General features: G+C 49.9%; 54 protein-coding genes (1 of these 54 running past the window's edge). 24 read left to right on the forward strand and 30 right to left on the reverse strand.

The genetic code is table 11. From position 1 onward, the window contains the following. Positions 1-139: 139 nt before the first annotated feature. Entirely contained in the window at positions 140-1,438 is a 1,299-nt protein-coding gene (gene tig / locus FQ015_RS12870) for a trigger factor (RefSeq protein ID WP_001198386.1), read from the reverse strand. A 343-nt stretch (positions 1,439-1,781) separates the two neighbouring features. Further along, the gene (gene bolA / locus FQ015_RS12875) at positions 1,782-2,099 is read right to left on the reverse strand and encodes a transcriptional regulator BolA (RefSeq protein ID WP_000973448.1); all 318 of its coding nucleotides are present in this window, start codon (positions 2,097-2,099) and stop codon (positions 1,782-1,784) included. Positions 2,100-2,403: 304 nt separating this feature from the next. Here bolA and FQ015_RS12880 point away from each other — a divergent pair, with 304 nt between their 5' ends. The 9 genes from FQ015_RS12880 to FQ015_RS12920 all read left to right on the forward strand — a co-directional run bounded on the left by FQ015_RS12880 (position 2,404) and on the right by FQ015_RS12920 (position 10,778). Next, complete coding sequence (locus tag FQ015_RS12880) at positions 2,404-2,982, forward strand: lipoprotein (RefSeq protein ID WP_001295326.1); 579 nt, start codon at positions 2,404-2,406, stop codon at positions 2,980-2,982. A gap of 43 nt (positions 2,983-3,025) precedes the next feature. After that, positions 3,026-4,501 (forward strand): muropeptide MFS transporter AmpG, encoded by a 1,476-nt coding sequence (gene ampG, locus FQ015_RS12885; RefSeq protein ID WP_160524132.1) that lies wholly within the window; start codon positions 3,026-3,028, stop codon positions 4,499-4,501. A gap of 459 nt (positions 4,502-4,960) precedes the next feature. Beyond that, positions 4,961-5,908 (forward strand): cytochrome o ubiquinol oxidase subunit II, encoded by a 948-nt coding sequence (cyoA, locus tag FQ015_RS12890; RefSeq protein ID WP_001239441.1) that lies wholly within the window; start codon positions 4,961-4,963, stop codon positions 5,906-5,908. Between the two features lie 21 nt (positions 5,909-5,929). Continuing rightward, positions 5,930-7,921 (forward strand): cytochrome o ubiquinol oxidase subunit I, encoded by a 1,992-nt coding sequence (cyoB, locus tag FQ015_RS12895; protein ID WP_000467180.1) that lies wholly within the window; start codon positions 5,930-5,932, stop codon positions 7,919-7,921. After that, on the forward strand, positions 7,911-8,525 hold the full coding sequence (locus tag FQ015_RS12900; protein ID WP_000179807.1) for a cytochrome o ubiquinol oxidase subunit III: 615 nt from the start codon (positions 7,911-7,913) through the stop codon (positions 8,523-8,525). The genes cyoB and FQ015_RS12900 overlap by 11 nt, the downstream gene beginning before the upstream one ends. Then, complete coding sequence (locus FQ015_RS12905) at positions 8,525-8,854, forward strand: cytochrome o ubiquinol oxidase subunit IV (protein ID WP_000019869.1); 330 nt, start codon at positions 8,525-8,527, stop codon at positions 8,852-8,854. The genes FQ015_RS12900 and FQ015_RS12905 overlap by 1 nt, the downstream gene beginning before the upstream one ends. An 11-nt stretch (positions 8,855-8,865) precedes the next feature. Next, positions 8,866-9,756, forward strand: a complete 891-nt coding sequence (gene cyoE / locus FQ015_RS12910; RefSeq protein WP_000971336.1) for a heme o synthase — start codon at positions 8,866-8,868, stop codon at positions 9,754-9,756. 184 nt (positions 9,757-9,940) lie between these two features. Next, positions 9,941-10,252 (forward strand): type II toxin-antitoxin system TacA family antitoxin, encoded by a 312-nt coding sequence (locus FQ015_RS12915; protein WP_001353405.1) that lies wholly within the window; start codon positions 9,941-9,943, stop codon positions 10,250-10,252. Beyond that, complete coding sequence (locus tag FQ015_RS12920; protein ID WP_000227787.1) at positions 10,236-10,778, forward strand: GNAT family N-acetyltransferase; 543 nt, start codon at positions 10,236-10,238, stop codon at positions 10,776-10,778. The genes FQ015_RS12915 and FQ015_RS12920 overlap by 17 nt, the downstream gene beginning before the upstream one ends. Positions 10,779-10,833: 55 nt before the next feature. Here the strand turns inward: FQ015_RS12920 and FQ015_RS12925 are convergent, their stop codons facing one another. Then, positions 10,834-11,769 carry a tetratricopeptide repeat protein gene (locus FQ015_RS12925; RefSeq protein ID WP_039020793.1) on the reverse strand — a complete coding sequence of 312 codons (936 nt, stop codon included), beginning with the start codon at positions 11,767-11,769 and terminating at the stop codon, positions 10,834-10,836. A 416-nt stretch (positions 11,770-12,185) separates the two neighbouring features. On the opposite strand from FQ015_RS12925, the gene FQ015_RS12930 reads away from it, so the two are divergent. Further along, complete coding sequence (locus FQ015_RS12930; protein ID WP_160524133.1) at positions 12,186-13,550, forward strand: MFS transporter; 1,365 nt, start codon at positions 12,186-12,188, stop codon at positions 13,548-13,550. Between the two features lie 127 nt (positions 13,551-13,677). On the opposite strand, the gene yajQ is transcribed toward FQ015_RS12930, so the two are convergent. Further along, a complete protein-coding gene (gene yajQ, locus FQ015_RS12935; protein WP_001138904.1) occupies positions 13,678-14,169 on the reverse strand; it encodes a nucleotide binding protein YajQ in 492 nt (163 codons plus the stop codon). Positions 14,170-14,336: 167 nt separating this feature from the next. On the opposite strand from yajQ, the gene panE reads away from it, so the two are divergent. Beyond that, complete coding sequence (gene panE / locus FQ015_RS12940) at positions 14,337-15,248, forward strand: 2-dehydropantoate 2-reductase (protein WP_000705835.1); 912 nt, start codon at positions 14,337-14,339, stop codon at positions 15,246-15,248. Continuing rightward, entirely contained in the window at positions 15,211-15,801 is a 591-nt protein-coding gene (gene yajL, locus FQ015_RS12945) for a protein deglycase YajL (RefSeq protein ID WP_001276329.1), read from the forward strand. Before panE ends, yajL begins: the two co-directional genes overlap by 38 nt. 53 nt (positions 15,802-15,854) lie before the next feature. On the opposite strand, the gene thiI is transcribed toward yajL, so the two are convergent. After that, positions 15,855-17,303 (reverse strand): tRNA uracil 4-sulfurtransferase ThiI, encoded by a 1,449-nt coding sequence (gene thiI / locus FQ015_RS12950; protein WP_039020795.1) that lies wholly within the window; start codon positions 17,301-17,303, stop codon positions 15,855-15,857. A 205-nt stretch (positions 17,304-17,508) separates the two neighbouring features. Here thiI and xseB point away from each other — a divergent pair, with 205 nt between their 5' ends. From xseB to FQ015_RS12975, 5 genes are all read left to right on the forward strand, one after another. Next, complete coding sequence (gene xseB, locus FQ015_RS12955) at positions 17,509-17,751, forward strand: exodeoxyribonuclease VII small subunit (RefSeq protein ID WP_001124935.1); 243 nt, start codon at positions 17,509-17,511, stop codon at positions 17,749-17,751. Beyond that, positions 17,751-18,650: a (2E,6E)-farnesyl diphosphate synthase gene (gene ispA / locus FQ015_RS12960; RefSeq protein ID WP_000347229.1), complete on the forward strand. Its 900-nt coding sequence runs from the start codon at positions 17,751-17,753 to the stop codon at positions 18,648-18,650. The genes xseB and ispA overlap by 1 nt, the downstream gene beginning before the upstream one ends. A gap of 24 nt (positions 18,651-18,674) precedes the next feature. Continuing rightward, positions 18,675-20,537, forward strand: a complete 1,863-nt coding sequence (gene dxs / locus FQ015_RS12965; RefSeq protein WP_000006812.1) for a 1-deoxy-D-xylulose-5-phosphate synthase — start codon at positions 18,675-18,677, stop codon at positions 20,535-20,537. Positions 20,538-20,716: 179 nt separating this feature from the next. After that, positions 20,717-21,691, forward strand: a complete 975-nt coding sequence (gene yajO / locus FQ015_RS12970; protein ID WP_001199776.1) for a 1-deoxyxylulose-5-phosphate synthase YajO — start codon at positions 20,717-20,719, stop codon at positions 21,689-21,691. Between the two features lie 230 nt (positions 21,692-21,921). Next, on the forward strand, positions 21,922-23,445 hold the full coding sequence (locus tag FQ015_RS12975; RefSeq protein WP_039020796.1) for a pentapeptide repeat-containing protein: 1,524 nt from the start codon (positions 21,922-21,924) through the stop codon (positions 23,443-23,445). 176 nt (positions 23,446-23,621) lie between these two features. On the opposite strand, the gene pgpA is transcribed toward FQ015_RS12975, so the two are convergent. From pgpA to nrdR, 6 genes are all read right to left on the reverse strand, one after another. Next, positions 23,622-24,137, reverse strand: coding sequence for a phosphatidylglycerophosphatase A (pgpA, locus tag FQ015_RS12980; RefSeq protein ID WP_000154043.1), 516 nt, complete (start codon positions 24,135-24,137; stop codon positions 23,622-23,624). Next, a complete protein-coding gene (gene thiL / locus FQ015_RS12985) occupies positions 24,115-25,092 on the reverse strand; it encodes a thiamine-phosphate kinase (RefSeq protein WP_000742098.1) in 978 nt (325 codons plus the stop codon). Before thiL ends, pgpA begins: the two co-directional genes overlap by 23 nt. A 77-nt stretch (positions 25,093-25,169) precedes the next feature. After that, positions 25,170-25,589 (reverse strand): transcription antitermination factor NusB, encoded by a 420-nt coding sequence (nusB, locus tag FQ015_RS12990; RefSeq protein WP_000801125.1) that lies wholly within the window; start codon positions 25,587-25,589, stop codon positions 25,170-25,172. 19 nt (positions 25,590-25,608) lie between these two features. Further along, positions 25,609-26,079 (reverse strand): 6,7-dimethyl-8-ribityllumazine synthase, encoded by a 471-nt coding sequence (ribH, locus tag FQ015_RS12995; RefSeq protein ID WP_001021161.1) that lies wholly within the window; start codon positions 26,077-26,079, stop codon positions 25,609-25,611. Positions 26,080-26,167: 88 nt separating this feature from the next. After that, positions 26,168-27,271 (reverse strand): bifunctional diaminohydroxyphosphoribosylaminopyrimidine deaminase/5-amino-6-(5-phosphoribosylamino)uracil reductase RibD, encoded by a 1,104-nt coding sequence (gene ribD, locus FQ015_RS13000; protein ID WP_160524134.1) that lies wholly within the window; start codon positions 27,269-27,271, stop codon positions 26,168-26,170. Positions 27,272-27,274: 3 nt separating this feature from the next. Further along, entirely contained in the window at positions 27,275-27,724 is a 450-nt protein-coding gene (gene nrdR / locus FQ015_RS13005) for a transcriptional regulator NrdR (protein WP_000543535.1), read from the reverse strand. Between the two features lie 150 nt (positions 27,725-27,874). Between nrdR and FQ015_RS13010 the strand changes: the two genes are divergently transcribed. Together FQ015_RS13010 and tsx are read left to right on the forward strand one after the other, a co-directional pair. Next, on the forward strand, positions 27,875-28,414 hold the full coding sequence (locus FQ015_RS13010) for a DUF3251 domain-containing protein (RefSeq protein WP_001314529.1): 540 nt from the start codon (positions 27,875-27,877) through the stop codon (positions 28,412-28,414). Positions 28,415-28,711: 297 nt separating this feature from the next. After that, the gene (gene tsx, locus FQ015_RS13015; RefSeq protein WP_004971109.1) at positions 28,712-29,596 is read left to right on the forward strand and encodes a nucleoside-specific channel-forming protein Tsx; all 885 of its coding nucleotides are present in this window, start codon (positions 28,712-28,714) and stop codon (positions 29,594-29,596) included. Between the two features lie 217 nt (positions 29,597-29,813). On the opposite strand, the gene yajD is transcribed toward tsx, so the two are convergent. The 6 genes from yajD to queA form a co-directional block, all read right to left on the reverse strand. After that, the gene (gene yajD / locus FQ015_RS13020) at positions 29,814-30,161 is read right to left on the reverse strand and encodes an HNH nuclease YajD (protein WP_000974813.1); all 348 of its coding nucleotides are present in this window, start codon (positions 30,159-30,161) and stop codon (positions 29,814-29,816) included. Positions 30,162-30,289: 128 nt separating this feature from the next. Further along, positions 30,290-31,261, reverse strand: a complete 972-nt coding sequence (gene secF, locus FQ015_RS13025) for a protein translocase subunit SecF (RefSeq protein WP_000046638.1) — start codon at positions 31,259-31,261, stop codon at positions 30,290-30,292. Between the two features lie 10 nt (positions 31,262-31,271). Then, on the reverse strand, positions 31,272-33,119 hold the full coding sequence (gene secD, locus FQ015_RS13030; RefSeq protein WP_064735139.1) for a protein translocase subunit SecD: 1,848 nt from the start codon (positions 33,117-33,119) through the stop codon (positions 31,272-31,274). A gap of 27 nt (positions 33,120-33,146) precedes the next feature. Continuing rightward, positions 33,147-33,479 carry a preprotein translocase subunit YajC gene (gene yajC / locus FQ015_RS13035; RefSeq protein ID WP_000007629.1) on the reverse strand — a complete coding sequence of 111 codons (333 nt, stop codon included), beginning with the start codon at positions 33,477-33,479 and terminating at the stop codon, positions 33,147-33,149. 22 nt (positions 33,480-33,501) lie between these two features. After that, the gene (gene tgt / locus FQ015_RS13040) at positions 33,502-34,629 is read right to left on the reverse strand and encodes a tRNA guanosine(34) transglycosylase Tgt (protein ID WP_000667319.1); all 1,128 of its coding nucleotides are present in this window, start codon (positions 34,627-34,629) and stop codon (positions 33,502-33,504) included. A gap of 54 nt (positions 34,630-34,683) precedes the next feature. Continuing rightward, the gene (queA, locus tag FQ015_RS13045) at positions 34,684-35,754 is read right to left on the reverse strand and encodes a tRNA preQ1(34) S-adenosylmethionine ribosyltransferase-isomerase QueA (RefSeq protein ID WP_001266492.1); all 1,071 of its coding nucleotides are present in this window, start codon (positions 35,752-35,754) and stop codon (positions 34,684-34,686) included. Between the two features lie 92 nt (positions 35,755-35,846). On the opposite strand from queA, the gene acpH reads away from it, so the two are divergent. Then, positions 35,847-36,428: an ACP phosphodiesterase gene (acpH, locus tag FQ015_RS13050; protein ID WP_039020986.1), complete on the forward strand. Its 582-nt coding sequence runs from the start codon at positions 35,847-35,849 to the stop codon at positions 36,426-36,428. Between the two features lie 20 nt (positions 36,429-36,448). Here the strand turns inward: acpH and FQ015_RS13055 are convergent, their stop codons facing one another. The 6 genes from FQ015_RS13055 to phoB form a co-directional block, all read right to left on the reverse strand. After that, positions 36,449-37,894 carry a hypothetical protein gene (locus FQ015_RS13055; protein ID WP_160524135.1) on the reverse strand — a complete coding sequence of 482 codons (1,446 nt, stop codon included), beginning with the start codon at positions 37,892-37,894 and terminating at the stop codon, positions 36,449-36,451. A 185-nt stretch (positions 37,895-38,079) separates the two neighbouring features. Continuing rightward, the gene (gene malZ, locus FQ015_RS13060) at positions 38,080-39,897 is read right to left on the reverse strand and encodes a maltodextrin glucosidase (RefSeq protein ID WP_160524136.1); all 1,818 of its coding nucleotides are present in this window, start codon (positions 39,895-39,897) and stop codon (positions 38,080-38,082) included. 154 nt (positions 39,898-40,051) lie between these two features. Further along, positions 40,052-41,425, reverse strand: coding sequence for a proline-specific permease ProY (gene proY / locus FQ015_RS13065; protein WP_001353407.1), 1,374 nt, complete (start codon positions 41,423-41,425; stop codon positions 40,052-40,054). A 75-nt stretch (positions 41,426-41,500) separates the two neighbouring features. Then, positions 41,501-42,820, reverse strand: a complete 1,320-nt coding sequence (gene brnQ, locus FQ015_RS13070) for a branched-chain amino acid transporter carrier protein BrnQ (RefSeq protein WP_000149639.1) — start codon at positions 42,818-42,820, stop codon at positions 41,501-41,503. A 406-nt stretch (positions 42,821-43,226) separates the two neighbouring features. Beyond that, positions 43,227-44,522 carry a phosphate regulon sensor histidine kinase PhoR gene (gene phoR / locus FQ015_RS13075; RefSeq protein ID WP_039020989.1) on the reverse strand — a complete coding sequence of 432 codons (1,296 nt, stop codon included), beginning with the start codon at positions 44,520-44,522 and terminating at the stop codon, positions 43,227-43,229. A 57-nt stretch (positions 44,523-44,579) separates the two neighbouring features. Then, positions 44,580-45,269, reverse strand: coding sequence for a phosphate response regulator transcription factor PhoB (gene phoB, locus FQ015_RS13080; RefSeq protein WP_000113933.1), 690 nt, complete (start codon positions 45,267-45,269; stop codon positions 44,580-44,582). Positions 45,270-45,458: 189 nt separating this feature from the next. Between phoB and sbcD the strand changes: the two genes are divergently transcribed. From sbcD to araJ, 3 genes are all read left to right on the forward strand, one after another. Continuing rightward, positions 45,459-46,661 (forward strand): exonuclease subunit SbcD, encoded by a 1,203-nt coding sequence (gene sbcD / locus FQ015_RS13085; protein ID WP_001221329.1) that lies wholly within the window; start codon positions 45,459-45,461, stop codon positions 46,659-46,661. Then, on the forward strand, positions 46,658-49,801 hold the full coding sequence (gene sbcC / locus FQ015_RS13090) for an exonuclease subunit SbcC (RefSeq protein ID WP_160524137.1): 3,144 nt from the start codon (positions 46,658-46,660) through the stop codon (positions 49,799-49,801). Before sbcD ends, sbcC begins: the two co-directional genes overlap by 4 nt. Before the next feature lie 125 nt (positions 49,802-49,926). Continuing rightward, entirely contained in the window at positions 49,927-51,111 is a 1,185-nt protein-coding gene (araJ, locus tag FQ015_RS13095) for an MFS transporter AraJ (protein WP_039021006.1), read from the forward strand. Between the two features lie 74 nt (positions 51,112-51,185). Here the strand turns inward: araJ and mak are convergent, their stop codons facing one another. Beyond that, complete coding sequence (gene mak / locus FQ015_RS13100) at positions 51,186-52,094, reverse strand: fructokinase (RefSeq protein WP_039020991.1); 909 nt, start codon at positions 52,092-52,094, stop codon at positions 51,186-51,188. 124 nt (positions 52,095-52,218) lie between these two features. On the opposite strand from mak, the gene rdgC reads away from it, so the two are divergent. Further along, positions 52,219-53,130, forward strand: a complete 912-nt coding sequence (rdgC, locus tag FQ015_RS13105; protein ID WP_001298537.1) for a recombination-associated protein RdgC — start codon at positions 52,219-52,221, stop codon at positions 53,128-53,130. A gap of 77 nt (positions 53,131-53,207) precedes the next feature. On the opposite strand, the gene FQ015_RS13110 is transcribed toward rdgC, so the two are convergent. The 6 genes from FQ015_RS13110 to aroL form a co-directional block, all read right to left on the reverse strand. Next, entirely contained in the window at positions 53,208-53,663 is a 456-nt protein-coding gene (locus FQ015_RS13110) for an SF0329 family protein (RefSeq protein ID WP_000194192.1), read from the reverse strand. Continuing rightward, positions 53,660-55,939 (reverse strand): DUF2773 domain-containing protein, encoded by a 2,280-nt coding sequence (locus FQ015_RS13115; RefSeq protein ID WP_160524138.1) that lies wholly within the window; start codon positions 55,937-55,939, stop codon positions 53,660-53,662. The genes FQ015_RS13110 and FQ015_RS13115 overlap by 4 nt, the downstream gene beginning before the upstream one ends. Positions 55,940-56,082: 143 nt before the next feature. Beyond that, the gene (ppnP, locus tag FQ015_RS13120; protein WP_039020993.1) at positions 56,083-56,367 is read right to left on the reverse strand and encodes a pyrimidine/purine nucleoside phosphorylase; all 285 of its coding nucleotides are present in this window, start codon (positions 56,365-56,367) and stop codon (positions 56,083-56,085) included. Between the two features lie 71 nt (positions 56,368-56,438). Further along, complete coding sequence (locus FQ015_RS13125; RefSeq protein WP_160524139.1) at positions 56,439-57,116, reverse strand: AroM family protein; 678 nt, start codon at positions 57,114-57,116, stop codon at positions 56,439-56,441. Positions 57,117-57,373: 257 nt separating this feature from the next. Next, positions 57,374-57,565, reverse strand: a complete 192-nt coding sequence (gene yaiA, locus FQ015_RS13130) for a protein YaiA (RefSeq protein ID WP_001142439.1) — start codon at positions 57,563-57,565, stop codon at positions 57,374-57,376. 49 nt (positions 57,566-57,614) lie between these two features. Next, on the reverse strand, positions 57,615-57,671 hold the end of the coding sequence (aroL, locus tag FQ015_RS13135; RefSeq protein WP_000193393.1) for a shikimate kinase AroL. Its footprint extends 468 nt past the window's final position; the window shows 57 of its 525 coding nt (coding positions 469-525); the start codon falls outside the window, past its right edge; it ends in the stop codon at positions 57,615-57,617.

Here is a 57,671-nt window from a genome sequence, read left to right on the forward strand (position 1 = left end):
AAAGGGGTTTTAATAACTGGCTCAAAGCTGAAAGCTTTCCGGAACCCCCAGCCTAGCTGGGGGTTTTCTGTGCACAAAAAGGCCCACCACCTGGCGGTGATGGGCCTTTGTGCGAATTTAGCGCGTTATGCTGCGTAAATTACGCCTGCTGGTTCATCAGCTCGTTGAAAGTGGTTTCTTTTTCAGTCACTTTCGCTTTCGCCAGTACAGCTTCAACAGCCTGTTCTTCCAGAGCAACATTGCGCATGTTGTCCATCAGTTCTTTGTTTTTGCTGTAGAACTCGATAACTTCTTTCGGATCTTCGTACGCAGAAGCCATCTCTTCGATCAGGCCTTTAACGCGTTCTTCGTCAGCTTTCAGCTCGTTGGTGCGGATAACTTCGCCCAGCAGCAGGCCAACAACTACGCGGCGTTTAGCTTGTTCTTCGAACAGTTCGCGCGGCAGTTCCAGAGCCTGTTTTTCGTTACCGCCGAAACGCTGTGCAGCCTGGCGACGCAGAACGTCGATTTCGCTGTCGATCAGCGCAGCCGGTACGTCGATGTCGTTAGCTTTTACCAGACCTTCGATCGCCTGAGACTTAACGCGGTTACGGATGGCGCTCTTCAGCTCGCGCTCCATGTTTTTACGCACTTCAGCGCGCAGACCTTCTACGGAACCATCTTCAACGCCGAAACGTTTGATGAATTCTGCAGTCAGTTCCGGCAGTTCACGCTCTTCAACTTTCTTCAGGTTGATAGCGAATTTCGCTGCTTTACCTTTCAGGTTTTCTGCGTGGTACTCTTCCGGGAAGGTCACGTCGATGGTGAACTCTTCGCCAGCTTTGTGGCCTTTGATACCGTCTTCAAAGCCCGGGATCATACGACCCTGGCCCATCGCCAGTACGAAATCAGACGCTTTACCGCCTTCGAACTCTTCGCCGTCTACAGAACCGGTGAAGTCGATGGTTACGCGGTCTTCTGCTTCAACAGCGCCGTCTTTTTCTTTCCAGGTCGCCTGCTGTTTACGCAGAGTATCCAGCATGCCGTCAACGTCAGCGTCGGTCACTTCAACGATCGGTTTTTCAACTTCGATCGCTTCCAGACCCTGCAGTTCAACTTCCGGATAAACTTCAAACTCTACAGAGTAGGTGAAGTCTTCACCCAGCTTGTATTCGCCCGGAACATAAGTCGGTGCGCCAGCCGGATTGATTTTTTCTTTAATGATGGCGTCAATGAAGTTACGGCTCATCAGGTCACCCAGAACGTCCTGGCGTACAGACGCGCCATAACGCTGAGCAACGATATTCATTGGCACTTTGCCTTTGCGGAAGCCGTCAATACGTACTTTTTTCGCAACGTTGACCAGCTCGCTTTTAACAGCGGTCTCGATGCTGTCAGCAGCGATAGTAATCGTTACACGGCGGCCAAGGCCTTGAGTGGTTTCAACTGAAACTTGCATCTTGTTACCTCAAAAAATCACAGTGCTCGGTCAACTCTTACCCCGCAAGCACAGGTTGTTGGCTTCGCGGAACCGGGATGTTCTTATAATCAATCACATTCCCTGTTACCAGAATCATCCCGAAAGCATTCAAATAGGACGCGGCATTATAGCGGCATCACTTTTATGAGTCGAGAACGGTTATTGCGCGCTGTCGCGTATTTTTTCACAATTCCCGGGCAATTTTCGTCTGAATGCTGGGCAAAAAGCGCAAAATCCAGACAAAACAAAACGGCCCGCAGGCCGTTTTTCATAAAATCTTTAGCAACATACTGGAAAAGCGCCGACAGTTGCAAATGCGTTTTTACGCGATGCTTCCTGCTCCACGACAGGGAGGAGAGGCAAAGACGGTGTCCTGCAACCCTTCCCACTCCTTAATAGTGTAAGTATGCAGAGCCAGCGCATGAACGGTAGTAGAGAGTTCCTCCGCTAAAGTACTGTAAATCATTCGATGACGATTCAGAAAACGTTCACCCGTAAAACGATCGCTGACCAGCACAACTTTAAAATGGCTTTCAGAGCCGGCTGGGACATTGTGACGATAGCTTTCATCCACTACTTCGAGGAATACGGGTTGGAACGCCGCCCTTAATTTTTCTTCTATCCGCTCACGTATCATCATGAAATATCTCCTCCGACAACGCTGAGATGTCATCCATCCCTTTAAATACTAGCCGCTTTTACCGTTTCCATTGCAGCTTAACAACAAATATTTAGGTTTCGTCCTGGTTTTTCCGTCAAGCGTATGAAGTTTACTGATTTAAAGATTGAAACACAGACCTCGCATCAGCGTTTCTTTTACCAGGGGCGATTATTTCGTCAACATGATGAATTTACATGCCTTACCCACTTCCCCTCGCCGTTGGCAATGTTATGATGGCGGGAATTTTTACCAAACACGCTTAAGAGTCTCTGAGAGCCCGAACATGTTCAAAAAAATCCTCTTCCCGTTAGTTGCTCTGTTTATGCTTGCAGGATGCGCAAAACCGCCAACAACTATTGAAGTTTCACCGACGATAACACTGCCACAGCAGGATCCAAGCCTGATGGGCGTCACCGTAAGCATTAATGGTGCCGATCAGCGTACCGATCAGGCGCTGGCAAAAGTTACCCGCGATAATCAAATCGTTACCCTGACCGCCTCCCGCGATCTGCGTTTCCTGCTGCAAGAAGTGCTGGAAAAACAGATGACCGCGCGTGGTTACATGGTTGGTCCGAATGGCCCGGTTAATCTGCAAATCATCGTTAGCCAACTGTATGCTGACGTGTCCCAGGGCAACGTGCGCTATAACATCGCCACCAAAGCGGATATCGCTATCATCGCTACCGCGCAGAATGGCAACAAAATGACCAAAAACTATCGTGCCAGCTACAACGTTGAAGGTGCGTTCCAGGCCTCCAACAAAAATATCGCCGATGCGGTTAACAGTGTGCTGACCGATACCATCGCTGATATGTCTCAGGACACCAGCATCCACGAATTCATCAAGCAGAACGCGCGTTAATTTCTGCCCTCTGGCCCGGTGCAAGCCGGGCCTGTAGACGCCCATGTCCAGTCAATATTTACGTATTTTTCAACAGCCACGTTCAGCCATATTGCTGATTCTGGGTTTTGCTTCCGGGCTACCGCTCGCCCTGACATCCGGCACCTTACAGGCCTGGATGACGGTCGAGAATATCGATCTTAAAACCATTGGTTTCTTCTCTCTGGTAGGCCAGGCTTACGTTTTTAAATTCCTCTGGTCACCGCTGATGGACCGCTACACGCCCCCATTTTTCGGGCGGCGGCGCGGTTGGCTGCTCGCCACGCAAATCCTGTTATTAGTCGCCATTGCGGCGATGGGTTTTCTCGAACCAGGCACCCAGCTCCGCTGGATGGCGGCACTGGCGGTGGTGATCGCTTTTTGCTCTGCCTCCCAGGATATTGTCTTCGATGCGTGGAAAACCGATGTGCTCCCGGCAGAAGAGCGTGGTGCGGGCGCGGCAATCAGCGTGCTGGGTTACCGTTTAGGGATGCTGGTTTCCGGCGGCTTAGCCCTGTGGCTGGCAGATAAATGGCTGGGCTGGCAGGGCATGTACTGGTTGATGGCGGCGCTGTTGATCCCCTGTATTATCGCGACGTTACTTGCACCAGAACCAACCGACACCGTTCCTGTGCCCAAAACGCTGGAACAAGCGGTTGTTGCACCTCTGCGTGATTTCTTTGGTCGCAATAATGCATGGCTTATTTTGCTTCTTATCGTGCTGTATAAGCTGGGCGACGCATTCGCCATGAGCCTGACAACCACGTTTTTGATTCGCGGCGTCGGGTTTGATGCAGGTGAAGTAGGCGTGGTTAACAAAACGCTTGGCTTACTGGCGACCATTGTTGGCGCATTGTACGGTGGGATTTTGATGCAGCGCCTGTCACTGTTCCGGGCGCTGCTGATTTTCGGTATTTTACAAGGTGCATCTAACGCCGGTTACTGGCTGCTGTCGATTACTGATAAGCATCTCTACAGCATGGGCGCAGCCGTCTTTTTCGAAAACCTCTGTGGCGGGATGGGTACATCAGCCTTTGTCGCGCTGTTAATGACGCTGTGTAATAAGTCATTTTCCGCTACTCAATTTGCCCTGCTCTCAGCGCTTTCTGCTGTAGGGCGAGTTTATGTCGGCCCCGTGGCAGGTTGGTTTGTTGAATCACACGGTTGGTCGACGTTCTATCTTTTTTCCGTCGCCGCCGCCGTACCAGGGCTTATTTTATTGCTGGTTTGCCGCCAGACGCTTGAATATACACGGGTAAATGACAACTTTATCTCCCGCACCGAATATCCGGCAGGTTATGCCTTTGCCATGTGGACATTGGCGGCGGGCGTCAGCCTGTTGGCCGTGTGGTTACTGCTGTTGACGATGGACGCGCTGGATTTGACGCACTTCTCTTTCCTGCCTGCGCTGTTGGAAGTCGGGGTTTTAGTCGCCCTTTCTGGCGTCGTGCTTGGTGGTTTACTGGATTATCTGGCGCTACGAAAAACGCATCTGACGTAATCTGTAAATATTATTTAGCCGTAGTAATCACTCGCCGTAATTATTACGGCTAAATAAACATCAGCATCGCTTATTAATATTTGTTCTTTTGTGCGGCTTAGCGTCTGGAAATTATTGACGCCATTTATGAATTCTATTTTTCTTACACGATTCAGCTAATGAGTCTTTATTTTCTCACTACCCAGTTGTCACCTTAATGATAATTATTTGTTAAATAATTGTTTTATTTTGTATTGGTTATACCAATTGCCCGCCCAAACTCTTTCTGCACTCCCCTTTCGTTATAACGCCCTTTTGCAACAGCTTCTTAAAATCAACTTGATATGTTTTGCAACATATGTGACCTGACAGCCAAATCCAAGTAACAGGAATTTAATCATGTTTACAGTAATGTAACCTTCCCGTAAAATGCCCACACACTTTAAACGCCACCAGATCCCGTGGAATTGAGGTCGTTAAATGAGACTCAGGAAATACAATAAAAGTTTGGGATGGTTGTCATTATTTGCAGGCACTGTATTGCTCAGTGGCTGTAATTCTGCGCTGTTAGATCCCAAAGGACAGATTGGTCTGGAGCAACGTTCACTGATACTGACGGCATTTGGCCTGATGTTGATTGTCGTTATTCCCGCAATCTTGATGGCTGTTGGTTTCGCCTGGAAGTACCGTGCGAGCAATAAAGATGCTAAGTACAGCCCGAACTGGTCACACTCCAATAAAGTGGAAGCTGTGGTCTGGACGGTACCTATCTTAATCATCATCTTCCTTGCGGTACTGACCTGGAAAACCACTCACGCTCTTGAGCCTAGCAAGCCGCTGGCACACGACGAGAAGCCCATTACCATCGAAGTGGTTTCCATGGACTGGAAATGGTTCTTCATCTACCCGGAACAGGGCATTGCTACCGTGAATGAAATCGCTTTCCCGGCGAACACTCCGGTGTACTTCAAAGTGACCTCCAACTCCGTGATGAACTCCTTCTTCATTCCGCGTCTGGGTAGCCAGATTTATGCCATGGCCGGTATGCAGACTCGCCTGCATCTGATCGCCAACGAACCCGGCACTTATGACGGTATCTCCGCCAGCTACAGCGGCCCGGGCTTCTCAGGCATGAAGTTCAAAGCTATTGCAACACCGGATCGCGCCGAATTCGACCAGTGGGTCGCAAAAGCGAAACAGTCGCCGAACACCATGTCTGACATGGCAGCGTTCGAAAAACTGGCCGCGCCTAGCGAATACAACCAGGTGGAATATTTCTCCAACGTGAAACCAGACTTGTTTGCCGATGTGATTAACAAGTTTATGGCTCACGGTAAGAGCATGGACATGACCCAGCCAGAAGGTGAGCACAGCGCACATGAAGGTATGGAAGGCATGGACATGAGCCACGCGGAATCCGCCCATTAAAGGGGTTGAGGAAGAATAAAGATGTTCGGAAAATTATCACTTGATGCAGTCCCGTTCCATGAACCTATCGTCATGGTTACGATCGCTGGCATTATTTTGGGAGGTCTGGCGCTCGTTGGCCTGATCACTTACTTCGGTAAGTGGACCTACCTGTGGAAAGAGTGGCTGACCTCCGTTGACCATAAACGCCTCGGTATCATGTATATCATCGTGGCGATTGTGATGTTGCTGCGTGGTTTTGCTGACGCCATTATGATGCGTAGCCAGCAGGCCCTTGCCTCTGCGGGCGAAGCGGGCTTCCTGCCACCTCACCACTACGATCAGATCTTCACCGCGCACGGCGTGATTATGATCTTCTTCGTGGCGATGCCTTTCGTTATCGGTCTGATGAACCTGGTGGTTCCGCTGCAGATCGGCGCGCGTGATGTTGCGTTCCCGTTCCTCAACAACCTAAGCTTCTGGTTTACCGTTGTTGGTGTGATTCTGGTTAACGTTTCTCTCGGCGTGGGCGAATTTGCGCAGACCGGCTGGCTGGCCTATCCACCGCTATCGGGAATAGAGTACAGTCCGGGAGTCGGTGTCGATTACTGGATATGGAGTCTCCAGCTATCCGGTATAGGTACGACGCTTACCGGTATCAACTTCTTCGTTACCATTCTGAAGATGCGCGCACCGGGCATGACCATGTTCAAGATGCCAGTATTTACCTGGGCATCTCTGTGCGCGAACGTACTGATTATTGCTTCCTTCCCAATTCTGACGGTTACCGTCGCGTTGTTGACCCTGGATCGCTATCTGGGCACCCATTTCTTTACCAACGATATGGGTGGCAACATGATGATGTACATCAACCTGATTTGGGCCTGGGGCCACCCGGAAGTTTACATCCTGATCCTGCCTGTTTTCGGTGTGTTCTCCGAAATTGCGGCAACCTTCTCGCGTAAACGTCTGTTTGGTTATACCTCGCTGGTATGGGCAACCGTCTGTATCACCGTGCTGTCGTTCATCGTCTGGCTGCACCACTTCTTTACGATGGGTGCGGGCGCGAACGTAAACGCCTTCTTTGGTATCACCACGATGATTATCGCCATCCCGACCGGGGTGAAGATCTTCAACTGGCTGTTCACCATGTATCAGGGCCGCATCGTGTTCCATTCTGCGATGCTGTGGACCATCGGTTTTATCGTCACCTTCTCGGTGGGCGGTATGACAGGCGTGCTGCTGGCAGTGCCGGGCGCGGACTTCGTTCTGCATAACAGCCTGTTCCTGATAGCACACTTCCATAACGTGATCATCGGCGGCGTGGTGTTCGGCTGCTTCGCAGGGATGACCTACTGGTGGCCTAAAGCGTTCGGTTTCAAACTGAACGAAACCTGGGGTAAACGCGCGTTCTGGTTCTGGATCATCGGCTTCTTCGTTGCCTTTATGCCGCTGTATGCGCTGGGCTTCATGGGTATGACCCGTCGTTTGAGCCAGCAGATTGACCCGCAGTTCCACACCATGCTGATGATTGCCGCCAGCGGTGCAGTACTGATTGCGCTGGGTATTCTCTGCCTCGTTATTCAGATGTACGTTTCTATTCGCGACCGCGACCAGAACCGTGACCTGACCGGCGACCCGTGGGGTGGCCGTACGCTGGAGTGGGCAACCTCTTCTCCGCCTCCGTTCTATAACTTTGCCGTTGTGCCGCACGTTCACGAGCGTGATGCATTCTGGGAAATGAAAGAGAAAGGCGAAGCGTACAAAAAGCCTGACCACTATGAAGAAATTCATATGCCGAAAAACAGCGGTGCCGGTATCGTCATTGCGGCTTTCTCCACCATCTTCGGTTTCGCCATGATCTGGCATATCTGGTGGCTGGCGATTGTTGGCTTCGCAGGCATGATCATCACCTGGATCGTGAAAAGCTTCGACGAGGACGTGGATTACTACGTGCCGGTGGCAGAAATCGAAAAACTGGAAAACCAGCATTTCGATGAGATTACTAAGGCAGGGCTGAAAAATGGCAACTGATACTTTGACGCACGCGACTGCCCACGCGCACGAACACGGGCACCACGATGCAGGCGGAAACAAAATCTTCGGATTTTGGATCTACCTGATGAGCGACTGCATTCTGTTCTCTATCTTGTTTGCTACCTATGCCGTTCTGGTGAACGGCACCGCAGGTGGCCCGACAGGTAAGGACATTTTCGAACTGCCGTTCGTTCTGGTTGAAACTTTCTTGCTGTTGTTCAGCTCCATCACCTACGGCATGGCGGCTATCGCCATGTACAAAAACAACAAAAGCCAGGTTATCTCCTGGCTGGCGTTGACCTGGTTATTTGGTGCCGGATTTATCGGGATGGAAATCTATGAATTCCATCACCTGATTGTTAACGGCATGGGCCCGGATCGCAGCGGCTTCCTGTCAGCGTTCTTTGCGCTGGTCGGCACGCACGGTCTTCACGTCACTTCCGGTCTTATCTGGATGGCGGTGCTGATGGTGCAAATCGCCCGTCGCGGCCTGACCAGCACTAACCGTACCCGCATCATGTGTCTGAGCCTGTTCTGGCACTTCCTGGATGTGGTTTGGATCTGTGTGTTCACTGTTGTTTATCTGATGGGGGCGATGTAATGAGTCATTCTACCGATCACAGCGGCGCGTCCCATGGCAGCGTAAAAACCTACATGACAGGTTTTATCCTGTCGATCATTCTGACGGTGATTCCGTTCTGGATGGTGATGACAGGGGCTGCCTCTCCGGCCGTAATTCTGGGAACAATCCTGGCAATGGCAGTGGTACAGGTTCTGGTGCATCTGGTGTGCTTCCTGCACATGAATACCAAATCAGATGAAGGCTGGAACATGACGGCGTTTGTCTTCACCGTGCTAATCATCGCTATCCTGGTTGTCGGCTCCATCTGGATTATGTGGAACCTCAACTACAACATGATGATGCACTAAGAGCGGCGGTTATGATGTTTAAGCAATACCTGCAAGTAACGAAACCAGGCATCATCTTTGGCAACCTGATCTCGGTGATTGGGGGATTCTTGCTGGCCTCAAAGGGCAGCATTGATTATCCCCTGTTTATCTACACGCTGGTTGGGGTGTCACTGGTTGTGGCGTCGGGTTGTGTGTTTAACAACTACATCGACAGGGATATCGACAGAAAGATGGAAAGGACGAAGAATCGGGTGCTGGTTAAGGGCCTGATCTCTCCTGCTGTCTCGCTGGTGTACGCCACCTTGCTGGGTATTGCTGGCTTTATGCTGCTGTGGTTTGGCGCGAATCCGCTGGCCTGCTGGCTGGGGGTGATGGGCTTTGTGGTTTATGTCGGCGTCTACAGCCTGTACATGAAACGCCACTCGGTCTACGGCACGTTGATTGGTTCGCTCTCCGGCGCAGCGCCGCCGGTGATTGGCTACTGTGCAGTGACAGGCGAGTTCGATAGCGGCGCAGCAATCCTGTTGGCTATCTTCAGCCTGTGGCAGATGCCTCACTCTTATGCCATCGCCATTTTCCGCTTTAAGGATTATCAGGCGGCAAACATTCCGGTACTGCCGGTGGTGAAAGGCATTTCGGTAGCGAAAAACCACATCACGCTGTATATCATCGCCTTTGCTGTTGCCACGCTGATGCTCTCTCTTGGCGGTTACGCTGGATATAAATATCTGGTGGTCGCCGCGGCGGTTAGCGTCTGGTGGTTAGGCATGGCCCTGCGCGGTTATAAAGTTGCTGATGATCGAATCTGGGCACGCAAGCTGTTCGGCTTCTCTATCATCGCCATCACTGCCCTCTCGGTAATGATGTCCGTTGATTTTATGGTGCCGGACTCGCATACGCTGCTGGCTGCTGTGTGGTAACACAACCTCTCTATAAAAAAGGTGCTACGGCACCTTTTTTATTGTCTGAGAACAGAGATACGGCTAATAACCGTATCTCTTGACAGAGTGAGCATATGCACATAAATTAATCATACGGTTGATAGCCGTATTATGCATGAGATCGACTCCCTACGATTTCATTCAGTTAATCAAAGAGGTCATAATGCCTGGAAAAACAGTCGCTCTACCCGATATCGATAAAACGCTGAAAAATGCGCGGGTTGAACTCAAAACCAGTCCCGACGCCAAAAACAAACTTCGTGAAGCTGCGCAAGCCGTTGGGGTAGATTTAAGCGCTTTTATTTTGAGCGCAGCTATGGAACGCGCCGAAAGTGTGCTTGATAACCAACGTCGCCGTGAGCTTTCGAATCAAAGCTGGGAACTGATGAACCAACTCATCGCTGAACCTGCTCAACCGACGCTCGCCCTCAAGGCGTTAATGAAAAGGAAAAACAGCGATGGTCGACAAGCATGAAGAGATTACTCTGCCCATAGTCCTCTCCTGTAATTATCAGTCTGATATTACTTATCCTGGGCAAAAACAGTTTGATTGCGGTAACCCTGTTATCGATAAATTTGTACGCGCATCGCTAAAGAAAAGTGTGCGTAATAGCGACTGTGCTGCTAAAGCACTTATTGACAGACAAAGTGGTGAACTGATTGGCATCTGTACTTTTACGGCATATTCGCTGGAAAAACAACGCGTTTCTGGCGTCCTTCAGGGTTCACAACCTTCAGAGATTGGTGTTGTCAGATTAGTCATGTTAGGGGTAGCGCGGAAATATCAAAAGCGGGGCTTTGGTCAGGACCTACTATGTGATTTTTTTGAACATGTAAAAATAATTCACCGGGCATTACCAATTAAAGGGGTTTATCTTGATGCTGACCCTGCCGCCATTAACTTTTATACTCGTCTCGGCTTTGTTCAGCTTTCAGCGAGGCCCAATGTTTTCGGTGCTGTACCGATGTTTTTAGCGATTCAGCATATTCTCGCGGCTTAGATTATTATCGCCTCCGGCCATGGCAAGTTTTGCCTCAGCCGGGGACTGAGCAGCGTTACCACTTTTGTTCAATTGCCCCCGCTTTCATCAGGTCCACATCCTTGCCTTTAATGGTTGCCGTTGCGGCAACGATTGTGGTCCTTATAGCTGCACAAGATTTTCGTTCAAATTCCGGTTTATAAAGAATAAGCAACGAATTACTGGTAAATGAATCAAGCCGGTAATCTGTAAAGTTAATATCCAGTCGGTTTAAGCCGAAAGGTGCAAAGCCGACCGTTTGAATAGTTTCCTTACCTGACGGACTCTTGATGTTGTACGTAACACGAAGATTGGCCACTTCGCCTAAATTATTGGTTTTGGCAAAGAGGCTATCCATGCAGGAAAAACCTTTATCTAAAAAATTATCCCGCATTCCAGAACGGGTAATCGTGATCACAGGTAACGTATCGTCAACCGTTTTTCTGTCAATCATATCTTTTCGACAGGCGGCCATAAAGTCTTCCGGACCAGCATAAATGTGAACACCCTTATCAAGATATTCTTTCGCTTTACTACAATCCACCTCGACATACTGACCATTGGCGTACATCATGCCCAACCTGGACCATGCTAAATTCACACCGCGTTGCGTAGCCTGATTAAATAACGCATACGCTTTGGCATAATCCACCCGCACCTGTTCACCTTCGTAGTAGATATCCCCCAGCGCTAACGGAGCTTCTTCATCACCTTGTTTAGCGGCTAACTCGAACCATTTAATGGCTTCCTGAACGTTGGGTTTGGTATCGTAGCGGGGCTGATAATATTCCCAGCCTAACAGGCTTTGCGCGTCGACATCCCCCGACTCAGCCATTTTATGCAGTGTCCTTATCACATCGGGGGCAGGCTTTTCACTGTATATGCTGTCATACAATTCATGCGCTTTCTCGCTTGCCAGTGAACCTTGTGAGGCAATTAATAAAATAGCCAATAAACTCTTTTCATTTAACATAAATAACCTTTATGCATCCATCACTATATTTTTCAATATACCTAACCACCAAACATCCACTTCATGAATAAATACACAGCCATAACAACCTCAGGTAATAAGTAAACATTTAAGCTGAAGCAGAATAACCAGCACCTCCAACACCTCTATTTATTGCGATAAAATAACACCATCCTTTAATAAAAAATCACACGCTCATCAACAAATCCGAAAATAATATCATTCGTGGCAGGATAAAATCAGGTGAGCTTTTCATTTGTTATATTTAACACACAAAGTATTAATGGCAAGAATACGAGAGAAGCGCATGCCTGACGTAAAAATCACGCTCTTATGTAATATTTACTCATTAACACTCTGTTTACCCAACATGCGCTCCGCACTACACTATGTGGGCAATTTTTTAAGAGGTGGTAATGAACGATTATAAAATGACGCCAGGTGAGCGGCGCGCGACCTGGGGTTTAGGGACCGTATTTTCATTGCGCATGCTGGGCATGTTTATGGTACTGCCGGTTCTAACTACGTACGGTATGGCACTGCAAGGTGCCAGTGAAGCATTAATCGGTATTGCCATTGGTATTTATGGCCTGACTCAGGCCGTTTTTCAGATTCCGTTTGGCCTGCTCTCAGACCGTATTGGTCGCAAACCATTAATTGTCGGCGGGCTGGCGGTGTTTGCTGCCGGTAGTGTTATCGCTGCGCTTTCCGACTCAATCTGGGGAATTATTCTGGGCCGGGCGTTACAAGGTTCTGGAGCGATTGCCGCTGCCGTTATGGCGCTACTTTCTGATCTCACGCGCGAACAAAACCGTACCAAAGCGATGGCGTTTATCGGCGTGAGTTTTGGTATTACCTTCGCCATTGCGATGGTACTTGGCCCTATCATCACTCACAAACTTGGACTGCACGCGCTGTTCTGGATGATCGCTATTCTGGCAACAACCGGCATTGCGTTGACCATTTGGGTGGTGCCCAACAGCAGCACGCACGTACTTAATCGTGAGTCCGGAATGGTGAAAGGCAGTTTCAGCAAAGTGCTGGCAGAACCGCGACTGCTGAAACTCAACTTCGGCATTATGTGTCTGCACATGCTGCTGATGTCGACGTTTGTTGCCCTGCCCGGACAGTTGGCTGATGCAGGGTTCCCGGCGGCTGAACACTGGAAGGTCTATCTGGCGACGATGTTAATCGCCTTTGGCTCGGTTGTGCCTTTCATTATCTACGCGGAAGTTAAGCGCAAAATGAAGCAAGTCTTTGTCTTCTGCGTCGGGCTGATCGTGGTTGCGGAAATTGTGTTGTGGAACGCACAAACGCAGTTCTGGCAACTGGTGGTTGGAGTGCAGCTTTTCTTTGTGGCGTTTAATTTGATGGAAGCCCTCCTCCCCTCGCTTATCAGTAAAGAGTCGCCAGCCGGTTACAAAGGCACGGCGATGGGCGTTTACTCCACCAGCCAGTTTCTTGGTGTGGCCATTGGCGGTTCGCTGGGTGGCTGGATTGACGGCATGTTTGACGGTCAGGGCGTATTTCTCGCTGGCGCAATGCTGGCCGCAGTGTGGCTGGCAGTCGCCAGTACCATGAAAGAACCTCCGTATGTCAGCAGTTTGCGCATTGAAATCCCATCGGACATTGCCACAAACGAGACGTTAAAAGTGCGTTTGATGGAAACTGCGGGTGTCAAAGAAGTGTTGATTGCAGAAGAAGAACATTCAGCTTATGTGAAAATCGACAGCAAAGTGACGAATCGCTTTGAGGTTGAACAGGCAATTCGTCAGGCATAAAAAACGAGGCGAATTGCCTGTTGCGCTACGCTTTTCAGGCCTACAAAGTTCCTGAGTGACAAATCTTTGTAGGCCGAATCAGGCGTTCATGCCGCATCTGACATGAACAAAGCGCAGGTTGTCGCGATTAATCGCGGAAGTTTTTGAACTGGAACGGCTGACCCAGATCGCCACCACGTACCATCGCCATGACAGCCTGCAAATCATCACGAGATTTGCCCGTCACACGGATCTCATCGCCCTGAATTTGCGCCTGCACTTTCAGTTTGCTGTCTTTGATCATCTTGACGATTTTCTTCTGGGTCGCGCTTTCAATGCCCTGTTTCAGTTTCGCTTCCACAAACCAGGTTTTACCGCTATGAACGATATTTTCCGGTACATCCAGCGAACTGCCTTCAATGCCGCGCTTCAGCAGCTTGGCACGCAGAATATCCAGCAACTGATTGACCTGGAAGTCGGACTCGCTCAACACTTTGATGGTTTTGCTGGCGTCGTTCAGCTCAAATGAGGCTTCAACGTTACGGAAGTCAAAACGGGACTCCACTTCGCGGCTCGCGTTATCGACCGCGTTTCGTGCTTCCTGAAGATCAACTTCAGAGACAATATCGAAAGATGGCATCTTTTCCTCTCCCTTCATTTTTGATGCGAAGCATAATACCTGCAAAGTTAAATAACCGACAGTCCTGCACCAGGACGTATCCCTTAATTGTGCATAGTCGCAACAGCATGCACAATTAAGGGATAGCCTTATTGAACACCCGGAGTGGTTGCGGGTGAGGAGGAACAATGAAAATTACCGTATTGGGATGCGGTGCCTTAGGGCAATTATGGCTTACAGCACTTTGCAAACAGGGTCACGACGTTCAGGGCTGGCTGCGCGTACCGCAACCTTATTGTAGCGTGAATCTGGTTGAAACCGACGGTTCGATATTTAATGAGTCTCTGACCGCCAACGATCCCGATTTTCTCGCCACCAGCGATCTGCTCCTGGTGACGCTGAAAGCATGGCAGGTTTCCGATGCCGTCAAAAGCCTCGCGTCCACACTGCCTGTAACCACGCCAATACTGTTAATTCACAACGGCATGGGCACCATCGAAGAGTTGCAAAACATTCAGCAGCCATTACTGATGGGCACCACCACTCATGCCGCCCGCCGCGACGGCAATGTCATTATTCATGTGGCAAACGGTATCACGCATATTGGCCCGGCACGGCAACAGGATGGCGATTACAGTTATCTGGCGGATATTTTGCAAACCGTGTTACCTGACGTCGCGTGGCATAACAATATTCGCGCCGAGCTGTGGCGCAAGCTGGCAGTCAACTGTGTGATTAATCCACTGACCGCCATCTGGAATTGCCCGAATGGTGAATTACGTCATCATCCGCAAGACATTATGCAGATATGCGAAGAAGTCGCGGCGGTGATCGAACGCGAAGGGCATCATACTTCAGCGGAAGATTTGCGTGATTATGTTATGCAGGTGATTGATGCAACGGCGGAAAACATTTCGTCGATGTTGCAGGATATCCGCGCGCTGCGCCACACCGAAATCGACTATATCACTGGTTTTCTCTTACGCCGCGCTCGCGCGCATGGGATTGCCGTACCGGAAAACACCCGCCTGTTTGAAATGGTAAAAAGAAAGGAGAGTGAATATGAGCGCATCGGCACTGGTTTGCCTCGCCCCTGGTAGTGAAGAGACTGAAGCCGTCACCACTATCGATCTGCTGGTTCGCGGCGGTATCAACGTCACCACTGCCAGCGTCGCCAGCGATGGTAACCTGGCAATTACCTGCTCACGCGGCGTGAAGCTGCTGGCGGATGCGCCGCTGGTCGAAGTAGCTGATGGCGAATATGACGTGATCGTGCTGCCTGGTGGCATTAAAGGCGCGGAGTGTTTTCGTGATAGCACCCTGCTGGTTGAAACCGTGAAACAGTTCCACCGTTCCGGGCGTATCGTCGCGGCTATTTGCGCCGCGCCAGCCACCGTGCTGGTGCCTCATGATATCTTCCCGATTGGCAATATGACCGGCTTCCCGACGTTGAAAGACAAAATTCCCGCTGAACAATGGCAGGACAAGCGCGTCGTCTGGGATGCTCGGGTAAAATTGCTGACCAGTCAGGGGCCAGGTACGGCTATTGATTTTGGTCTGAAAATTATCGACCTGTTGGTTGGGCGTGAAAAAGCCCATGAGGTGGCATCACAACTGGTGATGGCGGCAGGGATTTATAATTATTACGAGTAGTGTCGGATGCAGTAAACGTCGCATCTGACCAGATGCGACGTAAAAACCACAAATTACGGGCGATACACCTTCACATTGTTAAAGCCCTGCTCGCGCAGATAGAGCGCCTGCAGACGGCTCATCACCCCGCGCTCACACCACAACAGCCAGGTTTTGTTCTGGTCGAGATCGCCAAATTTGGTGCTCAGTTTATAGAACGGCAGAGAAACCACGTCGATACCTTCAACTTTCAGCGGCTTATCTTCTTGTTCATCAACAGAACGGATATCGAGGATCACGTCGTTCGGGCCGAAGCCGTTGACGGTTTCCACTTCCACCACTTCCTGCTCGGTCTGCTGAGCGATTTCGCGGATATCAACGTTATTCGCTTCCTCAACCACTTTATCGAGAATGCTGAAGTCGAACTTCTCTTCTTCCGCTTCAATCTTCGACTTAACCGCTTTCACGGTCGGGCTTTTGGAGATAACACCGCAGTATTCCGGCATGGTGCGGGCAAAATCTTCGGTGCCAATCTGGCGAGCCAGGTTGATGATGTGCTCTTTGTCGTAAGAGATCAGCGGACGCAGGATCAGCGTATCGGAGACGTTATCAATCAGGCGCAGGTTGGTTAGCGTCTGGCTGGACACCTGTCCCAGCGCTTCGCCGGTGACGAGCGCCTGTACGCCGTAACGTTCAGCCACTTTAGACGCGGCACGCACCATCATACGTTTGAGGATTACGCCCATCTGACCGTCGTCGATTTTCTCGAGAATTTCACCGACGACCGGCTCAAAGTTAATGGCGACAAAACGCACGCGGTGGGAGCTACCAAAACGGTTCCACAGATAATGCGCCACCTGACGAACACCAATTTCATGCGCCGCGCCGCCGAGATTAAAGAAGCAGTAATGCACGCGGCAGCCGCGACGCATCAACATATAGCTGGAAACTCCGGAGTCGAAACCACCGGAAATGAGCGAAAGCACATCTTCCTGAGTGCCGATTGGGAATCCGCCAATACCTTCGTAACGACCTTTGATCAGCAGGAGACGATCGTCTTCAACTTCCAGATGGACAGTCACATCCGGATTGGTCAGCTTCACGCGTGCGGATTCAATATGCTGATTTAAACCGCCGCCGACGTAACGTTCCACATCAATCGAGCTAAACTCATGTTTACCACGGCGCTTCACGCGTACGCAGAAGGTTTTACCTTCCAGCTGATCGCGATACTGAACCAAGGCTTTCTCGAAAATATCGTGCATGTCGGTAAACGGCACGTCTTCGACTTCGAGAATATGGTGGATACCCGGAATACGGGTCAGGGCGTCGCGAATAGCCAGACGCTGGTTTTCATCTTTTGCGCGAACTTCGATGTTATCCCAGTGACGGACGACAGCGAGCGTCTCATCATAGTGCTTTAAAACGTTACGAATGTTCCCGGTAAGGATTTTTATAAAGCGCAAGCGCACAGATTGGCTTTTGATGGTGATTTCCGGGAACAATTTAATGATAAACTTCATGGCGGCAATGGTTCGTTGGCAAGTCTTAAGCGACTTGTATAGGGAAAAATACAGCAGCCCACACCTGCGGCTGCATCCAGGCGCGGAAGTATACCACTAACATCGCTTTGCTGCGCACATCACCTTACCATTGCGCGTTATTTGCTATTTGCCCTGAGTCCGTTACCATGACGGGGCGAAAAATATTGAGAGTCAGACATTCATTATGCCGAAGAAAAATGAGGCGCCCGCCAGCTTTGAAAAGGCGCTGAGCGAGCTGGAACAGATTGTAACCCGTCTGGAAAGTGGCGACCTGCCGCTGGAAGAGGCGCTGAACGAGTTCGAACGTGGCGTGCAGCTGGCACGTCAGGGGCAGGCCAAATTACAACAAGCCGAACAGCGCGTACAAATTCTGCTGTCTGACAATGAAGACGCCTCTTTAACTCCTTTTACACCGGACAATGAGTAATGGACTTTCCGCAGCAACTCGAAGCCTGCGTTAAGCAGGCCAACCAGGCGCTGAGCCGTTTTATTGCCCCACTGCCCTTTCAGAACACTCCCGTGGTCGAAACCATGCAGTATGGCGCATTATTAGGTGGTAAGCGCCTGCGACCGTTCCTGGTTTATGCCACCGGCCATATGTTCGGCGTTAGCACAAACACGCTGGACGCACCCGCTGCCGCCGTGGAGTGTATCCACGCGTATTCATTAATTCATGATGATTTACCGGCAATGGATGATGACGATCTGCGTCGCGGTTTGCCGACCTGCCATGTGAAGTTTGGCGAAGCAAACGCGATTCTCGCGGGCGACGCTTTACAAACGCTGGCGTTCTCGATTTTAAGTGATGCCGATATGCCGGAAGTGTCGGATCGCGACAGAATTTCGATGATTTCTGAACTGGCGAGCGCCAGCGGTATTGGCGGAATGTGCGGTGGTCAGGCATTAGATTTAGATGCGGAAGGCAAACACGTACCTCTGGACGCACTCGAGCGTATTCATCGCCATAAAACCGGCGCATTAATTCGCGCCGCCGTTCGTCTTGGTGCATTAAGCGCCGGAGATAAAGGACGTCGTGCTCTGCCAATTCTCGACAAGTACGCAGAGAGCATCGGCCTTGCCTTCCAGGTTCAGGATGACATCCTGGATGTGGTGGGAGATACTGCAACGTTGGGTAAACGCCAGGGTGCCGACCAGCAACTTGGTAAAAGTACCTACCCTGCACTTCTGGGTCTTGAGCAAGCCCGGAAGAAAGCCCAGGATCTGATCGACGATGCCCGCCAGTCGCTAAAACAACTGGCTGAACAGTCACTCGATACCTCGGCACTGGAAGCGCTAGCGGACTACATCATCCAGCGTAATAAATAAACAATAAGTATTAATAGGCCCCTGATGAGTTTTGATATTGCCAAATACCCGACCCTGGCACTGGTCGACTCCACCCAGGAGTTACGACTGTTGCCAAAAGAGAGTTTACCGAAACTCTGCGACGAACTGCGCCGCTATTTACTCGACAGCGTGAGCCGTTCCAGCGGGCACTTCGCCTCCGGGCTGGGCACGGTCGAGCTGACCGTAGCGCTGCACTACGTCTATAACACCCCGTTTGACCAATTGATTTGGGATGTGGGGCATCAGGCTTATCCGCATAAAATTTTGACCGGACGCCGCGACAAAATAGGCACCATCCGTCAAAAAGGCGGCCTGCACCCGTTCCCGTGGCGCGGCGAAAGTGAATATGACGTGTTAAGCGTCGGGCATTCATCAACCTCTATCAGTGCCGGAATTGGTATTGCGGTTGCTGCCGAGAAAGAAGGCAAAAATCGCCGCACCGTCTGTGTCATTGGCGATGGCGCGATTACCGCAGGCATGGCGTTTGAAGCGATGAACCACGCGGGCGATATCCGTCCCGATATGCTGGTGGTTCTCAACGATAATGAAATGTCGATTTCCGAAAATGTTGGCGCGCTCAACAACCATCTGGCGCAGCTGCTTTCCGGTAAGCTTTACTCTTCACTGCGCGAAGGCGGGAAAAAAGTATTCTCCGGCGTTCCGCCCATTAAAGAGCTGCTCAAACGTACCGAAGAACATATTAAAGGCATGGTAGTACCAGGCACGCTGTTTGAAGAGCTGGGCTTTAACTACATCGGCCCGGTTGACGGTCACGATGTGCTGGGGCTTATTACCACGCTTAAGAACATGCGCGACCTGAAAGGCCCGCAGTTCCTGCATATCATGACCAAAAAAGGTCGTGGTTACGAACCGGCAGAAAAAGATCCAATCACCTTCCACGCCGTACCTAAATTTGACCCCTCCAGCGGTTGCCTGCCGAAAAGCAGCGGCGGCCTGCCAAGCTATTCAAAAATTTTTGGCGACTGGTTGTGCGAAACCGCAGCAAAAGACAACAAGCTGATGGCGATTACCCCGGCGATGCGCGAAGGTTCTGGCATGGTCGAGTTTTCACGTAAATTCCCGGATCGCTACTTCGACGTGGCAATCGCCGAGCAACACGCAGTGACCTTTGCTGCGGGTCTGGCGATTGGTGGGTACAAACCCATTGTCGCGATTTACTCCACTTTCCTGCAACGCGCCTATGATCAGGTGCTGCATGACGTGGCGATTCAAAAGCTCCCGGTTCTGTTCGCCATTGACCGTGCGGGTATTGTCGGTGCTGACGGTCAAACCCATCAGGGCGCGTTTGATCTCTCTTACCTACGCTGCATTCCGGAAATGGTCATTATGACCCCGAGCGATGAAAACGAATGTCGCCAGATGCTCTATACCGGCTATCATTATAACGATGGCCCGTCAGCGGTGCGTTACCCTCGCGGCAACGCGGTAGGCGTAGAACTGACGCCGCTGGAAAAGCTCCCGATTGGCAAAGGCATTGTGAAGCGTCGTGGCGAGAAACTGGCGATCCTCAACTTTGGTACGCTGATGCCGGAAGCAGCGAAAGTCGCAGAGTCGCTGAACGCTACGCTGGTCGATATGCGTTTTGTGAAGCCGCTTGATGAAGCGTTAATTCTGGAAATGGCCGCCAGCCACGAGGCGCTGATCACCATTGAAGAAAACGCCATTATGGGCGGCGCAGGCAGCGGCGTGAACGAAGTGCTGATGGCCCATCGTAAACCAGTACCCGTGCTGAATATTGGCCTGCCGGACTTCTTTATTCCACAAGGAACGCAGGAAGAAATGCGCGCTGAACTCGGCCTCGATGCCGCCGGTATGGAAGCCAAAATCAAAGCCTGGCTGGCATAATCCCTACTCCACTCCTGCTATGCTTAAGAAATTATTCATAGACTCTAAATAATTCGAGTTGCAGGAAGGCGGCAAACGAGTGAAGCCCCAGGAGCTTACATAAGTAAGTGACTGGGGTGAACGAATGCAGCCGCAGCACATGCAACTTGAAGTATGACGAGTATGGCAGGAGTGGCAGCATGCAATACAACCCCTTAGGAAAAACCGACCTTCGCATTTCCCGACTTTGCCTCGGCTGTATGACCTTTGGTGAGCCGGATCGCGGTAATCACGCATGGACACTGCCCGAAGAGAGCAGCCGTCCCATCATTAAACGCGCGCTGGAAGGCGGCATAAATTTCTTTGATACCGCCAATAGTTATTCTGACGGCAGCAGCGAAGAGATCGTCGGTCGTGCACTGCGGGACTTTGCCCGTCGTGAAGACGTGGTCGTTGCAACTAAAGTGTTCCATCGCGTTGGTGATTTGCCGGAAGGATTATCCCGTGCGCAAATTTTGCGCTCTATTGACGACAGCTTGCGACGTCTCGGCATGGATTATGTCGATATCCTGCAAATTCATCGCTGGGATTACAACACGCCGATCGAAGAGACGCTGGAAGCCCTGAACGACGTGGTAAAAGCCGGGAAAGCGCGTTATATCGGCGCGTCATCCATGCACGCCTCGCAGTTTGCTCAGGCGCTGGAACTGCAAAAACAGCACGGCTGGGCGCAGTTTGTCAGTATGCAGGATCACTACAATCTGATTTATCGCGAAGAAGAGCGTGAAATGCTGCCGCTGTGTTATCAGGAAGGCGTAGCGGTGATTCCGTGGAGTCCGCTGGCGCGGGGACGTCTGACGCGTCCCTGGGGAGAAACCACCGCACGACTGGTTTCCGATGAAGTAGGAAAAAATCTCTACAATGAAAGCGACGAAAATGACGCGCAGATAGCAGAACGGTTAACTGGCGTCAGTGAAGAACTGGGGGCAACGCGAGCACAAGTCGCGCTGGCATGGTTGTTGAGTAAACCGGGCATTGCCGCGCCGATTATTGGTACTTCGCGGGAGGAACAGCTTGATGAGCTGCTGAACGCGGTAGATATCACTTTAAAGCCGGAACAGATTGCCGAGCTGGAAACGCCGTATAAGCCACATCCGGTAGTAGGATTTAAGTAAATTTCGCTTTTCACCCATTTTATCTGCTGAATCCCCCATCGTCTGCGATGATGGGGACAACGTACCTCCCATCATCTTCTGTAACCATAATCCACCTCTGCAAGAGAAATTCTTGGTGAATGAGTTTGCAGCTATTCATCATCTTCATCCCTTTGAGCGATTTTTGATAGTTTCTCCAGGTAATATCCCCTAAAACTGTCTTATTTAGTCAATGTAAGAGGATTACAATCATGATGAAAACCATTTCCAGCCAACCTATCCGGTTTTCTGATGTACCGGTTGAAGATTTAATAAAATCAACGAAAAGAGATTACAATAAAAATTTTATTGAAAAACTATGGGACATAATTTGTGATTTTTTTCTATACACTGATAAACAAAAGGCATTTAAATCAATTAATAAATACATGAATACATTAAGTATTGGAAATGAACGTATAGAACCGGATCCCAACTTTAATATAGATGCAAACTCAGATTTAGACTCATATTTAAATCTGGATTTTAATCTCCTCTCGCCCAAACAGAGGCAGACCACGCTTTGTTGTTTCTGGAAGAAAATAGCCTCTACATTTCCAGAGCCATACAACACTACGTTCAAGCATGAGATTATATTTTCTGATAACCAAAATAGTTTGGTAGTCACTGGAACTATCTCTGTTATGAACGAGGTAGTAAATATGTATTCTATCAAATTAGATAAGGATAATAATGGAGTTGTCGATTTCAGCGGCCTATATTTAGGACACAGTAATATTTCCAATATGAATATGGAAAACTGTATCTTCTCCAATGTCAACTTCGAACATACTTATTTTGATGACGTCAATTTTACAAAGGCGAATTGTACAAAAGCTAATTTTAACAGTTGTAGATTTATGAAATGCGATCTAACAAATATGAATTGCACTGGCGCAATTCTTGATAATGCGGTGATATATGGTAAAGAACCTGAGATGCAATATCCAGAAGGAGATCAAATAATACAAAGGATAACTTATCAAAAAACACATGGGAATGAAACGAAAGGGATGATTCTAACTAACTGCTCCTGTGTTAAAACCACTTTCAATTGGGCAGATTTATCAGAAAGTGATTGCCAAAAGGTGGACTTTAGCGAGGCTAATCTTTCAAACACTATTCTTCCTGACATCGTCAGGATGAAAGGCACGAAACTTTACCGTACCGACCTTTTTAACCCAATATTAAAAAAAGAAGCAGAATCAACAGAAGAAAAAGACATTAGCCCATTAGCAAAAATTATTCTTGACTATATTGAATCAGATAAAAACCCTGAGTCATTAAACTTTGAAGAAAAATCAACAGTTATTAAAATAAAACAAGATGTCGATAATTTTATTTTCTACAATAAGCATTTAAAGGAAATATTCAATCGCGCAATGAATCTTCAAGGAAAAATAAGCAGGAAAAAGTATAATGAATTTTTTAAATATATACAAGCACAAGCCAAACAAGATTTCAAAGACCAGTATAAACTAACAAAAAATGATTATTTAAAGAAAATACCTTTAACTGCACAATTAATTGCAAAATACAAAATGGATGATCAATTGGACCAACTTTTGGTTACCCGTGAAATTCAAGATGAAATAAAATCAAAGATTCAAGACAAAATAGATGAACTTTCTAAAAATTTATTCAACACTATGACCGAAACCATTGAGAATAATTTTGATGATATTTTTCGTCAACAGTCAGAGAATATGAGCAATTATTATGAGTTCGTCGACTGACGATATTTCAGTGTCATTGAATTATGAGTGACAAAGATACACCTTGAAATATCGCCGCATAGTATATTCGGTGATGTCGGGTTTTACTTTAACAGAGTGCCCCCAAATTGGGGCTCTGTTCATTTATAAATCAAACCGGGTGGTCTGGAATCGACTACACCACCCGGTCAATGGCATCAAAGAATACCCAGCGGCCAATGATGACCGATAAAGTACAGGATGCCAGCGGAGATCACCCCGGCGACAATATCATCTATCATGATCCCCATGCCGCCATGTACATTGCGGTCAAACCAGCGGATCGGCCACGGTTTCCACATATCCAGGATACGGAAAATCACAAACCCGGCGGCGACCCACTGCCAGTCATTGGTCGGCAGCGCCATGAGCGTGATCCACATACCAATAAATTCGTCCCAGACAATGCTGCCGTGATCGTGCACGCCCATGTCTTTCGCCGTTTGATGACAAAGATAGACGCCGATACAGATCCCCAGCATGACTACCAGCGAATAGAGCTGCCAGGGCAAAAAGGTCATCAGATACCAGAATGGAATCGCCGCCAGCGACCCCATCGTGCCTGGAACAATTGGGCTTAATCCACTACCAAATCCAACAGCAAGCAGATGCCACGGATTACTCATCTTCAGGCGACTTTTCGCGACATCTTTATGGCGTGGCAAAATGGTCATATCCTTTCCAGTCAAATGTGACAGGTTCGCCGTCACGAATAAAACAAAGCCCTTCGATATCGGCAGTCATTTGCCCGATACAGGTAAACGGTACGCCCAGATGTCCGAGAGCCACATCCAGCGCGCCACGGTTCAGTTCCGGCACCGTGAAACACAACTCGTAATCTTCACCGCCAGAGAGCGCCCAGCGCAGCGCCTGTTCCGGTTCAACATGGCGAGAAAGCGCATCAGAAAACGGCAGCAATGCCAGGTCAATACGTGCGCCGCAGTCGCTGGCTTTCACGATATGCCCGAGATCGGAAATCAGACCGTCAGAGAGATCGATAGCTGAATTTGCCAGATCGCGCAGTGCCTGTCCCTGTAAAATACGCGGAGATGGACGGAGATGACGTTTGATCAAGTAGTCCGCATCTTTAACATCGGCAACCTGCAAACGGTTTTGCAAAATCGCCAGCCCGGCGGCGCTATCGCCCGGTGTACCGGTCACATAGATCCAGTCACCCGGTTTCGCCCCAGCGCGCGTTAAGGCTCGCCCCATCGGAACAAAGCCGTGGATACCCAGCGTCATTGATAATGGCCCACGCGTGGTATCGCCGCCAATGAGTTGCATATCGTAATAATTGAGAAGATCAAACAAACTGTCGCTGAAGGACTCAAGCCACGCTTCGTCGACGTCCGGTAAGGTTAATGCCAGCGTCAGCCAGGCCGGATCGGCCCCCATCGCTGCCAGATCGCTTAAATTCACTGCCAGTGCTTTATATGCCAGATCCGCAGGATCGATATCAGGGAGGAAATGGTTGCCCGCCACCAGCGTATCAGTGCTGATCGCCAGGGTCTGTTTCTCGGGGATATTGAGAAGTGCGCAATCGTCGCCAATGCCCAGTTCGACATCAAGACGAGAACTTCTTACACGGTCAAAATAACGGGCAATCAGGGAGAACTCGCCACATGCCATACGTTATGCCTCAGCAGGTAAAAAAGAAAAGGCCGGCGATCGCGGAACGGTCTTCCGTGAATCTACCGGCCTGGATATCACTTTTTGTTAGGGCGAATCACAGGTGCTGCTTTATCGAGTACGCCGTTGACGAACTTATGGCTGTCTTCTGCGCCGAACGATTTCGCCAGTTCGATCGCTTCGTTAATGGCCACTTTGTATGGCACATCGCTACGTTTAGACAGCTCGTACAGCGCAATGCGCAGTACTGCTTTTTCTACCTGGCCCAGTTCTTCCAGCAGACGGGACAGGTACGGCTTCATCAGTCCGTCGAGGTATGCGGTGTTAGTCGCCACCCCGGCCAGCAGCTCACGGAAGTACAGGACGTCAACGTCTTTTACATCCTGTTCAGCCAGGAACTGGTATTCAACATCAGCGATGTCGTTCTGGGACAACTGCCAGGAGTAGAGCGCCTGGACGGCACACTCACGAGCGCGGCGACGAGCAGCAGGTTTCACGGATTTCCCCTTACTAATTTCAGGCCTTGATGGCTTTCAATACATTAATCATTTCAAGCGCGGTCAGTGCAGCTTCTGCACCTTTGTTGCCAGCTTTGGTGCCAGCACGTTCGATCGCTTGTTCAATGCTTTCAGTGGTCAGAACACCAAAAGCAACCGGAATTTCGCTGTCCTGGGCAACATGCGCCAGGCCGTTGCTTGCACCACCAGCGACATATTCAAAGTGGGCAGTGCCACCACGAATAACCGTACCCAGCGCAATCACCGCGTCATATTTACCGGTTTTAGCCAGTGCACCCGCCGCCAGCGGCAGCTCATAGGCACCAGGCACCCAAACAACGGTAATGTTTTCATCTTTTACCTGACCGATACGTTTCAGTGCGTCAATTGCACCTTCCAGCAGGCTGTCATTGATAAAGTTGTTGAAACGCGCGATGGTGATGGCGACGCGAGCGTCCGGGGTAGCAACGTTAGCTTCAATAATGTTCATTTTCTTCCTTCGGGTTCGAGTATGGCCCCGCAGGGGGGCGGATTTTAGCATAATATTTCGTGCGCTGCTTCCCTTTCGAGCCGGGAGATCATGCACCCACTAAATGCAGGCAAACATCCGGGCCTACATGACGTATCTCTTTGAATTTAAATTGGGGGACGTCGGCTAATTTCTCAAGCCCCGGCAACGTACATAATCCGCGGGCGTCACTGCCTAATAGTTTAGGTGCGATATAGACAATCAGCTCATCGACTAAGCCCGCCTGTAGCAATGCGCCAGCGAGCGTTGGCCCAGCTTCCACCCAGATGCTATTAATCTGCTGTTTACCCAGTTGCATCATCAATACAACCAGATCCAGATGACCTTTATGCTCTGGAATCAGCAAGGTTCGCACCGTTTCCGGCCACTCGCGAGAATCTTCCTGCGTACGCGCGAACCAAGTTTCGCCGGGCTGCTGCACAATGCGATGTTCCGGCGTCACGCGATTTTGGCTATCAATCACAATACGTACCGGCTGGCGGAGATTGTGTTGCGGGTAGAGCCCCTGAGTTTGTTCATCCAGTTCAGACCAACGCACTGTTAAGGCTGGATCGTCCGCCATGATTGTTGCGCTGCTGGTTAAAATGGCATGACTTTGCGCACGCAGACGTTGTACATCGCGTCGCGCCTGAGGAGACGTGATCCACTGGCTTTCGCCGCTCGCCATCGCCGTGCGACCATCTAGCGACGCGCCAAGTTTTAACTGGATATAAGGAAAGCCGGTGCGCATGCGCTTGAGAAAGCCTTTATTCAATTGCTCGGCTTCACTCATCATCAGGCCGTGGCTGACCTCAATGCCAGCCTGTTGCAAACGATAAAGTCCACGCCCAGCGACCTGCGGGTTAGGATCCTGCATCGCGGCAACCACGCGCGTGACACCCGCAGCAATCAACGCATCGCAACATGGCGGCGTACGACCATGATGACTACAAGGTTCGAGTGTGACATACGCCGTGGCACCTTTGGCTTTTTCGCCAGCCATGCGCAACGCGTGTACCTCGGCATGCGGTTCACCCGCTCGCTGATGGTAACCTTCACCGACGATTTCGCCATCTTTTACAATGACGCACCCGACATTCGGGTTGGGATGAGTGGTAAAACGTCCTCGTTGCGCCAGCTTTAGCGCCCGCGCCATGTAATACTCGTCCTGCACGGCTTAGTCCTCCAGGCGCGCGATCTCTTCGCCAAATTCTTTGATATCTTCGAAACTGCGATAGACAGAGGCAAAACGGATATAGGCGACTTTATCGAGCTTTTTCAATTGCTCCATCACCAGATTGCCAATCATCTTGCTCGGCACTTCACGCTCACCGGTGGCGCGCAGCTGCGATTTAATATGATTGATTGCCATTTCGACGTCATCGGAACTCACCGGACGTTTTTCCAGCGCCCGCAGCATTCCGCTACGTAATTTCTCTTCATTAAACGGTTCACGCACGTCATTGCTTTTTACAACACGTGGCATAACCAGCTCCGCCACTTCAAAGGTGGTGAAACGTTCATTACACACCAGACACTGCCGACGGCGGCGTACGGATGAGCCCTCGCCTACGAGACGAGAGTCAATTACCTTAGTGTCCACGGCGAAACAGAATGGGCAATGCATACGGCGTCCTGACCAGGTGGTTAACAGAAATCTATTTTACCCTGAACTGACGATACAACAAAGGCGCAACGCTTTTGAGATAAAGGATCGATGCTTTCGCTGCTTTTACCCTCTACCATTAGGCTTATTGCGATGAGAAAGGGACGACCTATGAATACTAACGTTTTTCGACTGCTCCTGCTGGGAAGCCTGTTCAGCCTTAGCGCCTGTGTGCAGCAAAGCGAAGTGCGGCAGATGAAACACAGCGTCAGCACACTGAACCAGGAGATGACGCAACTCAATAAAGAAACGGTCAAAATCACTCAGCAAAACAGGCTGAATGCAAAATCCAGCAGTGGGGTTTACCTTCTGCCTGGAGCGAAAACACCAGCAAGACTGGAAAGCCAGATCGGTACTTTACGTATGTCGCTGGTGAATATTACGCCTGATACAGATGGCACCACCCTGACGCTACGTATTCAGGGCGAGTCGAATGATCCCTTGCCCGCATTCAGCGGAACTGTTGAATATGGGCAAATTCAGGGAACAATAGACAACTTTCAGGAAATCAATGTGCAGAATCAATTGATTAACGCCCCTGCCAGCGTCCTCGCCCCCAGCGATGTTGATATTCCGTTACAGTTAAAGGGTATTTCTGTGGATCAGTTAGGCTTTGTACGTATCCACGACATTCAACCTGTTATGCAGTAAACGTATCGCGGGGCGTTTTGTGCGTCCCGCAACATCTTTCCCCGTCATTTTGTTACTCTGCTTACATCACCCAGATTGATAGTAAAAGTTTGCAACAAGGGTGAAAGTCAGTACAATCCCCGCCCGAATGTGTGTAAACGTGAACGCAATCGATTACGTAAATGATAGAACTGTGAAACGAAACATATTTTTGTGAGCAATGATTTTTATAATAGGCTCCTCTGTATACGAAATATTTAGAAACGCAATTTGCGCCTTTTTCACTCCCGCAAGGGATTTTCAAACAGTGGCATACATATGAAAAAAACATTACTGGCAGCCGGTGCGGTACTGGCGCTCTCTTCGTCTTTTACTGTTAACGCAGCTGAAAACGACAAACCGCAGTATCTTTCCGACTGGTGGCACCAGAGCGTTAACGTTGTCGGAAGCTATCACACCCGTTTCGGACCGCAGATCCGCAACGATACCTACCTTGAGTACGAAGCATTCGCTAAAAAAGACTGGTTCGACTTCTATGGGTATGCGGATGCGCCGGTATTCTTCGGCGGTAACTCCGATGCAAAAGGTATCTGGAACCACGGTTCCCCGCTGTTTATGGAAATCGAACCACGTTTCTCCATCGACAAGCTGACCAATACTGACCTTAGCTTTGGTCCGTTCAAAGAGTGGTACTTCGCGAACAACTACATTTACGACATGGGTCGTAATAAAGATGGTCGCCAGAGCACCTGGTACATGGGTCTGGGTACCGATATCGATACTGGCCTGCCGATGAGCCTGTCCATGAACATCTATGCAAAATACCAGTGGCAGAACTATGGCGCAGCGAATGAAAACGAGTGGGACGGTTACCGTTTCAAAATTAAATACTTTGTGCCGATTACCGATCTGTGGGGTGGTCAGCTGAGCTACATCGGCTTCACCAACTTCGACTGGGGTTCCGATTTAGGGGATGACAGCGGTAACGCAATCAACGGTATTAAGACCCGTACCAATAACTCCATCGCTTCCAGCCATATTCTGGCTCTGAACTACGATCACTGGCACTACTCTGTCGTAGCTCGTTACTGGCACGACGGTGGTCAGTGGAACGACGATGCAGAACTGAACTTCGGCAACGGCAACTTCAACGTTCGCTCTACCGGCTGGGGTGGTTACCTGGTAGTAGGTTACAACTTCTGATGACTGAAATGCCGGATCTTGTATCCGGCATTTCAGATTGTTAACAACGTGCGCTTTGTTCATGCCGGATGCGGCGTAAACGCCTTATCCGGCCTACAAAAACACGTAAATTCAATACATTGCTGAGATTACGTAGTCCTGATAAGCGTAGCGCATCAGGCAATTTTGCGTTTGTCATAAAGCTCAAATAACGGATTTTGTATCCGTCATTTTTTTATCACTTCTTCTTATTCATCATCGCTTTTAAATCAGCGAATGGGTTGTACTTCGCTTCACCGACATCTTTCTGCGCATCTTCCCCTGCGATAACGGTCGTACCATACTGATCCGCTTCGGTATATTTCGAATGCTCATGATCGTGGCAATAGAGACACAACAATTCCCAGTTACTGCCATCTTCCGGGTTATTAGTATGGTCGTGATCGATATGGTGAACGGTAAGTTCACGCAGATTGGAGTAGACAAACTCGCGGGAGCAGCGTCCACACACCCACGGATAGATTTTTAATGCTTTTTCGCGATAGCCGCTTTCTAACCGCGCATAATTTTTTGGGATGATAGCCATGAGAAGTTACCTGGATGAAATGTAGGGTTAGGCGCAGTTTCCCAAGATGCGAGGGTTTTCGCAATCACCTTACATCAAAAAAAATCCCGATCTTCTGACCGGGATTTTCAACATCAGCTGAAACTTGATTAAGGCAGAATTGACGGCTGATCCGCCCCTTCTTTTTCCACTTTCTGCTGCAGCATGTGTTCGCGCTTCATACCCAGTTTCAGGGCCAGCGCCGATGCTACGTAGATAGAAGATGCAGTACCGATAGTCACACCAATCAGCATGGTCAGCGAGAAGCCTTCCAGTACCGGACCACCGAAGAGGTACAGCATCAGGATAACCATCAAGGTAGTACCGGATGTGATCAAGGTACGGTGCAGCGTCTGGGTCAAGGACACGTTAAAGATTTCGTAAGGCGTACCGCGACGGATCTTGCGGAAGTTTTCACGAATACGGTCCGAGACCACGATACTGTCGTTAAGCGAGTAACCGATGACCGACATCAGTGATGCCACAATAGTCAGGTCAATCTCGATATGGAATAACGACAAAATACCCAGCGTAATGATAACGTCGTGCGCCAGCGCAATAACAACCCCTGCCGCCAGTCGCCACTCAAAGCGGAAACCAACGTACACGAGGATAGACAGCAGCGCTGCCATCAGCGCCATCGCACCGGTTTGCGCAAGGTCTGCCCCCACGCTCGGACCGACGAACTCAATACGCTTCACTGCCGCATTCTGATTGGTGGATTCGTTAATCACCTTCAGAACCTGGCTGCCCAGCACCTGGCCGCCGGTTTCGCCTTCAGCAGGCGGCATACGGACCATGATGTCGTGGCTGCTACCAAAGTTTTGCAGCATCGGCTCTTCAAAGCCCGCTTTCTGCAATGCATCACGCATCACATCGATTTCAGCCGGTTTTTCGAGCGTAATTTCGATAACCGTACCACCGGTGAAATCCAGCCCCCAGTTAAAGCCGCGCACGCCCATAATAACGATAGCGGCGATTAACAGCAGACCAGAGATGCCGAAAGCCCAGTAGTCCCAGCGCATAAAGTCATAGACTTTACGGCCGTGGTTTAGTTGTTCAACAGTATATTCCTGTGCCACATCGCACTCCTCAGATTGACAGCTTCTTGACGCGCTTGCCGCCATATAGCAGGTTTACGATGGCACGCGTACCGACAATCGCGGTAAACATCGACGTCGCCACACCGATACCGGTAGTAATCGCGAACCCTTTAATTGCCCCGGTACCCACTGCGTACAGGATGATGACTTTAATCAGCGTGGTGATGTTCGCATCGAAGATGGAACTGAATGCGCCACGATAACCTTCATCAATTGCCTGCTGAACAGTACGCCCGTTGCTTAACTCTTCTTTAATACGTTCGTTGATCAGTACGTTCGCATCGACCGCCACCGCAAGGGTTAAGACGATACCCGCGATACCCGGCATACTCAGCGTTGCACCTGGCAACAGCGACATAATGCCGACGATCAAGATCAAGTTCGCAATCAGAGCACTGGTCGCAATCAGACCAAACTTCTTATAGAAGAGGATCATGAACAGAATAGAAACCAGCAGACCGGCGAGACATGCCTCCAGCCCCTGTTCAATATTCTGCATACCCAGGGTCGGGCCAATGGTACGTTCTTCAACAATCTGAATCGGTGCGATCAACGCACCAGCACGCAGCAACAGCGAAAGCTGGCGCGCTTCGTTCGGGTTATTGATACCGGTGATACGGAAGCTGTTACCCAGACGAGACTGGATATTAGCGATGTTAATCACCTCTTCCTGTTTCACCAGAACCGCACGACCGTTTGCATCTTTCTTACCGCTGTCTTTGTACTCCACAAATAGGGTCGCCATCGGTTTGCCGATGTTGTCCTTGGTGAAGTTCGACATGATGTTACCACCAGCGCTATCGAGCGAGATGTTAACCTGCGGCTGGTTGTATTCGTCCTGGCTGGAAGTGGAGTCGGTGATATGGTCACCGGTCAGAATTACGCGTTTGTACAGCACAACCGGCTGACCTTCGCGGGTCTGTTTCACTTCAGAGTCGCCCGGTACGCGGCCGGATGCCGCTGCGGCCTGATCAACGTTGGTGTTTACCAGACGGAACTCCAGCGTCGCAGTAGCGCCAAGAATCTCTTTCGCACGAGCGGTATCCTGAATACCTGGCAGCTCAACGACAATGCGGTCTGCGCCCTGACGTTGTACTACAGGCTCCGCCACACCAAGTTGGTTTACACGGTTACGCAGGATATTAATGTTCTGCTGCACCGCATATTCACGCGCTTCACTCAGGCGAGCATCGCTCATTACCGCACGCAGCTGGTTGCTGCCCTGGCTACTAATCACCAGGTCCGGATGACGCTTGCTCAGATACGCAATGGCTTCATCACGAGCTTTAGCATCGCGGAAAGTGATGCTCAGGCCGTAGTTGTTTTCTTTACGAACGGTGGTATACGGGATGCCCTTTTCGCGCAGGTCGCTGCGCAGGCTATCGATGTTTTGTTCCTGGAGTTTGCCAAGCGCGGTGTCCATATCCACTTCCATCAGGAAGTGAACGCCGCCACGCAGGTCAAGGCCGAGCTTCATCGGCTCAGCGTGAATAGCTGCCAGCCAGCGCGGCGTTGCCGGGGCAAGGTTAAGCGCCACGACGTATTTGTCACCCATAACGCCCATTAATGCTTCACGAGCGCGCAGTTGGGTGTCAGTGGAGTCGAAGCGCGCAAGAATAGCGCCCTCTTCCAGTGCCACAGACTTAGCAGTTATTTTTTCTTCTTGTAACGTTTTCTGGACCTGGATCAGCGTTTGCTCACTGGCGGCGACTCCGCGCGCGCCAGTGATCTGAACAGCCGGATCCTCACCAAACAGGTTGGGAAGCGCATACAGCAGACCGATGACAATCACCACGATCAGCATGACGTACTTCCACAAAGGATAACGGTTTAACACGGCAATTCCCTTAGGGAAAAATTTTAATTACAGCGCCTTCATGGTGCCTTTCGGCAGGACGGCAGCTACGAAGTCACGTTTAATAACTACTTCAGTGGTGTCATTCAGCGCGATAGCAATGTAGCCGTTTTCCGCTACTTTGGTTACGCGACCAACCAGGCCACCGTTCGTCAGAACTTCATCACCTTTGGCAATGGAGTCCATCAGCTTTTTGTGTTCTTTGGTGCGCTTCTGCTGTGGACGCAGGATCATGAAATAGAAAATCAGACCGAATACCACCAGCATCAAAATCAAAGACATCGGGCTACCTTGCGCCGGTGCACCCGTTGCCGCTACCGCATCAGAAATAAAAAAGCTCATTAAATTTCCCTCATTATTAATATTAATCAACGTTCAAAGGTGGTACTTCTCGCCCCTGACGCTGGTAAAAATCAGTTACGAAGCTCTCTAATTTACCCTCTTCAATAGCCTTGCGTAAACCCGCCATCAAACGCTGGTAGTAACGAAGGTTATGAATGGTATTGAGTCGCGCGCCTAATATTTCGTTGCAACGGTCGAGATGATGCAAGTAAGCGCGTGAATAATTGCGACAGGTGTAGCAATCACACTCAGGATCGAGTGGGCCAGTATCGCTCTTATACTTCGCATTGCGGATTTTCACCACGCCATCGGTCACGAACAGATGACCATTTCGGGCGTTGCGGGTTGGCATTACGCAGTCAAACATATCGATACCGCGACGTACGCCTTCAACCAGATCTTCCGGTTTACCAACGCCCATCAGGTAACGCGGTTTGTCTGCCGGAATTTGCGGACACACATGCTCCAGAATGCGGTGCATATCTGCTTTCGGCTCACCCACAGCCAGACCGCCGACAGCGTAGCCATCAAAACCGATATCTACCAGACCTTTAACAGAAATATCACGTAAATCTTCGTAAACGCTGCCCTGAATGATACCAAACAGCGCATTTTTGTTACCGAGACTGTCAAAACGCTCACGGCTACGCTTCGCCCAACGCAGAGACATCTCCATCGAGCGTTTTGCGTAATCCCAGTCAGCAGGATACGGCGTACACTCATCAAAGATCATGACGATATCTGAACCAAGATCGTACTGAATCTCCATCGACTTTTCTGGGTCGAGGAAAATCGGATCGCCGTTGATGGGGTTACGGAAGTGAACGCCCTGTTCGGTGATTTTACGAATATCGCCAAGACTGAAAACCTGGAAGCCGCCGGAGTCGGTAAGAATCGGGCCTTTCCACTGCATAAAATCGTGCAGATCGCCATGCAGTTTCATGATTTCCTGGCCCGGGCGCAGCCACAGGTGGAAGGTGTTACCGAGAATAATTTGTGCGCCAGTGGCTTCAACTTCTTCCGGCGTCATCCCTTTTACGGTGCCGTAGGTGCCAACAGGCATAAAGCAAGGCGTTTCCACTACGCCACGATCAAAGACCAGGCGGCCACGGCGTGCGCGACCGTCGGTGGTGTCCAGTTCAAATTTCATTTTTTCTCCACTACGTCAGAAAAACAGTCCAACGTTTAAACCAGCGCCGCGGAATTACTCCCCGACGCGCTCATTAATTGCCTGCGGATTGTACGTGATAAACATCGCATCACCGTAACTAAAAAAGCGATATTTCTCTTCTACCGCCGCTTTATAGGCGTTCATAGTGTGTTGATAGCCGGCAAATGCCGAAACCAGCATAATCAGCGTCGATTCAGGAAGGTGGAAGTTCGTCACCAGCGCATCGACCACTTTGTACTGGAAGCCCGGATAGATAAAGATTTGGGTATCGTCAAAGAACGGTTCAATGAGATCGTTTTTCGCCGCCTGGGCCGCGCTTTCCAGCGAACGTACCGAGGTGGTGCCAACCGCAATCACCCGATTGCCGCGCGCTTTTGCTGCCAGTACCGCGTCTACCACATCCTGCGGCACTTCAGCGTATTCTGAGTGCATGATGTGATCTTCAATGGTGTCGACGCGCACCGGCTGGAAAGTACCCGCACCAACGTGCAGAGTTACGAACGCCATCTCCACGCCTTTGGCGCGCAATTTTTCCAGCAAAGGTTCGTCAAAATGCAGCCCGGCAGTCGGGGCCGCTACCGCGCCCGGTTTTTCACTATAAACTGTTTGATAAAGTTCGCGGTCTGCATCTTCGTCCGGACGGTCGATGTACGGCGGCAGTGGCATGTGGCCGATGCTGTTGAGGATATCCAGTACAGAACGATCATCATTAAATTCGACTTCAAACAGTGCGCCGTGGCGAGCGGTCATTGTTGCGTTGATACTTTCGTCATCGCCCAACAGCAGCTCTGCGCCCGGTTTTGGCGCTTTCGAAGCGCGAATATGCGCAAGAATGCGTTTGTCGTCGAGCATACGCTCAACCAGCACTTCAATCTTGCCGCCGCTGGCTTTACGCCCAAACAGGCGCGCCGGGATCACGCGGGTATTATTAAAAACCAGAAGATCGCCGGGGTTGAGCTTATCGAGTAAATCGGTGAAAGTACCGTGCGTCAGCGCGCCCGTCGGCCCGTCCAGCGACAGTAAACGACAGCTACTGCGTTCAGGCATTGGATAGTGGGCAATCAGGGATTCGGGCAATTCAAAGGAGAAATCGGTAACGCGCATGACACTGACTCAGACTAAAATAAGAGGCGGGTAGTCTAGTGCCGGGGCGCTCTCCCTGCAACCTTTACCCCCCTTTGGATAGAATATAATCGATGAATTTTTTAGCTCACCTGCATCTAGCCCATCTCGCGGAAAGTTCGCTTTCCGGTAATTTACTGGCTGATTTCGTACGCGGAAATCCTGAAGAAAGTTTTCCGCCCGACGTCGTGGCTGGCATTCATATGCATCGACGTATCGACGTATTGACTGACAATCTGCCGGAAGTCCGCGAAGCACGGGAATGGTTTCGTAGTGAAACTCGCCGCGTTGCGCCTATTACGCTGGATGTCATGTGGGATCACTTTCTTTCACGCCACTGGTCGCAGCTATCACCGGACTTTCCGCTACAGGAATTTACCTGTTATGCCCGGGAGCAAGTGATGACTATTCTTCCAGACTCACCGCCACGCTTTATCAATCTGAACAATTACTTATGGTCTGAGCAATGGCTGGTGCGCTATCGCGATATGGATTTCATCCAGAACGTGTTAAACGGCATGGCAAGCCGTCGCCCACGTCTGGATGCCCTGCGTGACTCCTGGTACGATTTAGACACCCATTACGACGCCCTGGAAACCCGCTTCTGGCAGTTTTATCCGCGGATGATGGCGCAGGCGTCACGCAAGGCGCTCTGAAACTTCAAGCTCCAGCGTCACTATTTTTTAGCATTCGCATCCAGCGGGGCGGCATAACAGCTGTAAGAAAAACATTCGCTGGAATGATTGGCGATATCTTTAAAGTTGCTTTCAGCAACCCCCTCGAACATGAGTACCGTTCTGGACAAATCTCCGTTTTCATTTATATGTGGAAAATCAAATTGTGCACTGAATCGCCATACATCTGTCTTTTCTGGCTCGCTGTTCACAGAGATACGTCGATGGAAGACCCCTCCTGTAAACGTGCGCCAGAACAATTGTTGATCAAAATCTTGTAATATCTCAGAGTTGGATGCTATTTGATGTAGTAAACCTGCATACCGTGGACTGCCATCACGAGCAACATTATGCAAACCCTGACTAAAAGCATCAAATAAACAATACATGTGATCACTAGTGAAAAAAGGTCTTAATTTGTTTTGTTCTTCATCGCTGTAATCCAGGAGCATCTCATTGATTTCTTCCTGTGAGAATTTTAAGACAAAATTATCCTCAGGATTTGTTTCTTTCTTGTTTTTTTCGATATTCTTCTCCTCAATGGTCTTCGCATTTTGTTTCGCATTTTCTTTCTCAGTTTTTTTCTCAATTACTTCCGCAATTTTTTCCCGAGTTTTTGATTTTAGACTAACACCATCGATGTCAACCGGTGTTGTTTTCAGATCTCTCTGCGCGTCTTTCAAATTTGTCTTATAGAGATCGGGCACTTTATCGGCAGATAAGTATCCGGATGAAGAAATCTGGTGTGTACGCATGGGGGGCTGTTCACAAAGCATCGAGGCTATATCGTCTTTAAACTCTTTTACATTAAAGTTATCGACATTAACCTTCCCTGTTATAAACCCCGCATCGGCAATTTTCTTCTCTAATTGTTTTGTACGTTTAGAATAATAAGCGTTGTTATCATAAAACTTTTCAAGAAGGGCCCACTCCTCAAGTTGCCTTATGTGATTTTTCAACTGTTGATGATCTATTTTATATTGATGTGTACTAGAATCATTTTGGTTGCAGGAGTTACAGATTTTTAAGCATAATTTTCCATCAGATTTATCATCTATGGTATCAGTGAAAATATAGGAAACTTCAATACTCTGCCCGTACTTATCAGTCATCTCATATGACCATTGCCCCGTTCGTTTCGCATTCTTAATGACTTCGATGGACTCTGCAGGGCAACCATGAAGAATGGCCAGAATTTTATCAGGATGCTTAATTAGTAAAATTATTATATTTACAACGTTTGAAAAGAAACTTTTGCTATTTTTTATTTCATCGATTTTTTCCGCTGAAATGTTTACTAAGTTTTCATTTCCGGAAATGAAAAGCAATTTGCCATGGGGGCTTTTTTTAAATTGTTCTTCTGTTTTAGAAAAGACATCCTCTTTAAAAGGTGTCCACTCAGTACCAGTAATAAACGGTTTCAATAAATTCGAATTTGAAATTGTCATATCTTTGCTCCACTACAGGGTTATCCTGGAGCAGGTTGTACATAACCTCATGGGCAAAGAATACCAAAAATCGCTCATATCGATCGGGACAAATATTTAACAAACTCAGCCCTGACATTGTGCAGCTTTTTCGCTGCGTAGTGTCAGGGCTGATGACTAACGACGTAACAAATAAAACAGATGCTTTAGTTCATCCATACCGTAGCCGAAATGGCAGGCAAAGCCAGAATCCCGTCGGTCAGTTGCCCATGGCCTTCTTTGCGTTGCCATTGCGCGACATTGAGTAACGGCGACGCGGGTAGCACCACTTCACAGGCTTCGCCACGGTTGATAGCAACCAGCACACGCTGCTGATTCAGCACGCGGACAAATACCACCACGTTATCTTCCGCATATAGCACCTGACAGCCGCCACGACGCAGCGCCTGACTTTTCTTACGCAGCGCAATCATTCGCTGGTACAGCGCGAATAACGCCGTATCCTGCTTTTCCACCTGCCAGGGGAACGGTTTACGGCAAAACGGATCGTTTTTACCATCCAGTCCCACTTCATCACCGTAATAAATGCACGGTACACCAGGCCAGGTGAACAACCAGACCACCGCCAGCGGCAGGCGCGCAATATCCCGACCGAGCAGAGTTTTAAATCGCGCAGTATCGTGGCTATCGAGCTGATTAAACATACGTAATTGCTGTTGATGAGAAAGCCCTGCGCGGTAATTATCCATCCAGGCCATACAGGTTTGGGCGTCAATTTGCTGCGGATCATAAGAGATATCGGTGTTGGCAAGAAATCCCCACAACGGGAATGTGAAGCCGCGATAGTTCATGGCGGCATCTTCCACATCGGCCTGTAACCATTGCCGTGCATCGCCAAAATGCTCTCCGACAATATACGCTTCCGGCTGAGTTTCTTTCGCCGCTTCGGTGATCCCAGCAACGTGCTGCAAATTATTGCGCGCCCCACCCGCTTCTCCCAGCATATGCACCACATCCAGCCGCCAGCCGTCCATATTCCATGGTGCTTTCAGCCAATGGCGGACAATGCTGTCTTCCCCGCGATAAATTTCATTCACCAGACTTTCCGACTGATAATCCAGCTTCGGCAGGCTGGCATAGCCCAGCCAGTCGAGCGCCGTGCCATCATCGCTAAATGAGTACCAGTCACGCCAGGGCGATTCGGGGTTGTGACAAGCGCCACCTGTTCCACGATTATGTCGGTCAAACCAGGCATGGGAATCGCCACTGTGGTTAAACACGCCGTCCAGCACCAGCCGCATTCCCATCTGCTGTGTATTGTTTCGTAAACGCAGCAACGCCCCATCGCCGCCAAACTGCGGATCGACATGGCGATAATCCTCGGTATCGTATTTATGTACGCTGGGAGCTTTAAACACCGGATTAAGATACAGCGCCGTCACGCCAAGTTTTTTCAGATACGGCAGTTTTTCGCTGATACCGTCCAGATCGCCGCCATAGAACGTTGATCCGCCCGCCTGCGCCGTGACCGGTTCATCCCAGTCACGCAATATGATCTCTTGTCCGGCTGCGTGATGGTAATAAACATGATCCTGTTCAGCTTCACGAGGAAGACTACGGGCGAAACGATCAGGGAAGATCTGATAAAAAATCTGATCCGCAGCCCATTGTGGGCCGATATCCGGGACATCGACGGCAAACTGCTCCAGTCGTGCTGGCGGCATTCGGCTGAAGCCCTGCGGTGTAAACCAACGCTGGCGATCGTGCCACAGTAATTTGAAACTATAACGCCGCCGAGGTTGCCCGCTGGAGAGATCGATCGCCGCCCGCCATGCGGTAACGCCAGGCTGCGGCTGACTGCGCTGCTTATGCATCGCTACTGACGTTTCTTCGTTATCGTTTTCTGTACGTAGCATAATCCGCTGCGGTGGGTCTTCGCCTGTCAGCCACAGTGTAATGAGTAGTTGATCTTTGCTTTGTTTAACAAATGGGGGCACCGGCAGGTGCCATGCATTTAACATCATAATTCCCCTGTGATGAAAATCTGATCACCTTGCCATAGCCTAATGCAGGATCACTCATCATCTGAAGGATATTTGGGGGAGGAGGACGGGGGCGGATAACTTTCGGAATAGCCGGATCAGGGCTTGCCTTGATCCGGCTTACAGAACGCAGTGATTAGTGATTTTCAGCCAGCTGACGATCGTGGCGGCGTTTAAACATCCAGCCAATCAACAGCAGAACAATCCACGCGAAACCAACGTACAGCGAGATACGTGTGTCCGGATGATAACCAATCAATCCGATAATAAAGAGCAGGAAAATCAAACCGCCGATGGTCGTTGCTACCCCACCTGGTACTTTAAATTTCAGTGCCTTCACTTCTTCTGGCGGCAAACGGCGACGGAAAGCAATTTGCGACAGCAGGATCATAATCCATACCCACACCGTGGCGAAGGTTGCCAGCGAAGCGATCACCAGGAAGACATTTTCCGGCATGATGTAGTTCAGATATACCGCAAACAATAGCGCGGTAGTCATCACCAGCACCGTGACCCACGGAATACCGCGACGCGAGGTTTTGCTGAAAATTTTCGGCGCGCTACCCTGCTCTGCCATGCCGTGAAGCATACGACCTACGCCAAATACGTCACTGTTAATTGCTGACAGCGAAGCGGTCAGCACAACAAAGTTAAGAATGCTGGCGGCAAAGGTAATGCCCATATGCTGGAACGTCAGCACGAACGGGCTACCGGCAGTGCCAACCTGATTCCACGGATAGATAGACATAATGACGAACAGCGTACCGACGTAGAACACCAGAATACGCATCGGCACGGAGTTAATCGCACGCGGAATCGATTTTTCCGGATCTTTCGCTTCCCCGGCGGTAATCCCGATAATTTCGATCCCACCGTAAGCAAACATTACCATTTGCAGCGACATCACCATGCCAAGCCAGCCGTTACTGAAGAAGCCGCCGTTGCTCCAAAGATTATGGATACCGGTCGGTTGCCCGCCGTTGCCAATCCCCCAGATAATGATGCCGAAACCGGCGACAATCATGATGATGATGGTGGCGACTTTAAAGAACGAGAACCAGAACTCAAGCTCACCAAATACCTTCACGCTCATCAGGTTTACGGCGCAGATAATCAGCACTACGCTCAGTACCCAAATCCAGTGTGGCACCGTCGGGAACCAGACGCCCATATAGATACCGAAAGCGGTCACATCGGCGATGGCGACAATAAGGATTTCAAAGCAGTAGGTCCAGCCAGTGATATAACCTGCCAGTGGACCGAGGTTTTCCTGCGCATAGCGCGAGAAAGAGCTGGCTGCCGGGTTATGTACCGACATTTCCCCCAGCGCACGCATAATGATATACGCCGCGATACCACCGATAATATAGGCCAACAACACGCTCGGACCGGCCATTTTGATGGCGTCTGCCGAACCGTAAAACAACCCGGTGCCAATTGCTGAACCCAGTGCCATAAAGCGTATGTGTCGGGTACTTAGCCCACGCTTTAGCTTGTTCTTACTTTCCATCAATTCCTAACCCATCAACACAATAAAAAACCACGGGGCATCGCAGCCCCGTGGTTAAAACAAATATTCAGTGATTTAGTGAGCGCTGGAGGTCACCTGACGACCTGCCGCGCGATCCCAAATAATGGCCAGAACCACCATCACCACTGTTGGCATTAACCACGCAAGACCTTGTTCGGCCAGCGGTAAGCGCTGCGCCCAGGACGGTAAGATATCGCTGAATGCAGATGCTTTGATCCCGTCGAGAATACCAAAAAGCAGGCTGATAAACATCGGCGGAGCAATCACGCGGGACGAATTATGCCACCATGAGCGTGTAAAACTTAATACAACCAGTGCGATACACGGCGGATAAATAGCGGTCAGCACCGGTACGGAGATCTGAATCAGCTGGCTCAAGCCGAGGTTAGACACCACCATCGAGAAGCCGCCGAGGATAAACACCAGCGTACGATAGGAGAGCGGTACGTACTGAGCAAAGAATTCTGCACAAGCACAGGTCAGGCCAACCGCCGTGACCAGGCAGGCGATAAAGATTAACGCCGCCAGCAGGAAGCTACCACCGCCGCCAAAGGTGTGCTGAACGTAGGCATGCAGAATAGCCGCACCGTTTGCAGACTGATCGACCAGCGACGCGCTGTCTGAACCCAGACGGAACAGCGCCAGGTACAGCAGAGTCAGACCGACACCCGCCATCAGGCCAGCCCAGACGGTATAACGGGTCAGCAGACGCGCTTCGGTAACGCCGCGAGAACGCGCCGCATTAACAATAACGATACCAAACACCATCGCGCCCAGCGTATCCATGGTCAGATAGCCATTAACGAAGCCGTTAGAAAACGCGGCGTTTTGATAAGCCTCAGTCGCCGTGCTGATAGAGCCCGCAGGCCAGACAATTGCCGCAACAGACAGGATGACCAGCGCGATAATTTTCAGCGGTGCCAGGAAGTTACCGACGGTATCCAGCAGTTTGCCCGGATAGAGCGAAACCAGAATAACGATAGCGAAATAGACCAGGCTGTAGATAAACAGCGGCAGCGCGGAGTCACCCGTCAGGGGCGCAATGCCCACTTCAAAGGAGACGGTGGCTGTACGCGGCGTGGCGAACAACGGCCCTACAGCCAGGTAGCAAACCGTTGCCAGCAGTACGCCAGCGACTTTACCAATTGGCGTGCTGAGGCTGTCAACACCACCGCCAACTTTCGCCAGCGCCACCACCGTTAATACCGGCAGGCCAACGGCAGTAATGAGGAAGCCGAATGCCGCAGTCCAGACGTGTTCGCCTGCCTGCAAGCCGACCATTGGAGGGAAAATGATGTTACCTGCGCCGACGAACAACGCAAATGTCATAAAGCCCAGAGCGATGATATCGCGCGATCTTAATTGATGGGTCATAAATCATACTGCCTGTGGATGTGGTGTTGTAACGTTAAATTTTTGTGCCAATCCCTGGGGATGATACAGCGGTATATTTAAACAATTTTAGCGGGAAATACTCCCAACCAGGCGCGGCGAAGAATAGTTTTTCGATTTACCGCGTGAATGCAGTCAGTATGACAGCACCTGAAGCGCAATTTAAACGCTTATAACGTTTTAAAGCAAGAAGGGATCTAAAAACCAGAGGTATATAGCGATAAGAAATCACCAACCAGTATAAAACACTATTTCCGTGAAAAAGACATGGCTAATCATGCGAACAAAAAATCACCAACCGTTGTAAAATCTAACGCCCGTATTTTGACTGCAAAGAAAATAAGCCAGCATCAGCTGGCTTATGGCAATAAAAGATGACAAAGGCGGATTATTCGCTGTTTTTGGCAATTAAACGTTCCGGGATAACAAAACTGAAACGCGTACCTTTTCCCACCGTACTCTCAATATGCAGGCGACTTTCGTGATGATTCACCGCATGTTTCACGATCGCTAACCCTAATCCGCTACCGCCAGTTTGTCGGGAACGTGCTTTATCAACGCGATAAAAACGCTCGGTCAGGCGCGGAATATGCTCCGGTGCGATGCCCGGTCCATTATCTTCAACGCTAAATTCGGCACCGTGCGGCACTCGCTGCCAGCGTACGGTGATATGCGTACCTTCCGGCGTATGATTCACGGCGTTATAAACCAGGTTCGAAATCGCGCTGCGAAGTTGGTCTTCGTTGCCAGACACCTTGAGGTCGTTATCTATTTCAAAGGTAAATGTCTGTTTTTTCTGACTCAGAGTCTGAGCCTCGCGCTCAACAACGCGCAGCATCATCGGCACATCAACCTTTTCATTGAGCAACTGCGTCGGCGCGGCTTCTATTTTCGACAGCGTCAGCAATTGCTTCACCAGCCCTTCCATCCGCTGGGTCTGCTCGCGCATGGTGTGCAACGCTTTTTCACGTACCGCGCCTTCCAGCGGTTGCTCATCCATCATCTCCAGGTAACCCTGTAACACGGTCAATGGCGTACGTAACTCATGGCTCACGTTGGCAAAAAAGTTACGCCGCGCCCCTTCCAGTTGATGCATTTGCGTGACATCACGCGCCACCATCAGCAACTGTTTGTGGGTATAAGGCATGACGCGAATTTCCAGATGCCGCCCGCTGTTGAGCACCAGATTAAGCGGGCGAGAAAAATCACGCGTTTTCAGATATTGCGTAAACTCCGGGTAACGCAGCAGGTTAAGGATGTTCTGCCCGTTATCTTCCGGCCAGCGCAAACCAAGAATCTGTTGCGCCAGACCGTTACACCAGAAAATACCGCCCTCTTCCGTGGTCAGCACCACCGCGTCGGGCAGCGACTCCGCGCCACTACGAAAGCGTTTAATCAGATTGCCCAGTTCGCGGCGGCGTTTTTTATTACGCAGCTGCATCTGGTGTAAGCCGTATAGCAGCGGTTCCCAGCTACCACGCCCCGGAGGCGGGGTCATACTGCGATCCACCCACAGCCACCATGAAAGGCGCAATAAATTCCAAAAATGCCAGATAAGCAGTCCTGTTACCGATGCCAGCAAAAACCAAGGCAGGTAACCAAAAAATGCACCCAGGATGAAAGCCGGGAGGCAGCAAAGTAGCAGCTCCAGCACCAGCCTTTTCCACGACAGCCGTTCCAGCACGTAAGATACTCCAGTTAAGAAATCATAAGCCCTGCTCTGCGTCCGATGAGCAAGGCGTTAAAAGCGGGTTGAAAAACGATATCCTGTACCGCGTACGGTCTGCACCATGCGGTCATGTCCGCCGGGCTCCAGTGCCTTACGCAGGCGACGAATGTGAACATCGACCGTGCGGTCTTCCACATATACGTTGGTTCCCCAGACGTGGTTTAACAGCTGCTCGCGGCTGTACACGCGCTCGGGATGTGTCATAAAAAAGTGCAGCAGTTTAAATTCTGTCGGCCCCATCTCCAGCGGTTCTTCGCCCGCCATCACCCGGTGAGATGTCGGGTCGAGACTGAGCCCCTGCATCTCGATCACCTCTTCCACCGCCATTGGCGAAATACGGCGCATTACCGCTTTGATTCGCGCCACCAGTTCCTTCGGCGAAAACGGCTTGGTGATATAGTCATCCGCACCGGTTTCAAGGCCGCGCACGCGATCTTCTTCTTCCCCTCTGGCGGTCAGCATCACCACTGGAATATCTCGGGTCATCGACTCGCGCTTGAGGTGTTTGATGAACTGGATACCGGAGCCGCCAGGTAACATCCAGTCAAGGAGAATTAAATCCGGCCAGGGTTCATTCAGTTGATTCACAGCACTGTCATAATCTTCCGCTTCGACCGGCTGAAAGCCATTTTGTTCGAGCACGAAGCAGACCATTTCGCGAATTGGAGCTTCATCTTCTACGACCAGAATACGTCTCGCCATGATTTGCCCTGTTGTAATAAATAGGTTGCGATCATTAATGCGACGTCATTATGCGTCAGATTTATGACAGATTTATGAAAAGCACGTCGCACATATCTTCAGGTAGTTGATTTCCGTGGCGCAGAAAAAAGCAAATGGCACATCTGTTTGGGTATAATCGCGCCCATGCTTTTTCGCCAGGGAATCGTTATGCGCATCCTTCACACCTCAGACTGGCATCTCGGCCAGAACTTCTACAGTAAAAGCCGCGAAGCTGAACACCAGGCCTTTCTTGACTGGCTGCTGGAAACAGCGCAAACCCATCAGGTGGATGCGATTATTGTTGCCGGTGATGTTTTCGATACCGGATCACCGCCCAGTTACGCCCGCACGTTATACAACCGTTTTGTTGTCAATTTACAGCAAACGGGCTGTCATCTGGTGGTACTGGCAGGAAACCATGACTCGGTCGCCACGCTGAATGAATCGCGCGATATCATGGCGTTCCTCAATACTACCGTGGTCGCCAGCGCCGGACATGCGCCGCAAATCTTGCCTCGTCGCGACGGGACGCCAGGCGCAGTGCTGTGCCCCATTCCTTTTTTACGCCCGCGTGACATTATTACCAGCCAGGCGGGGCTTAACGGTATTGAAAAACAACAACATTTGCTGGCGGCTATTACCGATTATTACCAACAACATTATGCCGATGCCTGCAAACTGCGCGGCGATCAGCCTCTGCCCATCATCGCCACGGGGCATTTAACGACCGTTGGTGCCAGCAAAAGTGACGCCGTGCGTGACATTTATATTGGCACGCTGGACGCCTTCCCGGCACAAAACTTTCCGCCAGCCGACTACATCGCGCTCGGGCATATTCACCGCGCACAGATTATTGGCGGCATGGAACATGTTCGCTATTGCGGTTCCCCCATTCCACTGAGTTTTGATGAATGCGGAAAAAGTAAATATGTCCATCTGGTGACATTTTCAAACGGCAAATTAGAGAGCGTGGAAAACCTGAGCGTGCCGATAACGCAACCGATGGCGGTACTGAAAGGCGATCTGGCGTCGATTACCGAACAGCTGGAACAGTGGCGCGATGTATCACAGGAACCACCTGTCTGGCTGGATATCGAAATCACTACTGATGAGTATCTGCATGATATTCAGCGCAAAATCCAGGCATTAACTGAATCACTGCCTGTCGAAGTATTGCTGGTACGCCGCAGCCGTGAACAGCGCGAGCGTGTGTTAGCCAGCCAACAGCGTGAAACCCTCAGCGAACTCAGCGTCGAAGAGGTGTTTAATCGTCGTCTCGCACTGGAAGAACTGGATGAATCACAGCAGCAACGTCTGCAACATCTTTTCACCACGACGCTGCAGACCCTCGCCGGAGAACACGAAGCATGAAAATTCTCAGCCTGCGCCTGAAAAACCTGAACTCGTTAAAAGGCGAATGGAAGATTGATTTCACCCGCGAGCCGTTCGCCAGCAATGGGCTGTTTGCGATTACCGGCCCAACCGGCGCGGGGAAAACCACCCTGCTGGATGCCATTTGCCTGGCGCTGTATCACGAAACTCCGCGCCTTTCTAACGTTTCACAATCGCAAAATGATCTAATGACCCGCGATACCGCCGAATGTCTGGCGGAAGTGGAGTTTGAAGTCAAAGGTGAAGCGTACCGTGCCTTCTGGAGCCAGAATCGGGCGCGTAACCAGCCAGACGGTAATTTGCAGGTGCCGCGCGTAGAGCTGGCGCGCTGTACCGATGGCAAAATTCTCGCTGACAAAGTGAAAGATAAGCTGGAACTGACGGCGACGTTAACCGGACTGGATTATGGGCGTTTCACCCGTTCGATGCTGCTTTCGCAGGGGCAATTTGCTGCCTTCCTGAATGCCAAACCAAAAGAACGCGCGGAATTGCTCGAGGAATTAACCGGCACCGAAATCTACGGGCAAATCTCTGCGATGGTCTTTGAGCAGCACAAATCGGCCCGCACTGAGCTGGAGAAACTGCAAGCGCAGGCCAGCGGCGTCGCGTTATTAGCGCCAGAACAAGTGCAATCGCTGACAGAAAGTTTGCAGGTACTCACTGTCGAAGAGAAACAGTTACTCGCCGCACAGCAGCAAGAACAACAATCGCTAAACTGGTTAACGCGTCTGGACGAATTGCAGCAAGAAGCCAGCCGCCGTCAGCAGGCATTGCAACAGGCGTTAGCCGAAGAAGAAAAAGCGCAACCTCAACTGGCGGCGCTCAGTCTGGCACAACCGGCGCGAAATCTTCGTCCGCACTGGGAACGCATCGCAGAACACACTGCGGCACTGGCGCATACTCGCCAGCAGATTGAAGAAGTAAATACTCGCTTACAGCGCACAATGGCGCTTCGTGCGAGCATTCGCCACCACGCGGCGAAACAGTCTGCAGAATTACAGCAGCAGCAACAAAGCCTGAATGCCTGGTTACAGGAACACGACCGCTTCCGTCAGTGGAACAACGAACTGGCGGGTTGGCGTGCGCAATTCTCTCAACAAACCAGCGAACGCGAGCATCTGCGGCAGTGGCAGCAACAGTTAACCCATGCAGAGCAAAAACTTAATTCACTTCCGGCGATCTCGTTGACGTTAAGCGCCGATGAAGTTGCTAGCGCCCTGGCGCAACATGCTGAGCAACGCACGCTGCGTCAGCGCCTGGTCGCGCTGCATGGGCAGATTGTTCCCCAACAAAAACGCCTGGCGCAATTACAGGTTGCTATCCAGAATGTCACGCAGGAACAGACGCAACGTAACGCCGCACTTAACGAAATGCGCCAGCGTTATAAAGAAAAAACGCAACAACTTGCCGATGTGAAAACCATTTGCGAGCAGGAAGCGCGTATCAAAACGCTGGAAGTTCAACGTGCGCAGTTACAGGCAGGTCAGCCTTGCCCACTTTGTGGTTCCACCAGCCACCCGGCGGTCGAGGCGTATCAGGCGCTGGAACCGGGCGTTAATCAGGCTCGGCTATTAACGCTGGAAAACGAAGTGAAAAAGCTCGGTGAAGAAGGTGCGGCGCTACGTGGGCAACTGGACGCCTTAACGAAGCAGCTTCAGCGTGATGAAAACGAAGCGCAAAGCCTCCGACAAGATGAGCAAGCACTTACTCAACAGTGGCGAGCTGTCACGGCCAGCCTCAATATCACCTTGCAGCCACAGGACGATATTCAACCGTGGCTGGATGCACAAGATGAGCACGAGCGCCAGCTGCGGATACTCAGCCAACGGCATGAATTACAAGGGCAGATTGCCGCGCATAATCAGCAAATTATCCAGTATCAACAGCAAATTGAACAACGCCAGCAGCAACTCTTAACGGCATTGGCGGGTTATGCACTGACATTGCCACAGGAAGATGAAGAAGAGAGCTGGTTGGCGACGCGTCAGCAAGAAGCACAGAGCTGGCAGCAACGCCAGAACGAATTAACCGCGCTGCAAAACCGTATGCAGCAGCTGACGCCGATTCTGGAAACGTTGCCGCAAAGTGATGAACTCCCGCACAGCGAAGAAACTGTGGCGCTGGAAAACTGGCGGCAAATTCATGAACAATGTCTCGCGTTACAAAGCCAGCAGCAGACGTTACAGCAACAGGATGTTCTGGCGGCGCAAAGTCTGCAAAAAGCCCAGGCGCAGTTTGACACCGCGCTACAGGCCAGCGTCTTTGACGATCAACAGGCGTTCCTTGCAGCACTGATGGATGAACAAACACTAACGCAACTGGAACAGCTCAAGCAGAATCTGGAAAACCAGCGCCGTCAGGCGCAAACGCTGGTCACTCAGACAGCTGAAACGCTGGCACAGCATCAGCAACACCGACCTGACGGCCAGGATCTCAGTGTGACGGTGGAGCAGATTCAGCAAGAGTTAGCGCAAACTCACCAAAAGTTGCGTGAAAACACCACGAGTCAGGGCGAGATTCGTCAACAGCTGAAACAGGATGCGGAAAACCGTCAGCAACAACAAACCTTAATGCAGCAAATTGCTCAAATGACGCAGCAGGTTGAGGACTGGGGATATCTGAATTCGCTAATAGGTTCCAAAGAGGGCGATAAATTCCGCAAGTTTGCCCAGGGACTGACGCTGGATAATTTAGTCCATCTCGCTAATCAGCAACTTACCCGGTTACACGGGCGCTATCTGTTACAGCGCAAAGCCAGCGAGGCGCTGGAAGTCGAGGTTGTTGATACCTGGCAGGCAGATGCGGTACGCGATACCCGTACCCTTTCCGGTGGCGAGAGTTTCCTCGTCAGTCTGGCGCTGGCGCTGGCGCTTTCGGATCTGGTCAGCCATAAAACGCGTATTGACTCGCTGTTCCTTGATGAAGGTTTTGGCACGCTGGATAGCGAAACGCTGGATACCGCCCTTGATGCCCTGGATGCTCTGAATGCCAGTGGTAAAACTATCGGTGTGATTAGCCACGTTGAAGCGATGAAAGAGCGTATTCCGGTGCAGATCAAAGTGAAAAAGATCAACGGACTGGGATACAGCAAACTGGAAAGTGCGTTTGCAGTGAAATAACTATTCAGCAGGATAATGAATACAGAGGGGCGAATTATCTCTTGGCCTCGCTGGCCGTTATCCTGCAAGCTATCACTTTATTGGCTACGGTGATTGGTAGCCGTTCTGGTGGTTGTGATGGTGGTATGAAAAAAGTCATTTTATCTTTAGCTCTGGGCACGTTTGGTTTGGGGATGGCCGAATTTGGCATTATGGGCGTGCTCACGGAGCTGGCGCATAACGTAGGAATTTCGATTCCTGCTGCCGGGCATATGATCTCGTATTATGCGCTGGGGGTGGTGGTCGGTGCGCCAATCATCGCCCTCTTTTCCAGCCGCTACTCACTCAAACATATCTTGTTGTTTCTGGTGGCGTTGTGCGTCATTGGCAACGCCATGTTCACGCTCTCTTCGTCTTACCTGATGCTCGCCATTGGTCGGCTGGTTTCCGGCTTTCCGCATGGTGCATTTTTTGGCGTCGGGGCGATTGTGTTATCGAAAATTATTAAACCCGGCAAAGTCACCGCCGCCGTGGCGGGGATGGTTTCGGGGATGACAGTTGCCAATTTGCTGGGCATTCCGCTGGGGACGTATTTAAGTCAGGAGTTTAGCTGGCGTTACACCTTTTTATTGATCTCTGTGTTTAATATCGCGGTGATGGCATCGGTCTATTTTTGGGTGCCGGATATTCGCGACGAGGCGAAAGGAAAGCTGCGCGAACAATTTCACTTTTTGCGCAGCCCGGCCCCGTGGTTAATTTTCGCTGCCACGATGTTTGGCAACGCGGGTGTATTTGCCTGGTTCAGCTACGTAAAGCCATACATGATGTTTATTTCCGGTTTTTCGGAAACGGCGATGACCTTTATTATGATGTTAGTTGGGCTGGGGATGGTGTTGGGGAATGTGCTAAGTGGCCGGATTTCAGGACGTTATTCACCACTACGCATTGCGGCAGTGACTGATTTCATTATTGTGCTGGCATTGCTGATGCTCTTTTTCTTCGGCGGCATGAAAACAACGTCGCTTATTTTTGCTTTTATTTGTTGCGCGGGATTATTTGCCCTCTCAGCACCGCTGCAAATATTGTTACTGCAAAATGCCAAAGGTGGAGAATTATTAGGTGCCGCAGGTGGGCAAATAGCGTTTAACCTCGGTAGCGCCGTCGGCGCATATTGCGGAGGTATGATGCTGACGCTGGGGCTGACTTATAATTACGTGGCGCTGCCTGCCGCCCTGCTTTCGTTTGCTGCGATGTCGTCGTTGCTGCTGTATGGTCGCTATAAGCGCCAGCAAGCGGCGGATAGTCCGGTGCTGGCGAAACCAGTGGGATAGGTTGCAATCACTGCTTGTTGTCGGATGCGGCGCGAGCGTCGCATCAGGCATGATGCACCAATTGCCTGGTTTTTTTACTCATGTGGCCATAACCATGCAGCGCCGCGTACGCCGCTGGAATCACCATGTTTCGCCTTACGCACCGGCGTTTCACATTCGCCGCCGAAGACAAATTGTTTAATCAACTGCGGAACCGTTTGATATAAACGATCTACATTGCTCATCCCGCCCCCCAACACAATCACATCCGGATCGAGAATATTCACTACGTGTGCCAGCGATTTTGCCAGCCGCAGCTCGTAACGACGCAATGCCAACTCCGCTACCGGATCGCTTTCTTCAACAAGGCGGATAATTTCACTACCTTTCAGCGCATGTCCGCTCAAACGATGATAATCCGTCGCAAATCCCGTACCCGAAATAAAGGTTTCAATGCAGCCTTGTTTGCCGCAATAACAAGGGACTTCCTCGCGATAACGCAGTTCATCTTCGTCCATCCACGGTAGCGGATTATGTCCCCACTCGCCTGCCGTGCCATTGCCGCCGATATGCGCTCGACCATTGAACGCTACGCCCGCGCCGCATCCCGTGCCGATAATCACGGCAAATACCGTCTGCGCTCCCGCTGCTGCGCCATCTACCGCTTCCGAGACCGCCAGACAGTTGGCGTCATTTGCCAACCGCACTTCCCGTTGCAACCGCGCGCTTAAATCTTTATCAAATGGCTGACCGTTAAGCCAGGTTGAATTGGCATTTTTCACCACGCCAGTGTAAGGCGAAATCGAGCCTGGAATGCCCATGCCTACCGTTCCGCGCTGCCCTGTCGCCTGCTCCGCCATATCAACCAACGTGGCGATCGTTTCGATGGTCTGATGGTAATCATCACGCGGCGTGGGCAGACGATGACGATACAACTGCTCCCCTGCATCGCCCAGTGCAATCACTTCAGTTTTGGTGCCGCCTAAATCGATACCTATACGCACGGTACTCTCCTTATTTTTTTCAATATCAATAGCGTAGAGACGGACAACCGGATTGGCAATGCAAGGCCGCCGACAATTCGTTATCATGCCCGCTAAATTTAACGACAAGGCCGTGGAAATTATCATGCTGTGGTTCAAAAATTTAATGGTTTACCGTCTTAGCCGCGAGATTTCGCTGCGTGCAGAAGAGATGGAAAAACAGCTAGCCTCGATGGCATTTACCCCATGCGGCAGCCAGGACATGGCGAAGATGGGCTGGGTTCCTCCGATGGGATCGCACAGCGATGCGTTAACGCACGTTGCCAATGGTCAAATTGTTATCTGCGCACGCAAAGAAGAAAAAATCCTCCCGTCTCCGGTGATTAAACAGGCGCTGGAAGCAAAAATCGCCAAGCTGGAAGCGGAACAGGCGCGCAAGCTGAAGAAAACCGAAAAAGATTCGCTGAAAGATGAAGTGCTGCACTCTCTTCTGCCGCGCGCTTTCAGCCGTTTCAGCCAAACCATGATGTGGATCGACACGGTAAACGGTTTGATTATGGTGGACTGCGCCAGTGCCAAAAAAGCAGAAGATACGCTGGCATTACTGCGTAAAAGCCTGGGGTCGTTACCGGTTGTACCATTGAGCATGGAAAACCCGATTGAACTGACGCTGACCGAATGGGTACGCTCTGGTAGTGCGGCACAAGGCTTCCAGCTGCTTGATGAAGCCGAACTGAAATCGTTGCTGGAAGATGGCGGCGTGATCCGCGCGAAGAAACAAGATTTGACCAGCGAAGAAATCACCAACCACATTGAAGCAGGAAAAGTGGTGACTAAACTGGCGCTCGACTGGCAGCAGCGCATTCAGTTTGTGATGTGCGACGATGGTTCACTCAAGCGTCTGAAGTTCTGCGACGAGCTGCGCGATCAAAACGAAGATATCGACCGTGAAGATTTTGCCCAACGTTTTGATGCCGATTTCATCCTGATGACCGGTGAACTGGCAGCATTAATCCAAAACCTGATCGAAGGATTAGGTGGCGAAGCGCAACGTTAATTGCTGATTTGCCTTTAATGCCGGATGCGACGCCTGCGGCGTCTTATCCGGCGTACGAATCCACACCAGGCATATAATCATTCGCTACGGCGGGCAATAATTTTTAGCGCAGCAATATTATGCGTTTTACGCCGTAACTGATCCAACCGTCTCATCCCTATTCGCCTGTCAGCGGCACGCAGAATATTCACTAACCCCCATTTATCGCTGGTAAATTGTTTCGTTAACAGCTCCGCTTTTGGGGTATCAATATATTCACGCAATAAATCAGAAATTGAACAAATATCCGTCAGATAAGGATACCAGCAAGTTTCACCATGAAAATTACGCACTCCACCATTGCCTGCCATAAAGTCTTTTGGGTAATCCCAGATCACGTCTTTATCCAACGTGATCCAATAACGCGGTAAATCGGTGCTTCCACCATTTTGGCTGCGCATGGGATAACGGGTACAGTGAATTTGCAGGTTGATCGTTGGCGTCAGTAAGTCATAAATCTCCCTCTGTAACTTGCTCCAGGGGCGTTGTGTCATTGTTTTTCCTCAAGCCGGTTACGCGCTTCACTGCGAATTTGCCGCGTTGCCCCGGTTTTCACTAAATCACGTAACTGCGAAAGATCGGGCTGATCGACAAATAAGATTAATGATGGATCCTCTTTTAACCACGCCGTTTTCACATCGGCAGCCAACTGTGGATTATTAATAGCCAGCGCCCGATCCTGTGACTCAGTCAATGTCGTTAACAAAGAGGCTGGGGTATGTACATTGCGCAACGCCGTCTGCCGCAAATGATCATTGTGACTTTTCAGCAATCCGCACCACCATTCATCATCTGATTTATCTTTTATCGTATCCAGCTCCGCAAAAATATCGCTTTCCTCATGATTCCAGCGGTGTAATCCTCTTTCACTTTGTCTACGGGTGCTATTTTTCATACTGACAACAGACAACGCCCAGTCGGAGTTAAAACGATACTGTTGATCGAGTTTGTTGATAATTCCGGAGGGTAAATCTTTATTATCAAATAGCTGGTTTCGCATCCGATAGCGGTATTCAGCAGGTAAATAAACCAGTAAATCGATGGCATTATTAAACATCTCTTCGTCAATAATACCATTATCAATCAGCGCCAGCTGTACTTCGTAGGCTTGCTCTTGATCTTCTTGCCGTTTACTCATCATTAATTTTAAGGTGTGTTGCCATAATTGTTTCTTATACTCCAGAGGTAACAATTTATCGCGTGCCAGCTCATACCAGATGCTGGGAATGTCATGCTGATTCAGTAGATAACTAATCACTTCCTTCGAGGTCAGATAACGCATGCCGTCACGTAAATTGTGCACATCTTCTTTTGCCAAAGTCAGTTGACGCGACTCCGGCAAAGCGACCAATAACGCCTTCACGATATTTTTATTTTCTTTATTATCCAGATACATTTGTTCTGCGATACGTTCAACATCCTCTGTCCTCAGGGTCGCTGACTGTTGGGTGATTTTTAGTTCAGTAAGCGTCCGGGCTAATGCTTGACGAACTTTCAACGATTTATCTTTACTCAACAACACCGCTTGTTGTGCGGTTAAATCGGCTCCGGTAATTCTTTCGCGTAACTCCGGATCTTCGCTATTTATCAATTCATCAACCACTGCAGTTGGAACCAGCCAGGCGTAATCGTAATGGCTGATTAATGTCTTGCGCACACTGAGAAAAGGGCTTTGACTTAACGACACAACAATATCAGGAGAAAGATTATCCTGTCTGGCCTGCTCCAGCTGTATGCTCTCGACGGGTACAGACATTAATTTTTTATTCACTTCGGCGGATATATTGCTGTTTTTAACCAGTCCTCTGGCAACAGCTTCATCTTTAATTAATTCATCGGTAAGCAAATGCATGTGTTGAGCAGGCCAGGACTGCGCCATTGATTCACGCGTCTGGTCATCAGGGTGCTGTAACAATTGCAGCATAACGGCGGGTGACAAACTTTCTATATGAGTCAGAAAACGTGCCACCAGTGGATCTTCATGCTTTATTTTATCCGCAAGGAAATTATCGAGTTTCCCCGTTTCAATCCATTTTAATTTCTCATTAATTTCAGGAGCAGCTTTATCTCGAAAAAGAGGTAAACCCTGAATGAAATTGTCTACGACGCTATCATAGTCAGGATACGCATTGGAAATATTATCGGTTTCGATTTCACTATGATCATAAAGATTAGGCGTCACCAGTGAATAGGATTTTTGAATATTCTCGTCCCAGTTATATTCTTCACCGCTTTCATCTTCATTGATATAAAACTCAGCTTTGATGACCTCAAATTGCGTTGCTTTATCGGAAACAATAATGCCTCGCGCGCTAATTCCTTTCATCACTTCAAAGTTGTGATCATTATAATCAGCATAAACCAAACCTTTCGCTGTCATCTGCCCTTTGACATACGCGAAATCATGATTAATAAAGTTGTCGACAATAACATTACCTAATACAATCAGATGACCATTACCTGACAGATAATCATCATAATCGCCGGAAATCGTTAAATTACCGTTCACCACCAGTTTATTTTGATTGCTGAAGTTAGCGGGTAATGATAGGTCACCATTATGATAATACCAGCGGATATTATCTTTTAGCATATAAGCAGCTTCCATACTATCGTTGGTTGCCGCTTTAACCACGTTGCGCTCATCTGCCGTCATAAGATGAAAGTCAGAGGTGATAAGGTCCTCGCTACTGATCCACTCTGTGGCACATGCATTGCCAGTCATAAAAAACACGACCATACAGATGACCAATATATTAACTCTATTCATAATCTTCACTGATATTTATATCAACCTTGATGAATTATGAATATATCGGAAATCGAAAAAATCGCAGCAAAGGAAATATTATTATGGGTTAAAGAGAGGATATTTCAGAAAAATGCCCTCCCGTTCATGGGGAAGGCGAGGAATTACAGATAGCGGCACAGATAAGAGGTGGGTTCGGCAACTTGCAGATGAAACTCGCTGTGACCGGGAACATTAAACACCGAACCGGCTTCATACACTTGCCAGTCGGTCGCGTCAGGCAGTAACACATTCAGCGCACCACTGATTACCGTCATCTCTTCAGGCTCAGCGGTGCTGAAGGTGTATTCGCCTTCAATCATAACACCCACGCTGGCGCGACCAGTGCTGCTGCTGGAAAAGCCGATCGATTTCACTTTGCCGGAAAAGTACTCATTACTTTGAAGCATAAACTGGCCCTGTCTGGTAGTTGAACATCTACTTCACTATAGGGGCCAGAGGCGCTGGCTGTCACGCAAAATTACACCAGTAATTCCGCAGCTAGCCTTGCAATCAATACGTTGGAGAGCAAGACAGGAACATCGAGCTGTTTTTGCAGTAAATCGCGATGACGTTGGTGAAATCCTAAACAATCCAGCATGATGACATCAGCCCCTTTTGCCAGTAATTCTTTCCCGGCATCAATGATTTTTTGTTCTGAATCATGAATGGGGTTACCCAATGAAAATACCGGCGATTTCTGCAAAATTTGCCATTTTTGCGCCTGAACGGGCAGCATCTCCTCAACCGGAACGATAACCCCTACCTGATGATCTTCAACAATAGAGGAAACCAGCGGTGGCAATATTCGCGACGGCTCAAGAAAGATCGTATTACGCGCGGTCATACTACTAATGTTTGCCGTACTCATTAATATAATGACGTCGTAACCCTGATTATCGAGCACTTCAACCACACCTTGCAGGTCTCGCTCCACTTTGCGACGCGAAACATGGGCCAGCTGGTTGTCATTTAATAATGTGAGAATTGTGTCTTCGCCTGCTTCTGGCGCGTACTCCGCCATCACTTCTTCGCGGCTTAACTTCCCCAGCAGGCTATGATGGGAAATATTATCTTCGTCAATGTATTCTGTCAGGAGCGGCAAAACTTCCTGCATAGGTACAATGCCGATGGTCAGGATCGCCAACGACGCACTCATTGTTCTTCCACCTTACTTTTATTTCGTCGTTAATTACCGGGCAAGCGCTAAGCACCACTGCCGACACTTACCTGTGCTACAAATGACAAAAAGCGTAGCAGCAGACCTGCACGGCATAATGTAAAGATTCCAAATGATTCCAGTAATGGATTGTTATTGTTTAATATTCTAATTATTTGAAAAACATGAATTGTGAAAAATGTGACGCAGATCCCTTGTGGTGGCACTCAGAATCCCTTCCGAGCAGTCTGATGCGGTCACTCTTTGTCAGGGTCCTCATAGCGTTTTTTCGCATCCATCGCTTCCTGAGCGGTCGGATGTTCACTGATCAACGAGTCTGGTTTAGGATGATCGGCTCTGAGTTGGTACCAGGTTACCGTCTGTCCTGGCTTTCCTTTTTCAATCGTCACTATATATGCTTCACGAGGATAAGGCGGTTTCGTTGGCATCGTTCTTCCTTATTTCACGGGATGAACGTTAAGTATAGGCGCTCGAAAATCAACAATTGATCGTCTGTGCCAGGGCGCTGCGAATTTCAGAAATCACCTGGCTGGG

Source organism: Escherichia sp. HH26CH (assembly GCF_009820205.1).
GTDB classification, from domain to species: Bacteria; Pseudomonadota; Gammaproteobacteria; order Enterobacterales; family Enterobacteriaceae; genus Escherichia; species Escherichia coli_F.

What these genes read in the sequence shown, in the direction of transcription:
- ppnP (WP_039020993.1), bottom strand. Translation starts at nt 56,367, where the DNA reads ATGCTTCAAAGTAATGAGTACTTTTCCGGCAAAGTGAAATCGATCGGC.
- pgpA (WP_000154043.1), bottom strand. Translation starts at nt 24,137, where the DNA reads ATGACCATTTTGCCACGCCATAAAGATGTCGCGAAAAGTCGCCTGAAG.
- sbcD (WP_001221329.1), top strand. Translation starts at nt 45,459, where the DNA reads ATGCGCATCCTTCACACCTCAGACTGGCATCTCGGCCAGAACTTCTAC.
- ribH (WP_001021161.1), bottom strand. Translation starts at nt 26,079, where the DNA reads ATGAACATTATTGAAGCTAACGTTGCTACCCCGGACGCTCGCGTCGCC.
- ampG (WP_160524132.1), top strand. Translation starts at nt 3,026, where the DNA reads ATGTCCAGTCAATATTTACGTATTTTTCAACAGCCACGTTCAGCCATA.
- yajC (WP_000007629.1), bottom strand. Translation starts at nt 33,479, where the DNA reads ATGAGCTTTTTTATTTCTGATGCGGTAGCGGCAACGGGTGCACCGGCG.
- FQ015_RS12975 (WP_039020796.1), top strand. Translation starts at nt 21,922, where the DNA reads ATGATGAAAACCATTTCCAGCCAACCTATCCGGTTTTCTGATGTACCG.
- thiI (WP_039020795.1), bottom strand. Translation starts at nt 17,303, where the DNA reads ATGAAGTTTATCATTAAATTGTTCCCGGAAATCACCATCAAAAGCCAA.
- thiL (WP_000742098.1), bottom strand. Translation starts at nt 25,092, where the DNA reads ATGGCATGTGGCGAGTTCTCCCTGATTGCCCGTTATTTTGACCGTGTA.
- FQ015_RS12930 (WP_160524133.1), top strand. Translation starts at nt 12,186, where the DNA reads ATGAACGATTATAAAATGACGCCAGGTGAGCGGCGCGCGACCTGGGGT.
- xseB (WP_001124935.1), top strand. Translation starts at nt 17,509, where the DNA reads ATGCCGAAGAAAAATGAGGCGCCCGCCAGCTTTGAAAAGGCGCTGAGC.
- tsx (WP_004971109.1), top strand. Translation starts at nt 28,712, where the DNA reads ATGAAAAAAACATTACTGGCAGCCGGTGCGGTACTGGCGCTCTCTTCG.
- tig (WP_001198386.1), bottom strand. Translation starts at nt 1,438, where the DNA reads ATGCAAGTTTCAGTTGAAACCACTCAAGGCCTTGGCCGCCGTGTAACG.
- bolA (WP_000973448.1), bottom strand. Translation starts at nt 2,099, where the DNA reads ATGATGATACGTGAGCGGATAGAAGAAAAATTAAGGGCGGCGTTCCAA.
- queA (WP_001266492.1), bottom strand. Translation starts at nt 35,754, where the DNA reads ATGCGCGTTACCGATTTCTCCTTTGAATTGCCCGAATCCCTGATTGCC.
- ispA (WP_000347229.1), top strand. Translation starts at nt 17,751, where the DNA reads ATGGACTTTCCGCAGCAACTCGAAGCCTGCGTTAAGCAGGCCAACCAG.
- FQ015_RS13125 (WP_160524139.1), bottom strand. Translation starts at nt 57,116, where the DNA reads ATGAGTGCGTCGTTGGCGATCCTGACCATCGGCATTGTACCTATGCAG.
- yajL (WP_001276329.1), top strand. Translation starts at nt 15,211, where the DNA reads ATGAGCGCATCGGCACTGGTTTGCCTCGCCCCTGGTAGTGAAGAGACT.
- cyoE (WP_000971336.1), top strand. Translation starts at nt 8,866, where the DNA reads ATGATGTTTAAGCAATACCTGCAAGTAACGAAACCAGGCATCATCTTT.
- FQ015_RS12905 (WP_000019869.1), top strand. Translation starts at nt 8,525, where the DNA reads ATGAGTCATTCTACCGATCACAGCGGCGCGTCCCATGGCAGCGTAAAA.
- brnQ (WP_000149639.1), bottom strand. Translation starts at nt 42,820, where the DNA reads ATGACCCATCAATTAAGATCGCGCGATATCATCGCTCTGGGCTTTATG.
- sbcC (WP_160524137.1), top strand. Translation starts at nt 46,658, where the DNA reads ATGAAAATTCTCAGCCTGCGCCTGAAAAACCTGAACTCGTTAAAAGGC.
- FQ015_RS13055 (WP_160524135.1), bottom strand. Translation starts at nt 37,894, where the DNA reads ATGACAATTTCAAATTCGAATTTATTGAAACCGTTTATTACTGGTACT.
- yaiA (WP_001142439.1), bottom strand. Translation starts at nt 57,565, where the DNA reads ATGCCAACGAAACCGCCTTATCCTCGTGAAGCATATATAGTGACGATT.
- tgt (WP_000667319.1), bottom strand. Translation starts at nt 34,629, where the DNA reads ATGAAATTTGAACTGGACACCACCGACGGTCGCGCACGCCGTGGCCGC.
- FQ015_RS12880 (WP_001295326.1), top strand. Translation starts at nt 2,404, where the DNA reads ATGTTCAAAAAAATCCTCTTCCCGTTAGTTGCTCTGTTTATGCTTGCA.
- araJ (WP_039021006.1), top strand. Translation starts at nt 49,927, where the DNA reads ATGAAAAAAGTCATTTTATCTTTAGCTCTGGGCACGTTTGGTTTGGGG.
- yajQ (WP_001138904.1), bottom strand. Translation starts at nt 14,169, where the DNA reads ATGCCATCTTTCGATATTGTCTCTGAAGTTGATCTTCAGGAAGCACGA.
- FQ015_RS13115 (WP_160524138.1), bottom strand. Translation starts at nt 55,939, where the DNA reads ATGAATAGAGTTAATATATTGGTCATCTGTATGGTCGTGTTTTTTATG.
- FQ015_RS12920 (WP_000227787.1), top strand. Translation starts at nt 10,236, where the DNA reads ATGGTCGACAAGCATGAAGAGATTACTCTGCCCATAGTCCTCTCCTGT.
- cyoB (WP_000467180.1), top strand. Translation starts at nt 5,930, where the DNA reads ATGTTCGGAAAATTATCACTTGATGCAGTCCCGTTCCATGAACCTATC.
- FQ015_RS12925 (WP_039020793.1), bottom strand. Translation starts at nt 11,769, where the DNA reads ATGTTAAATGAAAAGAGTTTATTGGCTATTTTATTAATTGCCTCACAA.
- malZ (WP_160524136.1), bottom strand. Translation starts at nt 39,897, where the DNA reads ATGATGTTAAATGCATGGCACCTGCCGGTGCCCCCATTTGTTAAACAA.
- cyoA (WP_001239441.1), top strand. Translation starts at nt 4,961, where the DNA reads ATGAGACTCAGGAAATACAATAAAAGTTTGGGATGGTTGTCATTATTT.
- FQ015_RS12915 (WP_001353405.1), top strand. Translation starts at nt 9,941, where the DNA reads ATGCCTGGAAAAACAGTCGCTCTACCCGATATCGATAAAACGCTGAAA.
- yajO (WP_001199776.1), top strand. Translation starts at nt 20,717, where the DNA reads ATGCAATACAACCCCTTAGGAAAAACCGACCTTCGCATTTCCCGACTT.
- phoB (WP_000113933.1), bottom strand. Translation starts at nt 45,269, where the DNA reads ATGGCGAGACGTATTCTGGTCGTAGAAGATGAAGCTCCAATTCGCGAA.
- nrdR (WP_000543535.1), bottom strand. Translation starts at nt 27,724, where the DNA reads ATGCATTGCCCATTCTGTTTCGCCGTGGACACTAAGGTAATTGACTCT.
- panE (WP_000705835.1), top strand. Translation starts at nt 14,337, where the DNA reads ATGAAAATTACCGTATTGGGATGCGGTGCCTTAGGGCAATTATGGCTT.
- FQ015_RS13110 (WP_000194192.1), bottom strand. Translation starts at nt 53,663, where the DNA reads ATGACACAACGCCCCTGGAGCAAGTTACAGAGGGAGATTTATGACTTA.
- yajD (WP_000974813.1), bottom strand. Translation starts at nt 30,161, where the DNA reads ATGGCTATCATCCCAAAAAATTATGCGCGGTTAGAAAGCGGCTATCGC.
- FQ015_RS13010 (WP_001314529.1), top strand. Translation starts at nt 27,875, where the DNA reads ATGAATACTAACGTTTTTCGACTGCTCCTGCTGGGAAGCCTGTTCAGC.
- proY (WP_001353407.1), bottom strand. Translation starts at nt 41,425, where the DNA reads ATGGAAAGTAAGAACAAGCTAAAGCGTGGGCTAAGTACCCGACACATA.
- dxs (WP_000006812.1), top strand. Translation starts at nt 18,675, where the DNA reads ATGAGTTTTGATATTGCCAAATACCCGACCCTGGCACTGGTCGACTCC.
- rdgC (WP_001298537.1), top strand. Translation starts at nt 52,219, where the DNA reads ATGCTGTGGTTCAAAAATTTAATGGTTTACCGTCTTAGCCGCGAGATT.
- acpH (WP_039020986.1), top strand. Translation starts at nt 35,847, where the DNA reads ATGAATTTTTTAGCTCACCTGCATCTAGCCCATCTCGCGGAAAGTTCG.
- FQ015_RS12900 (WP_000179807.1), top strand. Translation starts at nt 7,911, where the DNA reads ATGGCAACTGATACTTTGACGCACGCGACTGCCCACGCGCACGAACAC.